Annotated in this window: 48 protein-coding genes and 2 tRNA genes (1 of these 50 only partly in view); 30 read left to right on the forward strand and 20 right to left on the reverse strand. The window is 38.6% G+C overall.

Features of this window, described 5'->3' with window-relative positions; genetic code table 11:
- The 4 genes in view from hutI to ABD676_RS05345 are tightly spaced (at most 41 nt apart) and all read left to right on the forward strand, a layout consistent with a single transcriptional unit that may run on beyond the window.
- Positions 1-13: the 3' end of an imidazolonepropionase gene (gene hutI / locus ABD676_RS05330; RefSeq protein ID WP_344673559.1), read on the forward strand. 1,244 nt of this gene lie to the left of the window's left edge; the window shows 13 of its 1,257 coding nt (coding positions 1,245-1,257); its start codon lies off the left edge, out of view; its stop codon occupies positions 11-13.
- Positions 14-16: 3 nt separating this feature from the next.
- Positions 17-2,026, forward strand: a complete 2,010-nt coding sequence (locus tag ABD676_RS05335) for a urocanate hydratase (protein ID WP_344673560.1) — start codon at positions 17-19, stop codon at positions 2,024-2,026.
- A 17-nt stretch (positions 2,027-2,043) separates the two neighbouring features.
- Positions 2,044-3,024, forward strand: coding sequence for a formimidoylglutamase (gene hutG, locus ABD676_RS05340; RefSeq protein WP_344673561.1), 981 nt, complete (start codon positions 2,044-2,046; stop codon positions 3,022-3,024).
- 41 nt (positions 3,025-3,065) lie between these two features.
- A complete protein-coding gene (locus ABD676_RS05345) occupies positions 3,066-3,944 on the forward strand; it encodes a pirin family protein (protein WP_344673562.1) in 879 nt (292 codons plus the stop codon).
- 56 nt (positions 3,945-4,000) lie between these two features.
- Here the strand turns inward: ABD676_RS05345 and ABD676_RS05350 are convergent, their stop codons facing one another.
- The 7 genes from ABD676_RS05350 to ABD676_RS05380 form a co-directional block, all read right to left on the reverse strand.
- The gene (locus ABD676_RS05350; protein WP_344673563.1) at positions 4,001-4,837 is read right to left on the reverse strand and encodes a sulfurtransferase; all 837 of its coding nucleotides are present in this window, start codon (positions 4,835-4,837) and stop codon (positions 4,001-4,003) included.
- A 95-nt stretch (positions 4,838-4,932) separates the two neighbouring features.
- Positions 4,933-6,867: a 30S ribosomal protein S1 gene (gene rpsA, locus ABD676_RS05355; protein ID WP_344673564.1), complete on the reverse strand. Its 1,935-nt coding sequence runs from the start codon at positions 6,865-6,867 to the stop codon at positions 4,933-4,935.
- Between the two features lie 102 nt (positions 6,868-6,969).
- On the reverse strand, positions 6,970-9,129 hold the full coding sequence (locus tag ABD676_RS05360; RefSeq protein ID WP_344673565.1) for an ATP-binding protein: 2,160 nt from the start codon (positions 9,127-9,129) through the stop codon (positions 6,970-6,972).
- Between the two features lie 50 nt (positions 9,130-9,179).
- A complete protein-coding gene (locus ABD676_RS05365; RefSeq protein ID WP_344673566.1) occupies positions 9,180-10,151 on the reverse strand; it encodes a YihY/virulence factor BrkB family protein in 972 nt (323 codons plus the stop codon).
- Complete coding sequence (locus ABD676_RS05370; RefSeq protein WP_344673567.1) at positions 10,152-10,562, reverse strand: acyl-CoA thioesterase; 411 nt, start codon at positions 10,560-10,562, stop codon at positions 10,152-10,154. It lies immediately after the preceding gene.
- 2 nt (positions 10,563-10,564) lie between these two features.
- Positions 10,565-11,608 carry an endolytic transglycosylase MltG gene (gene mltG / locus ABD676_RS05375; protein ID WP_344673568.1) on the reverse strand — a complete coding sequence of 348 codons (1,044 nt, stop codon included), beginning with the start codon at positions 11,606-11,608 and terminating at the stop codon, positions 10,565-10,567.
- 1 nt (position 11,609) lies between these two features.
- Positions 11,610-12,413: a PASTA domain-containing protein gene (locus tag ABD676_RS05380; protein WP_344673569.1), complete on the reverse strand. Its 804-nt coding sequence runs from the start codon at positions 12,411-12,413 to the stop codon at positions 11,610-11,612.
- Positions 12,414-12,552: 139 nt separating this feature from the next.
- Here ABD676_RS05380 and ABD676_RS05385 point away from each other — a divergent pair, with 139 nt between their 5' ends.
- Positions 12,553-13,557, forward strand: a complete 1,005-nt coding sequence (locus ABD676_RS05385) for a D-alanine--D-alanine ligase (protein WP_344673570.1) — start codon at positions 12,553-12,555, stop codon at positions 13,555-13,557.
- A 1,084-nt stretch (positions 13,558-14,641) separates the two neighbouring features.
- Here ABD676_RS05385 and ABD676_RS05390 read toward each other — a convergent pair.
- Positions 14,642-17,299, reverse strand: a complete 2,658-nt coding sequence (locus ABD676_RS05390) for a M14 family metallopeptidase (protein WP_344673571.1) — start codon at positions 17,297-17,299, stop codon at positions 14,642-14,644.
- A 258-nt stretch (positions 17,300-17,557) separates the two neighbouring features.
- Between ABD676_RS05390 and ABD676_RS05395 the strand changes: the two genes are divergently transcribed.
- Positions 17,558-18,418, forward strand: coding sequence for an N-acetylglucosamine kinase (locus tag ABD676_RS05395; RefSeq protein ID WP_344673572.1), 861 nt, complete (start codon positions 17,558-17,560; stop codon positions 18,416-18,418).
- Between the two features lie 17 nt (positions 18,419-18,435).
- Positions 18,436-18,942, forward strand: coding sequence for a glutathione peroxidase (locus ABD676_RS05400; protein WP_344673573.1), 507 nt, complete (start codon positions 18,436-18,438; stop codon positions 18,940-18,942).
- A gap of 126 nt (positions 18,943-19,068) precedes the next feature.
- Here the strand turns inward: ABD676_RS05400 and ABD676_RS05405 are convergent, their stop codons facing one another.
- Positions 19,069-19,896, reverse strand: a complete 828-nt coding sequence (locus tag ABD676_RS05405; RefSeq protein WP_344673574.1) for a LysR family transcriptional regulator — start codon at positions 19,894-19,896, stop codon at positions 19,069-19,071.
- Positions 19,897-19,984: 88 nt separating this feature from the next.
- Between ABD676_RS05405 and ABD676_RS05410 the strand changes: the two genes are divergently transcribed.
- The gene (locus tag ABD676_RS05410; protein WP_344673575.1) at positions 19,985-20,698 is read left to right on the forward strand and encodes a class I SAM-dependent methyltransferase; all 714 of its coding nucleotides are present in this window, start codon (positions 19,985-19,987) and stop codon (positions 20,696-20,698) included.
- A gap of 16 nt (positions 20,699-20,714) precedes the next feature.
- On the opposite strand, the gene ABD676_RS05415 is transcribed toward ABD676_RS05410, so the two are convergent.
- The gene (locus ABD676_RS05415; protein ID WP_344674310.1) at positions 20,715-21,308 is read right to left on the reverse strand and encodes a thymidine kinase; all 594 of its coding nucleotides are present in this window, start codon (positions 21,306-21,308) and stop codon (positions 20,715-20,717) included.
- A gap of 214 nt (positions 21,309-21,522) precedes the next feature.
- On the opposite strand from ABD676_RS05415, the gene ABD676_RS05420 reads away from it, so the two are divergent.
- Positions 21,523-22,749 carry a hypothetical protein gene (locus tag ABD676_RS05420; protein ID WP_344673576.1) on the forward strand — a complete coding sequence of 409 codons (1,227 nt, stop codon included), beginning with the start codon at positions 21,523-21,525 and terminating at the stop codon, positions 22,747-22,749.
- Between the two features lie 140 nt (positions 22,750-22,889).
- On the opposite strand, the gene ABD676_RS05425 is transcribed toward ABD676_RS05420, so the two are convergent.
- Positions 22,890-23,387, reverse strand: coding sequence for a substrate-binding domain-containing protein (locus ABD676_RS05425; protein WP_344673577.1), 498 nt, complete (start codon positions 23,385-23,387; stop codon positions 22,890-22,892).
- A 113-nt stretch (positions 23,388-23,500) separates the two neighbouring features.
- On the opposite strand from ABD676_RS05425, the gene ABD676_RS05430 reads away from it, so the two are divergent.
- On the forward strand, positions 23,501-23,818 hold the full coding sequence (locus tag ABD676_RS05430) for a YbaB/EbfC family nucleoid-associated protein (RefSeq protein WP_344673578.1): 318 nt from the start codon (positions 23,501-23,503) through the stop codon (positions 23,816-23,818).
- Positions 23,819-23,825: 7 nt separating this feature from the next.
- Entirely contained in the window at positions 23,826-24,509 is a 684-nt protein-coding gene (locus tag ABD676_RS05435; RefSeq protein WP_344673579.1) for a metal-dependent hydrolase, read from the forward strand.
- A gap of 301 nt (positions 24,510-24,810) precedes the next feature.
- On the opposite strand, the gene ABD676_RS05440 is transcribed toward ABD676_RS05435, so the two are convergent.
- Together ABD676_RS05440 and ABD676_RS05445 are read right to left on the reverse strand one after the other, a co-directional pair.
- A complete protein-coding gene (locus ABD676_RS05440) occupies positions 24,811-25,671 on the reverse strand; it encodes an N-acetylglucosamine kinase (RefSeq protein ID WP_344673580.1) in 861 nt (286 codons plus the stop codon).
- Between the two features lie 244 nt (positions 25,672-25,915).
- Positions 25,916-27,631, reverse strand: a complete 1,716-nt coding sequence (locus ABD676_RS05445; RefSeq protein ID WP_344673581.1) for an MFS transporter — start codon at positions 27,629-27,631, stop codon at positions 25,916-25,918.
- 333 nt (positions 27,632-27,964) lie between these two features.
- On the opposite strand from ABD676_RS05445, the gene rho reads away from it, so the two are divergent.
- Positions 27,965-29,461 (forward strand): transcription termination factor Rho, encoded by a 1,497-nt coding sequence (gene rho / locus ABD676_RS05450; RefSeq protein WP_344673582.1) that lies wholly within the window; start codon positions 27,965-27,967, stop codon positions 29,459-29,461.
- Positions 29,462-29,523: 62 nt separating this feature from the next.
- On the forward strand, positions 29,524-30,225 hold the full coding sequence (pssA, locus tag ABD676_RS05455; RefSeq protein WP_344673583.1) for a CDP-diacylglycerol--serine O-phosphatidyltransferase: 702 nt from the start codon (positions 29,524-29,526) through the stop codon (positions 30,223-30,225).
- Here pssA and ABD676_RS05460 read toward each other — a convergent pair.
- The gene (locus ABD676_RS05460; RefSeq protein WP_344673584.1) at positions 30,204-30,557 is read right to left on the reverse strand and encodes an Hpt domain-containing protein; all 354 of its coding nucleotides are present in this window, start codon (positions 30,555-30,557) and stop codon (positions 30,204-30,206) included. The genes pssA and ABD676_RS05460 overlap by 22 nt on opposite strands.
- Complete coding sequence (gene folK / locus ABD676_RS05465; RefSeq protein ID WP_344673585.1) at positions 30,557-31,042, reverse strand: 2-amino-4-hydroxy-6-hydroxymethyldihydropteridine diphosphokinase; 486 nt, start codon at positions 31,040-31,042, stop codon at positions 30,557-30,559. The genes ABD676_RS05460 and folK overlap by 1 nt, the downstream gene beginning before the upstream one ends.
- 75 nt (positions 31,043-31,117) lie before the next feature.
- Here folK and sppA point away from each other — a divergent pair, with 75 nt between their 5' ends.
- Positions 31,118-32,887: a signal peptide peptidase SppA gene (gene sppA, locus ABD676_RS05470; RefSeq protein ID WP_344673586.1), complete on the forward strand. Its 1,770-nt coding sequence runs from the start codon at positions 31,118-31,120 to the stop codon at positions 32,885-32,887.
- 87 nt (positions 32,888-32,974) lie between these two features.
- Complete coding sequence (locus ABD676_RS05475; protein WP_344673587.1) at positions 32,975-34,165, forward strand: phosphoglycerate kinase; 1,191 nt, start codon at positions 32,975-32,977, stop codon at positions 34,163-34,165.
- Between the two features lie 136 nt (positions 34,166-34,301).
- Here ABD676_RS05475 and ABD676_RS05480 read toward each other — a convergent pair whose 3' ends face one another.
- Entirely contained in the window at positions 34,302-37,121 is a 2,820-nt protein-coding gene (locus ABD676_RS05480) for a hypothetical protein (RefSeq protein WP_344673588.1), read from the reverse strand.
- A 1,461-nt stretch (positions 37,122-38,582) separates the two neighbouring features.
- On the opposite strand from ABD676_RS05480, the gene mgtE reads away from it, so the two are divergent.
- The 11 genes from mgtE (at position 38,583) to ABD676_RS05535 (ending at position 47,282) form a co-directional block, all read left to right on the forward strand.
- The gene (gene mgtE / locus ABD676_RS05485; protein WP_344673589.1) at positions 38,583-39,956 is read left to right on the forward strand and encodes a magnesium transporter; all 1,374 of its coding nucleotides are present in this window, start codon (positions 38,583-38,585) and stop codon (positions 39,954-39,956) included.
- Positions 39,957-40,065: 109 nt separating this feature from the next.
- Positions 40,066-40,139, forward strand: a tRNA-Asn gene (locus ABD676_RS05490).
- 236 nt (positions 40,140-40,375) lie between these two features.
- Complete coding sequence (locus ABD676_RS05495) at positions 40,376-41,002, forward strand: response regulator (protein WP_344673590.1); 627 nt, start codon at positions 40,376-40,378, stop codon at positions 41,000-41,002.
- A gap of 9 nt (positions 41,003-41,011) precedes the next feature.
- Complete coding sequence (locus ABD676_RS05500) at positions 41,012-42,301, forward strand: sensor histidine kinase (protein ID WP_344673591.1); 1,290 nt, start codon at positions 41,012-41,014, stop codon at positions 42,299-42,301.
- A gap of 99 nt (positions 42,302-42,400) precedes the next feature.
- Positions 42,401-43,114 carry a hypothetical protein gene (locus ABD676_RS05505; protein ID WP_344673592.1) on the forward strand — a complete coding sequence of 238 codons (714 nt, stop codon included), beginning with the start codon at positions 42,401-42,403 and terminating at the stop codon, positions 43,112-43,114.
- Positions 43,115-43,262: 148 nt separating this feature from the next.
- On the forward strand, positions 43,263-43,592 hold the full coding sequence (locus tag ABD676_RS05510; protein WP_344673593.1) for an ArsR/SmtB family transcription factor: 330 nt from the start codon (positions 43,263-43,265) through the stop codon (positions 43,590-43,592).
- A 66-nt stretch (positions 43,593-43,658) separates the two neighbouring features.
- Positions 43,659-44,129 (forward strand): DUF6428 family protein, encoded by a 471-nt coding sequence (locus ABD676_RS05515; RefSeq protein WP_344673594.1) that lies wholly within the window; start codon positions 43,659-43,661, stop codon positions 44,127-44,129.
- A 14-nt stretch (positions 44,130-44,143) separates the two neighbouring features.
- Positions 44,144-44,764, forward strand: a complete 621-nt coding sequence (locus ABD676_RS05520; protein WP_344673595.1) for a class I SAM-dependent methyltransferase — start codon at positions 44,144-44,146, stop codon at positions 44,762-44,764.
- Positions 44,765-45,385, forward strand: coding sequence for a low molecular weight phosphatase family protein (locus ABD676_RS05525; protein ID WP_344673596.1), 621 nt, complete (start codon positions 44,765-44,767; stop codon positions 45,383-45,385). It abuts the gene before it with no gap.
- An 844-nt stretch (positions 45,386-46,229) separates the two neighbouring features.
- Positions 46,230-46,303 (forward strand) — tRNA-Asn (locus ABD676_RS05530).
- 58 nt (positions 46,304-46,361) lie between these two features.
- Positions 46,362-47,282, forward strand: a complete 921-nt coding sequence (locus tag ABD676_RS05535; protein WP_344673597.1) for a PfkB family carbohydrate kinase — start codon at positions 46,362-46,364, stop codon at positions 47,280-47,282.
- A gap of 147 nt (positions 47,283-47,429) precedes the next feature.
- Here ABD676_RS05535 and ABD676_RS05540 read toward each other — a convergent pair whose 3' ends face one another.
- Positions 47,430-47,945, reverse strand: coding sequence for an RNA polymerase sigma factor (locus ABD676_RS05540; RefSeq protein ID WP_344673598.1), 516 nt, complete (start codon positions 47,943-47,945; stop codon positions 47,430-47,432).
- Positions 47,946-48,212: 267 nt separating this feature from the next.
- Positions 48,213-49,229 (reverse strand): UDP-N-acetylmuramate dehydrogenase, encoded by a 1,017-nt coding sequence (gene murB, locus ABD676_RS05545; protein ID WP_344673599.1) that lies wholly within the window; start codon positions 49,227-49,229, stop codon positions 48,213-48,215.
- A gap of 99 nt (positions 49,230-49,328) precedes the next feature.
- Between murB and ABD676_RS05550 the strand changes: the two genes are divergently transcribed.
- Positions 49,329-49,943, forward strand: coding sequence for a TetR/AcrR family transcriptional regulator (locus tag ABD676_RS05550; protein WP_344673600.1), 615 nt, complete (start codon positions 49,329-49,331; stop codon positions 49,941-49,943).
- Here ABD676_RS05550 and ABD676_RS05555 read toward each other — a convergent pair.
- Positions 49,932-50,909 carry a YpdA family putative bacillithiol disulfide reductase gene (locus tag ABD676_RS05555; RefSeq protein WP_344673601.1) on the reverse strand — a complete coding sequence of 326 codons (978 nt, stop codon included), beginning with the start codon at positions 50,907-50,909 and terminating at the stop codon, positions 49,932-49,934. The two genes, ABD676_RS05550 and ABD676_RS05555, sit on opposite strands and share 12 nt — an antisense overlap.
- Positions 50,902-53,091: an FUSC family protein gene (locus ABD676_RS05560; protein WP_344673602.1), complete on the reverse strand. Its 2,190-nt coding sequence runs from the start codon at positions 53,089-53,091 to the stop codon at positions 50,902-50,904. The genes ABD676_RS05555 and ABD676_RS05560 overlap by 8 nt, the downstream gene beginning before the upstream one ends.
- Positions 53,092-53,326: 235 nt before the next feature.
- Here ABD676_RS05560 and ABD676_RS05565 point away from each other — a divergent pair, with 235 nt between their 5' ends.
- The 3 genes from ABD676_RS05565 (at position 53,327) to ABD676_RS05575 (ending at position 57,624) form a co-directional block, all read left to right on the forward strand.
- The gene (locus ABD676_RS05565) at positions 53,327-55,903 is read left to right on the forward strand and encodes a phosphoenolpyruvate carboxylase (RefSeq protein WP_344673603.1); all 2,577 of its coding nucleotides are present in this window, start codon (positions 53,327-53,329) and stop codon (positions 55,901-55,903) included.
- Between the two features lie 78 nt (positions 55,904-55,981).
- A complete protein-coding gene (locus ABD676_RS05570) occupies positions 55,982-56,587 on the forward strand; it encodes a hypothetical protein (protein ID WP_344673604.1) in 606 nt (201 codons plus the stop codon).
- Between the two features lie 14 nt (positions 56,588-56,601).
- On the forward strand, positions 56,602-57,624 hold the full coding sequence (locus ABD676_RS05575; RefSeq protein ID WP_344673605.1) for a Gfo/Idh/MocA family oxidoreductase: 1,023 nt from the start codon (positions 56,602-56,604) through the stop codon (positions 57,622-57,624).
- Positions 57,625-57,671: the final 47 nt, after the last annotated feature.

A 57,671-nucleotide genomic window follows, 5' to 3' on the forward strand; every position in this document is an offset into this window, starting at 1 on the left:
TTCTAATTCCTAAACGATGAACAATACTTTTCAAGAAGCTATTATGCAGGGAATTCCTACAAAATTACCTGCGAAAGCCCAACTCGATACAAGTGTAAGCCATGCCCCAAAACGCAAGGCTATATTAACCAAAGACGAAGAAAAATTGGCAATTCGCAATGCCCTACGTTATTTTCCTAAAGAATGGCATGCTGAATTAGCTGTTGAATTTTTGGAAGAGCTGCGTGAGTATGGAAGGATCTATATGTATAGATTCCGCCCAACTTATCCGATGCATGCTCGTCCAATATCTGACTATCCTGCAAAGAGTGAGCAAGCTGCTGCTATCATGCTGATGATCCAGAATAACCTTGATCCAGCAGTTGCACAACACCCTCATGAGTTGATTACTTATGGTGGTAATGGTGCAGTATTTCAAAACTGGGCACAATACCTGGTTACCATGAAATACCTATCGGAAATGAGTAATGAACAAACCTTACACATGTATTCTGGGCACCCCATGGGATTATTCCCATCCTCAGAACAAGCTCCGCGTGTGGTAGTAACCAATGGAATGATGATTCCAAATTACTCAAAACCGGATGATTGGGAGAGGTTTAATGCTTTAGGTGTAACCCAATATGGTCAAATGACCGCAGGTTCTTATATGTATATCGGCCCACAAGGCATTGTTCATGGTACAACCATTACGGTCATGAATGCCTTTAGAAAACACCTGAAACAAGGTGACTCCATTAAGGGTAAAATCTTTTTAACTTCTGGACTTGGAGGGATGAGTGGAGCTCAGCCCAAAGCAGGTAATATTGCCGGATGTATAACTGTCTGTGCGGAGGTGAATCCTGCCGCTGCTCATAAGCGTCATGAGCAGGGATGGGTAGATGTGTTGGTAGATAACATGGAAGACTTAATAAACCGTGTCAAGGAAGCTCAAGAAAATGAAGAACTGGTTTCCATTGCCTACATTGGTAATATTGTCGATGTGTGGGAGCGATTCTACGAGGAAGGAGTTTTTGTGACCGTTGGTTCTGATCAGACTTCATTACATAATCCATGGTCTGGTGGATATTATCCAGCAGACCTTAGCTTTGAAGAATCGAATGAACTGATCGCTAATAATCCTGATAAATTCAAACAAGAAGTACAGAAAACCTTAATTAGACATGCTGCTGCTGTCAATAAACATACAGATAGAGGTACTTATTTCTTTGATTACGGAAATGCCTTTTTATTGGAAAGCAGTCGCGCAGGTGCAGAGGTCATGGCCGAAGATGGTATCAATTTCAAATACCCTTCTTACGTTCAAGATATCTTAGGACCAATGTGTTTTGACTATGGCTTTGGTCCTTTCCGATGGGTTTGTACCTCCGGAAAAGCAGAAGATTTGCGTCTAACGGATCAATTGGCATTGGAAGTTATGAAAGAGCTTCAAGCGGATGCACCTGAGGAAATTTATCAACAGATGGCGGATAACATCAAATGGATAGAAGAAGCAGAACAGAATAAATTAGTCGTAGGTTCTCAAGCACGCATTCTATATGCTGATGCTTTAGGTAGAGCGCGTATTGCCGAAGCATTCAATAAAGCCGTACATGATGGTCGCTTGTCTGCTCCTGTGGTATTGGGACGAGATCACCACGATGTTAGTGGTACTGACTCCCCTTATCGCGAAACCAGCAATATTTATGACGGTAGTAAGTTTACTGCGGATATGGCTATTCACAATGTTATTGGTGATAGCTTCCGTGGAGCTACTTGGGTGTCAATCCATAACGGTGGTGGAGTAGGATGGGGAGAAGTAATTAATGGTGGATTCGGTCTATTATTGGATGGAAGTACGGAAGCAGATCGTAAATTAAAGCAAATGCTTTTCTTTGATGTGAACAATGGTATAGCACGTCGTGCCTGGGCGCGAAATAAAGAGGCACAACAAGCTATTGAGACGGAATTAAATAGGACATCCACTCTGAAGGTGACAAGGGCAATAGGGGTTGAGGATGTACTTATAGACAAGCTGTTTTCTTAAGCAATTAATAGCAAATTATGGAAGCATTAGGAAATGTACTATACAAAGCCGCTGATGCAGCAAATTGGACTGGTCGAATTGATGGTGAAGATCCTGCCTCCAAGCGTTGGCATCAAATCATAGATTTGATCGATCTTGATAAGGAATTGCCCGTTATGCAATTCAAAACCGTATTATTAGGATTTTGTTGTGATGAGGGTGTGCGAAGAAATCAAGGTCGAGTAGGAGCGAAAGATGGTCCTGCAGCGATGCGTAAAGTGCTTGCAAACTTACCAGACCATTTTTTCCCTTCCTTCGAGATTGCCGATGCGGGTGATGTCATCTGTGTAGCAGAGGATTTAGAAGCTGCTCAACAAGAATTAGCTAAGCGTGTGCAGCAGATTCTAGAAATGGGCGGACTACCTATCGTTTTAGGTGGAGGACATGAGGTTACTTATGGTCATTATAAAGGTCTAAGATTAGCAAATCCTAACAAGAAAATCGGTATTATCAACTTAGATGCCCATTTAGATATTCGTCCATTGAAAGATGGCAAAGGGAATTCAGGTACAGGATTTTATCAAATCGCGGAAGAGTCAAAATCCGCAGGAATTGAATTCAATTACATGGCTATTGGTATACAGCAAATCAGCAATACACAAGCCTTATATCAATATGCCGAAGAACATCATGTAGAGATTATTGAAGCTTATGATGTTCATCCTTGGGAATTAGAGAATATTCAGGAAAGAATTCAAGCTTTTGCAGATCGAGTAGATTGCCTTTACCTAACGATCGATATGGATGTTTTTGCAGCGCCATATGCTCCCGGTGTCAGCGCCTTGAATTTCAATGGACTGGTACCAGATGCAACCTTTATACGGATTCTTGAATGTATTCTTGGGCAAGCCAATTTATGGACTGTAGATATTGCAGAATTGAATCCACTATACGATATTGACAATAGAACGACAAAGTTAGCGGCAGATTTAATCTTTCGTATTGCGAGTAATCCTTAATTATCCCTAACTTTAATTGCACTGCAACAAAAACTATTATCATGTCAAATATTGATTTCATCCGAGAGGAAACTGCGGCTAACATTGGGAACTTTATGGTAGGTCGTCTTTTGCCTTTTCGTCAAAAACGTTCTATAGGTCCTTTTGTATTTATTGATCATATGGGTCCAGCTTGTTTAGCTGATCATGAGAATTTAGATGTAGGGCCTCATCCGCATATCGGTTTATCCACGCTTACTTATTTATTCGAAGGTTCTATTTTTCACAGAGACAGTATTGGATCTGCTGTTGAAATTAAACCTGGTGCTGTCAATTGGATGACCGCAGGAAAGGCGGTTGTACATTCCGAAAGAACACCGGAATACCTTCGTCAAAAAGATAAGTTCTTACATGGATTACAAATCTGGGTGGCATTGCCTAAGGAGCTGGAATTTCAAGAACCTGAATTCCACCATATCGATGCAGAAGCTATTCCTCAATGGGAAGAAGATGGTGTCTCCTATAAACTAATTGCCGGAGAAGCTTTTGGACGTAAATCGCCTGTTCCGGTTCATAGCAAGCTTTATATGGTTGAGATCAAAGCTAGTCAGGATAGCTTTATCGATATCCGAAATGAACTATATGGCGAAAGTGGTTTGTATATCTTGGAAGGCGATATCAAAAGCAATGGCTTCGATTATGGACCTAAACAAATATTGATCACATTAGATGCACATTTATGTTCCTTTGAAATGAAAGCAGGGACGACCGTTTATATCTTCGGTGGTGAACCATTCCCAGAAGAGCGTTTCATCTATTGGAATTTTGTCGCAACTTCTAAAGAGATTATCGAAGAAGCCAAGCAGAAATGGATAAATCATGAATTTCCAAAGGTGCCGGGTGATGATGGCTATGTGCCTCTACCGGAGCCTCGAAAATAAAATTTATACTCAACATATAAAGGCCTTGTTTACGACAAGGCCTTTTTTATGCTATATTATTGTTCAATTGGACTATTGGGATCTGCGCCCCACTCGCTCCAAGAACCATCATAAACGGCTATTTGTTCAATTCCTAACTCATGTGCTGCTAAGGCTAATATGGCAGCTGAAACGCCCGATCCACAAGTAAAGATATTGCGCTTATCTGGATTTGTTTTCCCATCAAATAATAAGGCCAATTCTTCCTTTTCCTTATAATCTATGCCATCCATTAAGGTGTCAAATGGAAGGTTTTTAGAGCCTGGAATATGTCCAGACCGTAAGCCTGGTCTTGGTTCTGCTGCGGTGCCATGAAAGCGTCCAGAACTGCGGGCATCAATAACCTGAACATGCTTATCTTGATATAAAGAAAGTAATTGTTCCTTGCTAACCAACCATTCTTTTCGAGGGTTAGCCTTAAAGTTTCCTGGATGTACAGCAGTCTCTTCCAAATAATGATCCTCTACAGGTAATCCCGCAGCTTTCCAAGCTGGAAGACCTCCCCTTAAAACATATACTTGTTCCAATCCCATATACCGAAACATCCACCAAGCTCGAGGGCTGGAGTATATTCCCCAACGATCATAAATAATTAATACCGAGTCTTGGCTAATTCCTATTTTCTGAACTTCCTGTTCAAAATGTGAAGCAGATGGTAGGGTGTGTGGGAAAGGACTATCATGATCCGAAAATGCACCTTCTATAGCAAAGAATCGACTGTTAGGAATTAATTCTAAAGTGCTGTTATCCAATTTCTGGTTTACCTTATCGATGCTGGCATCCAAAATGATTGCATCCTTTTCGAGGATCAATTGTAGGGCATGATCGGTGGATATGATGGCTGCTGATGACATTTTTATTTGATTGTTTTGATTAAAGCTACGGAAATCTAAGCACAAAAAAAGCCCCGAATTATATTCGGGGCTTCAGATTATGTTTTAGAATCTAATTACTTAGATTTTTTCTCATTATCTTCCATTTGCTCTTTCAATTGAGCTAGAACGTCAAGATCACCTAAAGTTGCTTTTTCAACTGAATCTTTAACTTTCTTCACTGCTGCGTTAGCAGTTTTAGCTTCTTTTTTACGAGCGTTGAACTCTTCGATACGAGCTTCAGCTTTAGCATCTTCCCAGATACGAGAGTGAGAGATAACTAGACGTTTGTTCTCTTTGTTGAACTCAATGATTTTGAATTCAGCAACTTCGTCAACTTTCAATGCAGAACCGTCTTCTTTTACAGAGTGTTTGTTAGGGCAGAAACCTTCAACACCATATTGTAAAGCTACGATATCTCCTTTGTCACCAACTTTGATTACAGTACCTTCGTGAACAGAACCTTCTGTGAAGATAGTTTCGAAAGTATCCCAAGGGTTTTCCTCTAATTGTTTGTGACCTAAAGAAAGCTTGCGATTTTCTTCGTCTAATTCCAATACCACAACCTCTAATTTCTCACCTACTTTAGTGAATTCGTTAGGGTGGTTAACTTTCTTAGACCATGAAAGGTCAGAGATGTGGATAAGACCATCGATTCCGTCTTCTAACTCAACGAATACACCGAAGTTAGTCATGTTTTTAACAACTGCTGATTGTTTAGAACCTACCGGGTAACGCTCAGTGATGTTTTGCCATGGATCTGGAGTCAATTGTTTGATACCTAAGCTCATTTTACGCTCTTCACGATCTAAAGTTAAGATCACAGCTTCGATTTCGTCACCTACTTTCAAGAACTCTTGAGGAGAACGTAAGTTTTGAGACCAAGACATTTCAGAAACGTGGATTAATCCTTCAACACCAGGGATGATTTCTAAGAAAGCACCGTAGTCAGCTACAGTAACGATCTTACCTTTAACTTTAGAACCGATTTCTAAACCTTTGTCTAAAGATTCCCAAGGGTGCTCAGAAAGTTGTTTCAAGCCTAATGCGATACGTTTTTTCTCATCGTCAAAGTCAAGAACAACCACGTTAATAGTTTGGTCAAGTGCAAGAACTTCTTTTGGATGCTCGATACGGCCCCAAGAGATGTCTGTAATGTGAAGTAATCCGTCAACACCACCCAAGTCGATGAACACACCGAAGTCAGTGATATTTTTAACAGTACCTTCCAATACTTGTCCTTTTTCCAATTTCGCAACGATCTCTGATTTTTGGTTTTCCAAATCGTCTTCGATCAATACTTTGTGAGATACTACAACGTTTTTGAACTCATGGTTGATCTTAACAACTTTGAATTCCATTGTTTTACCTACATAGATATCGTAGTCACGGATCGGTTTAATATCAATTTGTGATCCTGGTAAGAATGCCTCAACACCTTTGATATCTACAATTAAACCACCTTTAGTACGTGATTTAACGAAACCATCAATGATTTTGTCATTTTCCAATGCCTCGTTGATCTCTTCCCAAGATTTTTGTGTTTTAGCACGTTTGCGTGATAATACTAATTGACCGTTTGCGTCTTCTTGAGACTCAACGAATACATCAACCGTATCACCAACTTTTAAGTCAGGTAAGTCACGGAACTCAGATAATGCTACTAGACCGTCTGATTTGAAACCGATGTTTAAAACAACATCTTTGTTATTGATAGATACAACAATACCCTCAATAATTTCACCTTGATTGATTTGGTTAAACGTACCTGCGTACTGCTCTTCTAATTGAGCACGCTCAGTGTCGCTGTAGTTACCAAAAGCTTTCTCATCAAGATCCCAATCGAAGTCTCCTTGTGGAGTACTCCAAGTGTTCGATTTAATCTCATCGATTAAATTTGAATCTGCCTCAGACTCAATCTTTTCAGTGTCCTTCACAACTTTTGTGTCAGCACCTTGTAGCTCTGCGTTTTTCGCCGCTAACTCTTTTTCTGCTTCTTGTTTTTTTGCCATTAATTAATTTTCTCCTTTTCCCTACGTGGTAGGGACTGCAAAGATACGAAAAAAGTTTATTTACAAGAGTTTAGAGAAAAAAAAGTTTAGCTTACCGTTATCCTATAGCTTTTCCTCCGAATCCTCAAAGATTGGATACAGGGTTTTTAAGATGATTTCTGTAAGCTTCTTCTCATTGAATGGCTTAATCAAGATCCCGTCAAAACGTACCTTACGTTGCTTCTCAAGACTCTTAACTTGTTCGTTATCAGATGATGTAGCAATGATTTTTACCTGATCCCATTCTTCGTTTTGTCTGATTTTTTCCAATAATTCATCTCCAGTCATAATGGGCATATTGATATCGGTAACTACAACATCAATTTTTTCCTGCTCAAGAATTGTTAAAGCCTCTTTTCCATTTGTAGCCGTAAATACTTTATTATGTAACGAGAAGAATTGCCGTAAATAAAGAAGGTTTAATGCATTATCATCTACAATCAGCCAACCTAATTCAGTAGATAATTCATTTACCCGATGTACATTAGTTGTGTTTTTACGTCTGTATTTCGGTTTTGGGATTGGTAAGTCAACTATAAAAGTGGTGCCAGAGCCTGTGGTGGTGCGGAATCCAATCTTACCATCCAGCATATTGACGATGTTCTTTGTGATATATAGTCCCAAACCAACACCACTGTCAATTTTATTAGACTTATTAACTGTATAGTATTTTTTAAAGATGTTTTTCTTAAGGTTATCAGGAATACCTTCTCCTTGATCTGAAACTTGAATAATCAAATGACCCTTCTCGTTTACCCGCATACTACTGGTTACAGTACCTTTAGAAGAATATTTTATTGCATTACTGACCAAGTTGTTTAAAATCTGCCGAACCTTGACTTCATCGGTATAGATAATGGATGGTACTTCGCGGTTAATTTGATAATCTAAGCTTATGTTTTTCAATTTCGCCTGATGCTGATGACCTTCTATTACTTCCAAAAGCAAATCATTATAGTCAAAATGCGTCGGATCAATGGAATCATGTTGGTCAATCTTACTTAAATTTAAAATATCATTAATGGTTTTGGAAGTCATGGTGATATTTGAATAAGCAGATTCCAATAAGGTAATATCTTTAGGCTGGTATAAATCCTTTCTGCTCTTCAATAAATCCACTATACCGATAAGCGAATTCAATGGTGTCCTTATCTCATGGGTGATCTCTGCTAGAATATCCGTTTTCTGTTCTGCTAACTTGGATGCATACACTTTTTCTTCCATCAGCTTACGTTCATAATAAGCGGAGAAGAATTGGTAATAGACCAGAATACAAATAATAATAAATACGAAAGTCAAGGAAACAATAATCTGCCAACGGAAAGTATCGGTACTGGCAATTAAGGTACTTAATTCACGATCTGTATTCCCGCGTTGAATATCGATGCGTTCATCGTGAATCATTCGAATCAATTGATTGGCACTATGTAAGAGGGTGAAATTATCCGCTAATAAGGCTCTTTCATTCTTACGCAGCTGGGACATTGTTGAACGAAGCTCCTTCAGCTTTTCAGCAGTTTGCAAATTATTCTCCGAGATAATCTCTTCCAAAGTTTTGAAAATCTCTGTTTTTTCAACATTATACGTGTCATACCCATTAACCGAAACTGTATCTTCTTTTTTCTGAAAAATTCGTTGCAATAATGGCTTACGCTTAATGACCAATTGTGTATTTCGCTCATTTTGCAACTGAAACCTATCGGTGTCTGCAATTGAATTCTGCTTAGGGAGGCGAAACATGGAATCATCGGAAGCTTTTGCTTGAATGTCCTTTAGTAATTCTGATGCTGAAAGCATTGAATCAACCTTGGCATTTAACGAATGATATTTAGGTAAAAGGTCAGTAACCCGTGTGGAGTTGGAAGATTCGGAATTTCCTAAGGTTATAAAATCTTTAGTTTTTATTAAGGAGTCAACTGCAGACTTTAAATGTGTCAAACGGTCCCTGTAGGTGTCGTAATCTTGTTTATTATAAGAAATCGAAAAATTACGGAAACTGTTCTCTGCCTCATTGAATAGATTCAGTAATTCACTGAAATCATTTTTATCCCCATTGATAGCCACGTAGATAGATTGAATTCTATTTTGAATGGATTTATATTGGATAAAAGAAAATAGGAAAACTACGACGAACGTAATGAACAATACGATGATGGAGGATAATAGGATATTACGAACATTTCTGTTTCGTTTACTGCTTCTTAATATTTCTTTATCTTCCATAGATCGTGCAAAGTTAATTAAAAAGCGTTATTAATTGTTACATGGGTTATTTAAGTTTTGTCTGGCTTAAAGGAATTATACACCCTAGGTTTGACTATTTTTATACTCTGTTTTGATAGAGCAATACTTGCGTTTAATTCAAATCCAATAATTAATATTAAAGCGTTAATATACATCCAAATCATCACTACGATCAATGTACCGATAGATCCGTATAGTTTATTGTACGCTCCAAAGTTGTTTATGTAGAAGGTAAAAAGGGAGAAGGAAAGCATGGCCAAGAAGGTTGCTAAGGTAGCTCCGGGAGTGAATAATTTCCATTTTTTTGTAGAGCTTGGTCCAAATTTGTAGATCAAACTGACTGTAAAAAAATAGATACTGAAGAGAATTAGCCACTGAGCAGTCTTAATCAGCATGGCCCAAAACCATTTTAAGTCATAATCAATATGTGATTTTAGGTAGTTGATTAAGTAGTTTGATCCTGCATATAAAGCAATCCCAACGGCCAATGCTAATACGATAGCAATCGCCAATCCCAAAGCAATGATACGACGCTGTAACCAAGTTCTCGATTCCTTTGAAAGCGCGGCTTTATTGAAGGTCATCATTAAGGTTGTCATCCCATTGGTCGAGAAGAACGTACAGAGCACAAAACCCGCCGATAATAAACCGGAGTTCTGACGTTTAATGATGTCCACTAAGGTTGTTTGCAATACCTCAAAAGCATTGTTTGGCAATGCCAATTGGATTAGGTCCAGCAGTTGTTCCTGGAAATTATCAACTGGAATATAGGGGATAAGCGTAAATACAAAGATGATTCCTGGAAAGATTGCCAACATAAAATTGTAGGCTAGGGAAGAAGCTTTGTTTAAGATGGACTCTCGAGCGATCTCCTGAAAGAAAAAGGCCAATACAGTATACAGTGGTAACTTCCCAAATCCAGGTAATGTAGCACCTTTTGACCATTCTATGAGTTGGTCATAAGGTTTAAACCGAAGAAGTTGATCTTGTACTCTTTTCATTTATTCTCCAAAATATGGAGCCATCTTGTCAACGAATACTTGTGGTGGCTTACATGGACGACCTCGTTCCATATCTACAAATACCAATTGGGTATAACCGGTGTTTAGCAGCTCGCCCGCTTCGTTAAATAGCTCGTATTCAAATTTAATACGAATGCCTGGCTTTTCCCGAATATAGATATTAATCGTTACTAAATCATCATATTTCGCCGCTTTAATGAATTTACAGTTCAGATCTGTAACAGGCAGCATCACACCCATGTCTTCTAGTTCCTTATAGGAAAACCCAGTACTGCGTAGCATCTCTGTCCTGGCCTCCTCATAATAGGTGGCGTAGTTCCCATAATAGACATAGCCCATCTGGTCTGTCTCCGCATAACGAACGCGGATATGGTGTTTAAAACTAAACATGTTTATTTCTTGATGTTTCTAGCGTCTAATGCTTTTTGGAACTTACGGGCATTGATCTGATGTTCTGCAACGTTCGTAGCGAACAAATGGTATCCTGAAAAATCATCCTTTGCACACATATAGATGTATTCGTGTTGCGCGTAATTTAATACCGCATCAATGGAAGCAATGCTTGGCATCATAATAGGTCCCGGAGGAAGTCCTTTGAAACGATAAGTATTGTATGGATTATCAATAACCAAGTGTTTGTTTAATACTCGGCGAATAGTGAAATCATTATTGGCAAAAATAACCGTAGGATCGGCTTGTAATAACATGCCTTTTTTCAATCGGTTTAAATATAAACCTGCGATTTTTGGCATTTCATCCACATGTAAAGCTTCTCCTTTTACGATGGATGCTAATACGCTAACCTCTTGAGGGGTTAGGTTTAATGCTGCTGCTTTTGCTTTTCGGTCTGCATTCCAAAATTTTTCATATTCCTTAGAAAAACGGTCTATGACTTCCTTAGGGTTTGTGTTCCAGTAGATTTCATAGGTGTTTGGGATAAACATGGTAAAGAAATTATCCTTATTGAATCCATACTTTTCCGCCAAAGCCTCATCGTTCAATAGGTTTAAGAATGCCAAAGAATCTGCTTCAAACTCTTTTCCTAAGAGACCTGCAAAGTTTTCTTTGAGACGAATATTTTGGAAACGAAATTTTACGGCATCTTGATAGCCTGCACGAAGGTTTCCAATAAAGCGACGGTTGCTTAAATCCTTAGATAATTTATACCGTCCCGCTTTAATACCTGTCTTCTCCAAATCCATGAATTTCGCCGCATAGTTGAATAGACTGCTGTTCTTCACAATTCCTTCTGATTCTATACGTTTCATGACCTCTGCATAGGGCTCGTCAGTTTTTACATAAAAATATTCTTCATCAGTTGCGATGGAAGGAGCCATAAACATAAAGTAGGCAGTACCTGCCACCGTTAATCCGAGGACAAGAATTAATAATCCAATATAAAGGGAGGTTTTGCTCTTTTTACTATTCGTTGCCATATTATGGATTTTGTTGAGGTGTTGTTGGAGTAGTTGGAGTTTCTGCTGCTGGCTTCGCTAATGTAACATGTATAGCTGAACCAATGGAAATAATACGTGCGCTAGTATCAGGGCTTTGTTTCACAATAACCGAGTTTAAGGAATCATTAGATCCATCGGAGAAGGTAACACCACCTAAGGTCAAACCGACACCTGCCAAAGCAAATTTAGCCTCGCTTAATGGTAATCCCAATAGGTTTGGAATCTCTACCTCACTATCACCACGTCCATTTCCTAATACTAAACTAATCTTAGAACCCTTTGGAACCATGCGTCCTGCACGTAAAGGCTGACCTGCAAATTTGACATCTAATACCACATCGCGAGCGATATCATTGATATAAGTAGTGTCCGCAATTTTTAAAGAGTGATTTTTTAAGATTGCTGAAGCTTCAATGAAAGTCTTGTCCAATACCTCTGGAAAAGCAATTTCTGGTGCAGTCTGTGTAATAATAGTCAAATAGATCGTACGACGACTCTTCACATGCGCTTGTGGATCTGGATCCTGATCAATGACCAAGCCCGGCTTGGCATCCATCTGATAAATGGAATCCACTTCATATTCTAATCCAGCTTTATCTAAAACACTTAATGCCTCAGAAATATGTAAACCCTTTAATACGGGCACTTCTTGTGAGTCTCCATGTTTGGTGTAGAGTTTTAAACCAAAATAAACAACAACAAAAAGAACCACTAAGAAAATAATGGATCCGATAAGGTTTTTCCTGAACGCATCCGTTCTTAGGTATAAAAAGAATTTCGACATTGATCTTTTGCTTTTTTATGTTTGTCCTAACAATATTAATTCCATTTTTCGGAATTCTAACAATCAGGCATGAATATAAGCGCAAAAATATTCGTTTTATCTCGTATCTCAAATTATATTTGCTTCTTGAATTATACATATGAAAACTAAAGTTGCTCTAATTACAGGCGGATATACCGGTGAAGCGGAAGTTTCATTCAAAAGCTCGGCATTTGTTTATTCCCAAATTGATAAGGAAAAATACGATGTTTATACCATTAACCTTGGTTTAGACTCTTGGTTTTATACCGATGAACAGGGAGTGAAATATGAAATTGACCGTCAGGATTTCTCCTTGAACCTGAATGAGAAAATCAACTTTGATGTAGCATTTATTATTATTCATGGAACTCCTGGTGAGGATGGCAGGTTGCAAGGTTATTTTGACATGATTGGTTTACCTTATACTACTTGCTCTGCTTTAACTTCTGCATTAACCATGAATAAAGGTTATACGAAAGCCATTATTCAGGATATTCCCAATCTAAATGTAGCTCAATCGGTCTTACTTTTTGAGGAACACCGTCCAGCAGCAGCTGACCTTGTAAAAGAAAAACTTGCTTTACCATTATTTGTAAAACCGAATGCCGGTGGCAGTAGTATTGGTATGAGCAAGGTAAAGACTTGGGAAGAGCTTCCCGAAGCATTGAATAATGCTTATGATGCGGAGAATACCGGAAAGCAAGTGTTGGTTGAAGAGTTTGTAACAGGCCGCGAATTTTCTCAAGGTATTTATAGAAATGCCAAAGGCGAATTGCAAGTACTTCCCGCAACGGAAGTGAAGACCACACGTGAATTCTTCGACTTCGAAGCGAAATATACACCAGGCCTTACGGAGGAAATCACCCCTGCCGATTTGACAGCAGCACAAAAAGACCTTGCAGACCAATTAATCCAAGAGATTTATATCCGATTAAACTGTAAAGGAATGGTTCGCGTCGATTTCTTTATCGAAAACAATACTGATAAATTTTTCTTTATAGAAATCAATACTGTACCGGGTCAAACTGCTCAAAGCTTTATCCCTCAACAAGTACGAGCATCAGGTAGAAAAGAATCTGATTTCTACGGAGAATTGATTGAAGCGGCTTTGTTGGGAAAGTAGGAGACCGCTTCGCTGTTAGATAGTAGGGGTGAAGCGGAGGTGAGAAGGGATTAATTTACGGTTAGCTGTAGGGTCGATGCATGCATCGACCGCTTATAAAACAATTCATAACCCTGTTTATTTTTCGAATTGAAATACTCGATTTTGAGTTTATATTAATCGGACGATGCATGCATCGTCCGCAATTTACTGCAAGTAAAACATTTACAACTCAGAGCAAAGCGAAGAGTCTTTCTTAACCCCCATAAGACCACGTCATCGTTCATCGAAGATGAACGAACTTCAAACTATATATTTTTTCCATAATAATTTGTTTTTAATAATGATTTTAATCGGTCGATGCATGCATCGACCGCCTATAAAATAATCCACCACCCTATTTATTTTTCGAAGCAAGACATTAGATTTTGAGTCTAATTTAAACGGTCGAAGCATGCTTCGACCCTACGGTTATCATCGTTTTTACTAATTAGATCACGATTTTTGGTAGGGTCGATGCATGCATCGCCCGTTAATAAATAATATCTAAAAAAAAACACTTACAACTGGTTTTTAAAACGGGCGGACATTCCGTTCGTTTTCGTCGGGGGGTGCCCCCCTAACCTCAAACTCACTCAGTACCGCCCCTACCTAACGTACTACCTAGAAAGTTTAATTTGAAGGTAAAACAGACTCTTCGCTTCGCTCTGAGTGGTATGTCTTATTACGCCAATAAGTCTTTTAGACAGATTTCTTTTGTCTCAAATCTAATAGCATAGCAGTCTCATATCTCCTATCTAATTCCTATCTATTTTCTGTTGTCTGTCGTCTGTTATCTCATCATAATTTACTCGTGTTTCCTTTGATACACTCAAGGAATTTTTACGGATCTGATATGGATTTTGTTCGGATCTCGTTCGGTCGGAACCGAACGAGATCCGAAGGAGATCCGAACAAGTTCCGAAGGAGATCCGAAAGAGTGTCGAATCAAACCCCTGGAAAACCCCTTGAAAGCACCATGGAATATGCAGGAATTCTCGACATAAAAAAGGGAGTAAACTGTTTTGAATTTAGCTTACTCCCTTTGATGAATTATTGTTAAAACTTATTGTAATTGATTAAATAGCAATTTGAATGTTCCGTGAGTTTGTGAACGGAAATTGATATCATTTCCGAAGGATACTAGTTTTCCTTTTCCAATAGGTGTTTCGAAAGCTAAAACACCGTCTTTAAGGTATTTTTCTCCCCATGACCATCCGCTTTTCAAAACCTGATCACTTGCAAACCATAACAATGGTTTGATTTTCTCATCCTTGATTTTGTAGAGGTTATCATTGCTGTAATATAGGTCGATCTTTTCACCATAACCCCAAGTGCTTGGGTTGTTTTGGCCAACATGAGCAATTATTACCGATCCTGGAGTATAGAAGTCTGTACGTTTTAGGGGTTTGTGATCTGCATCTACTAAGGCATCTTCTACCGCTAGGTTCAAATGTTCTGCCAGATCTGAGCTGTTGCCAATGGTAATTACCTTGCCGCCTTTTTCCATAAAATCTTTCAATATAGGGATTGATTTATCGACCGATAAGCGACCCCAACGTTCTTGGTATTCTGCTGGAATATTCTCCGGCATTTCCAAGTTTCCTCCACGGGAAACGGTTGGATTACCTGTTCCAATGTATCGAGGAATAGAGTTTCCTGGGAATATCAACACATCGTATTTGGCGTTCAGACTTCCTTTGTCAATTGCAGAGGGGTACACCACTTCAAAATTATAGGCATTTTGTTCCATAAGGAATCTCAACCAGCCAGACGGCATAGAGCCACCGTAGCTGTCCCATAGGCCAATGCGAAGAGATTTTAATGGTTTGGCAGATTTCGGAAGTGCATTAACACCCGAAGCATCAAATGTTAAGTCTACTTTTTGATTATTCTCTACGTAGAAATCACCAGATACTTGATCGCGCCAAGCCTTTGATTTTTGGTTCAATTGCTGGTTAGCAATCTTATAGCTATCGTTGATATTTGCAGGCAATTTGATGTATTTGCCAACAGGTTTATTCGTTGCTTTAATAGGGATGATCTCACCAATGTTTAGGTTTTCAAAAGGACCTTGGAAGTCATCTAGAATACGATCGAACTTCACATCCATTAGGTATGCTAAAGTCCATCCTGCGGCATCGTACGGTGGGATAGGAGGGCCGCCTGGGTATTCAAAATCATCTGGGTGATCCTGTGGCTCAAACATATCGAGGATATGTGGACGGAATGCCTGATTGGTCTTGATCACATAAGATCCTTTTGGATAGGACTTGCCGTTTACCGTAAAGCTGTTATTCGCTTGTTGAACCTGAATGCCATTTTGAATTAAGGCATTTAAGAATTTCTTAGCGGTGCTGAAGTCGGCTTGATCCGCTGGAATGATATATCCTCTAGGATCTCGAAGATCTTTATTTTGAAAAAGTTCGCCAAGAATATTTTGAACTTGAGAACGGTTTACCTGGTTGTTTCCTTTTCTGCGAGCTTGATTGAGTGCTGTGTCGATGATGGCAACCTTTGATGGAGATAATGGCCAAAAGTCTTTGGAACCTCGTTCAATGGAGTTTCTGCCCATGCGATAGATGTTGTAAAGTACCTCATCTTTATAACGACTGGCATAACCCATTACCGCATAATTCAAAGAAACTGAATAATCTATCGACTGTTGGAAGTGCCATTTTTGAGGCACTACCGGGTTTTGCGTATTGCTTGAAGGGATTAAACGACTCGGCACAAGTGGGATTTCATAGGGTGTAGGGTTACCAATGATTTCGGTTAATAGACCGATTACATTGTGGAAATAAGTCGTTGTTCTAAGTCCGCCATTATACCAAGTCGAGAATACAGACCCTCCTTTGGCGGTGTAGCCTGGTTTGTTTTCTGCATTCATTCGTGAAGACATGGCTGCTCCGAGGGCATCAATGCCCGACATTAATAAAGGGTCGAAAACATAGTTGAAAGGATCACGATAAGGTGCTCCCGCTACCACAGCACCTGCAGGCGCTGTTTGGTGGTGGTTGTACATGATTTGAGGAACCCATTCTACAAATAATTGTTTCGCGATGTTTTGACTCTCTTTTAGATTTAGCATGAAAAAATCACGGTTATTATCATGTCCCGCATACTTTTGATACAATTTGGGGATATATCCGGTTGATCTTTTTAAAGGATCGGACTCGCGCATATACCAATCGCCTACCAATTCATGTCCATCAGGATTGGCATGAGTAAGTAGAATGATGGACTGGTCTAGAATTCTTTGAGTTTCCTCGTTGTTAGAACTTGCTAACAAATAAGCCGTTTGAATCAGTTGGTGAGTAGCTACTACTTCATTGGAGTGTAATCCACCGTCAATCCACACGACCGATTTTCCTTCTTTTGCTAATTTACGCGCTTCCACCTCCGGTATGTTCGCTTGCGCCATTGTTCTGGAGATGTTTTGGAAACGATCGATATTTTTTAAGTTCTCAGGAGAGCTGATAATTAACATCAATTGTTCGCGACCTTCTTCAGTTTTTCCAATGACTTGAAGCTTAACACGGTCAGATTGTTTGGCGAGCTTATGGAAGTATGCCTCTGTCTGTGTATAGTTTGCCAATTGGTAATCATCACCAATATTAAAACCAAAATGTTCTTTGGGGCTGCTGATCTGTTGAGCCTGAAGCGGATGAAAGGAAATCCATGCTAGGGCCAACAACCAATAAGGCTTTCGAAATTTTATCATAATCTAATTAGGTTAAAATGATTGACCTAAAGATAGAAAAGGATAAATAAAGACAAGGCTAAAGTGCTGGTAAAAAACAATTTTCACGATAATATTACAGAACGATTTTGGGGATTGCTTTGTTCTTATTGCAAACTGTTACGAGCTTTATAAAAATATTCTCCATTGCTAAGCTGTTCTGTCCTAAAACAATAGCGATTATTTTTGTTAGAGCCATTTGTAATTTTGTATATTTGGGTTTGATGATATTTTAACAATATGATTTTAGTTGCAGATAGTGGTTCATCAAGATCAGACTGGATGCTCCAGCTTCCAGATAGTAAACCATTAAGTTTCAGTACCAAAGGCCTCAATCCGTTTTTTGTAAGTGAAAAAGAAATAACCAATACCATGTCTGATGTACAGGAAATTATTCCATACATCAATGAGATACATGAAGTGTATTTTTTTGGAGCTGGATGTTCCACCCCCGATCGTCGGGAGTTGGTGTCTAATGCCTTATCAGAAATATTTCCGAGCTCCTACATTTCTGTAGAGAGCGATATTCTAGGTTCAGCCTATGCTACCTTTGGCGAAAGCAAAGGATTGATATGTAACCTGGGAACAGGCTCTGATATTAGTTTTTTTGATGGTGAAATTCTAGCTCCGAGTGTGCACGGCAATGGCTATGTGCTAGGAGATGAAGGGTCTGGTGCATGGTTTGGGAAACAATTGATTACAGATTATCTGTATGAAACTATGCCTCGCGATTTAATGCGTGTATTCAAGGAAGCCCATCACATCACCAAGGACATTATCATTAAGAATGTTTATCAACGCGACCGTCCGAATGCTTATTTAGCAAGTTTTGCCAAGTTTATGGGCGATAATCGTGCGCATCCTTATATTGATAATTTACTGCGTAATGGTTTTGATGAATTCGTTCGTACCAATGTGATGACCTATCCTGAGTTTTGGGAGTATGAGGTGCATTTTGTAGGGCAGATTGCTTATCATTTTGACCTGCATCTACGTGAGGTGTGCTCACTACATGGCGTCAAGATTGGCACGATATTGAAGAATCCTATAGAGGAGATTTTCCACTTTGTGGTGAATCGTGAATTGAACGTTGAAATTTAAAAATAATAGAAAACATTATGTATTCATTGATTATGGTATTTACCCTGTTGTTTCAACAGCCTACGGTATATGATTATAGCTTTAAAACGCTGGATGGAAAAAAGGTTTCCCTTTCCGAATTTAAAGGAAGACCAATGCTGATCGTTAATACAGCTTCAAAATGTGGTTTTACACCGCAGTATAAAGAATTGCAAGAATTGCATAAGAAATACGGTGATAAATTAGTGGTTATTGGTTTCCCATCAGACAACTTCAAGAATCAAGAATTTGGAAGTAGTAAGGAAATTGCTGAATTCTGTGAAAAGAATTTTGGGGTGACTTTCTTATTGTCAGACAAAGTTGATGTAACTGGAGAAAAGATGGATCCACTTTTCAAGTACTTAACTACTGCTGAGAATCCTGATTTTACAGGTGCTATCAACTGGAATTTCGAGAAATTCCTAATCGGTAAAGATGGTAAATTAGCACACCGCTATCGTTCCAAAGTAACACCAATGGATCAATCCATTATTAAAAATTTATAATTCATAAGAATTGAGAAAAGCATCTGAAAAGATGCTTTTTTTATGCCTTATAGTTTTTGATAAATAACCATTCTTTGTCTTACAGTAGCTGATTAGCTGTGCGTGTGATCTGTTTGATCAATGTTGTTAAATGACTGTTTTGAAGATCAGCTGAATACATAGATAGACTTTACTGATCATTTGTAAATTTTTTCTGCTTGGGCTGAATAGGCTTAAGTCCTTCCGGTTTATGCACATGCTTTTTGGAGCGATGGCTAATCCCAAACCTAGGCTTACTAATTCTAATATCGCAATCATGTTATTGCATTGATGTCGGAAAGTTGGTTCAATACCAAGTTGCTGACAGTAGTCCAGCGTTTCTTGGTAATATTGCGGGGCATACTTTGGGTTGAAGGATATGAAATTCAATTGTTTCATGCTTTCATTCCAATTTCTGATTCCTGCAGGACCAACTAGGCAAAGTTCTTCTTGATATAGTAAAGTTTGATTGATTCCCGAAGGAATGCTGTCCGTACGAATAATGGCTAAATCTAATTTACCTTCTTGGATTGCTGTTAACTGTTTGATGCTCGAGGCTTCAAATAAGTTGATCTGTAAAGCAGGATAGCTCGTTTTCAATTCTTCAAGAATTCTAGCAATTAGAACTTTCGAAGTGGAGCTGATAAAACCCAGTTTAATCTCACCTGATAATTGATCATGGATTAATTTCGTGTTATTTTTTACCTGTGACAGCTGTTGCAATAGGCTTGCTGTCTGCGTGTATAAATATCTTCCTGCATCTGTTAGAGCTACTTTTTTGTTCGTTCGGGTAAAGAGACTGACCCCTAATTCGAGTTCCAATTCCTTAATCTGCCTACTTAATGGTGGTTGGGAGATAAACAGACGTTTTGCAGCATTGCCAAAGTGCAATTCTTCGGCTAAAACTTGGAAATATTGAATGTGTCTTAGTTCCATGATACCTTTTTGGTATTGATTTATGATAAAAATAGTATTTTTTAGGTATTGATAGGTCTTTTATATTTGAGAATATAAATTTTAGGGTATGAATAAATCGAGTATTGAAGAAATAGAACAGCGTTTTGATGCTGATGTAGAGCGTTTTTCTAATTTAGAAAGCAGTCAAGCCAATACGATTGATGCGGTGTTGAACATGGAGTTAATAACGGATGGTATCAAACGTTTATATCCGAATTTGGAAAATCTATTGGATATTGGATGTGGTGCCGGGAATTATGCCGTTAAAACCATTATGAAGACACATAATCAGGTGAATGTGGATTTGGTTGATTTGAGTCAGCCCATGTTAGATCGAGCGAAAGTAAGGGTAGAAGAAGTGAGTAATGGACTGGTTCAAGTCTTTAAGGGAGATTTTAGAACTGTTGCTTTGGAAGAGAATAAATACGATGTCATTATCGCTACGGCTGTTTTACATCATTTGAGAGATGATGCAGATTGGGAAAAATCCTTAAAGAAAATTTACAGTCTGCTGAAAACTGGGGGGAGTCTATGGGTTTTTGATTTGGTGGAACAAAATAGTCCAGCTTTGCAAGAATTTATGTATACGGAGCGATATGGGGATTTCTTGGTTGAGTTGAAAGATAAAGCCTATCAGGAACATGTATTTGCTTATATCGAGAAAGAGGATTCGCCTAGACCTTTACTTTTTCAATTGAAGATGATGGAACAAGTGGGATTTAAAGACGTAGATATTCTACACAAGAATCTATGCTTTAGTTCTTTTTTGGGCTTTAAATAGGATAGGGGAGTTTAAATTAACATGGATCCTCGGTATCCAATTCAAAATAACAGCTACGGCATCTTGGTTCGTAGCTTTCTTTTTCACCTAGTAATACACGCGCATCACTTTGTTGGGTTCGGTAAGAATAATTTGCAGGAGCCCCACATTGCACACAAACGGCATGTACCTTGGTGACTTCCTCAGCAATCGCCATAAGGTTTGGAATCGGACCAAATGGTTTGCCTAAATAATCCATATCTAATCCAGCAACGATAACCCGTATACCGCGATTAGCTAATTGTATGCAAACATCGGGAAGCTCTTCATCAAAGAATTGAGCTTCATCTATCCCAACGACTTTGGTTTCTGAACTCAGCAAGAGGATAGCGGAAGAATGGGCAACAGGAGTAGAAGGAATGGAATTGCTGTCGTGCGATACGACCTCGTTTAATCCATAGCGGATATCGACCTCAGGCTTGAAAATCTCTACAGGTAACTTCGCAAATTGAGCACGCTTCATCCGACGGATAAGTTCTTCTGTTTTACCCGAAAACATTGATCCACAAATAACCTCAATGCTCCCGATACTATCGCGACGACGATGAAAATTATGTTCTGAAAACAACATCATGATGATTGCTCGTATTTATAAAATAATAGGATGTTTTTAGCTGAAGAAACCTGAATTTCTTAGGCCTATTCGCTTACGAATATCAGAATTAAATCTTATTTTTGAAGGAGAGGCTATAAATAAAAACCTAAACTAAGTAAGAGTCAGTTTGTTTAATTTTTATAAGTTGCCAAAAAACGGATAGCAAAAATTAGAATCAATACACAAGACTATGTCATATACAAATCAGGATATTTTAGGAAGAATTGGAGATTTATTAGTTGATTTAAACGAGCGATATGCAGCTTTAAATTCAGAGGATTTGAGCAAAGACCGTTTGGAATTACTGATGCTGAGTGCGAAAGCTAAGTATTTAGCGGAGCATCTGACGATTTTAGCAAATGAGCAAGCGGATCCTAATCAGTCTGCTAAGTCTGTTGTTTCAGAAGAATCGATTTTCACTCCTCCGGTGGAAGTTTCTGCACAAGAAGCGGATAACCAACCGGTAGAAGAGGAAATCCAAGAAGTAGAGCCTGTAGATGAGGAAGTGTCTTCGGTAGAAGAATATCATGAAGAGATTCCATTCTCGAGTCAATTTGGTGCAGAAAGCAACAAACAGGATGAGGAAGTAAGAAAAGAAGAGCAAGAAGAGGTGGAAGATACAAAGGAAACGGATAATGAGGAGATTGAAGAAGCAACGACGTCCATCACTGATTCTTTATCAGAGCCGGAACCTGATGTAGAAGAATATAAAGAAGAAGCAGAAAACGATCAAGAGGTTGCTGCGGAAGAAGCTTCAGAGATTGAGCAATACGAAGAGGAGAAGGAAACCGAACAAACGGAAAATACAGAAGAAAAGAAAGCTCCAGTTTCTGAAGAACCTGCTAGCTACCAATCTCAATCGAGTCCGGTACACACACCTGAGTCGAATTATACATCGGTAAAACCTGCCTACGAACAAGAGGCTAAAGAGGAGGTTAAACCAGTTGAAAAGGCAGAGCCAATCGCAACAGAACCTGTTGTTAATGAGGTTCGAATTGAAGAGAAAGAGGTGCGTATTGAAGAGCCTGCTAAACCAGAAGCTACGTTAAATGATTTGGCTAAGGAAGCAGAGGCGAAACCAAATCGTCCATTGACCTTAAATGAGCTGATTCAGCAACAGAAAAGAGCTGGCATGACCCATGCGCAGCAATTCAACACATCGTCCAGTAGAAGCTCGGAAACCATAGTAGATTTGAAGACTGCAGTGAGCTTGAATGATAAGCTGCTTTTTATAAAAGATCTTTTTAATGGCTATAGCTTAGCCTACAGCGAAGCCATCGAATTACTAAATAGATTTGATAATTTCGCCGAAGCAGATGCCTTCCTGCAATCTAATTATGCCCTTAAAAACAATTGGGCTACTAAACCCCAGACAGTCGATAAATTGTATGAGCTGTTGAGGAAGAAGTTTAATTAGTATTTGGTATATAGTATTTAGTAGTTAGACTTGGGCGGGTTAGAGTTTATTTTAGAAGTTGGAAATATTCAAGGTAATTAGATCTTAAGTGCTTTATCCATAAGGTATTGACTTAAGGTCTAATTACTAAATACTAACTACTATATACTCATAGAGAACTTAACCCAGCTATTTCCTTCGTGTCCATAGATGAAATATTTGGATTGTACGATTTCGGCAAGGATCTCGATATCTTGTAGGTAATCGGATTTTACAGTTCCGAACTTTGCTTTATTGATGATATAGATTTGGTTGTCTTTTACGGCTTTGATTTCTGCGTATTGAGTTTCCAGAAGTTGTGGAAGCTTGCTGAAGAAATCTGGAGCGTCGTGAATAAAGATTAAGAAATCAGCTTCGTTTAAGTCTTGATTGCTGGCAAGTAATTTACCCCCTGCAACTTGCATGATTTCCTCTAGGTAATCCTGGTCAATAACACTGCTGTTTAAATGTTGGATAAGGACATTTGGACGGCTTTCCATTGGGATGAACTTCAGCTTGTGGATGAGGATGTTGATTTCTTCTTCCAATGTTTCAAAAGCTTGAGGATTGCGTCCTTCCAATTCGTTGGCTATTTCCGTATAATGTTTTAGTTGATCCATTTGTATGAATAATTGTAGCTGCAAAGGTAATCAAGCTGCTTAAAAGAACCTACAAAGTTTGTCAAGATTAGTAAATAATTCGTATTTTGGAATGGTTAAAAACAAAGAGAATTATGTTTGATAAGTTATTTGAGGCGCAACAGAAAGCGAAAGAAATTAAGGATAGATTGGATCATGTATCGGTGTCAGGAGAGGCTGAAGGCGGAAAGATCCGTGTTATTGCTACAGCAAATAAAGAAATTAGAGAGGTTAAGATTGATCCAGAATTTTTAGCTGAAGCGGATAGAGAAGAATTGGAGGAGCTATTGATCGTAGCGATAAATAAAGCCATTAGCCAGGCTGAGAACATCTCGCAAACAGAGATGCAAGCAGCATCACAAGATTTACTTGGTGGTTTTGGTGGATTAGGAAATTTATTCGGTAATAAATAAGCAAATCATGAAATATACTTATTACGGACATTCGTGTTTTGAATTCGACTTTAATGGCACCAAAGTATTGTTAGATCCATTTGTGACTTACAATCCACTCGCAAAATCATTAAAAGCTGAGGATTTAAGTCCTGATTATATCTTCTTAACACATGGTCATGAAGATCATGTTGCTGATTTGGTAACCGCTCAAAAGAGTAAAGATGCAGTGGTCGTTAGTATTGTGGAGACTGCTGCTTGGGTTAGAAAACAAGGGATTGCAAAGGATAAGGTGATTGAATTTAACTTGGGTGGTACAGTACATCTTCCTTTTGGTAAAGTGAAAATGGTATTTGCAGCACATTCCAATAGTACTCCGGATGGTCAATATGGTGGTTTTCCTGTAGGATATGTATTCTTCGTGGATGGAAAGACCATTTACGTTTCTGGAGATACTGCCCTTACTATGGAAATGAAATTGTTGGAACGTTTTAATATTGATTATGCATTCCTACCAATCGGTGGTCACTATACCATGGACGCTGAAGATGCAGTAATCGCAGCCCAATTTGTGAAATGCCAAAATATCATTGGTACACACTTTGACTCATTCCCGCCTATTAAAATTGATCATGACGCAACAGAAAAGTTATTCAGCGAAGCTGATTTGACTTTGACTTTGCCAGAGATTGGCGAGACTTATTCATTATAAGACACCGCTGCGCTGTTAGATATGAGATATGAGACCGCTGCGCTATTAGAGGGGTGGAATTCAGGTCTTATAGCGTAAAAAAAGAAAGGAACAGTGTTATCGTTGTTCCTTTCTTTTTTTATACATGGACACAAATTATGCTATCCTTTTACTGCTCTATTCCGTGTCTGCTGTGAAGGGAGAAAGACTCTTCGCGTTGCTTTGAGTTGTTAATAGCAAAGATATTATCCCGCCATAGGTCTAATTACTAAATACTTACTACTAAATACTACAAAAGGCCCCTTATGGGGCCTTTTGTATTTTATGCAACGCTTTGTGCTCTATTGATGTGGAATTGAACCAGGTCATCAATAGGGGAGCGAAGGATTTTTCCTACTTTCATGCCATATTGCGTAGCTTTTTCTTCCAGTACATTACGGAAGTTGTAGCCTACTGAACCGATACAGTTAAATGTATAGGTTTGGTAGTCTGGGTATTTGCTAACCAAGTTATTGAAGAATGCTTCGAAAGCATCATCAACGATTTTACGTGTATATTGAAGATTCACGTTGTTGTCATATACAAACTTGCTGAAGCTAGCGCAGAAGCGGTTTGCTAGTGGTTTTGTATATACATTATCCATAATTTCGTCTGGAGATAATTTGTATGTTTCGTAGAATACTTCAGCTACATCCTTAGGCATAAGCCCACGGATGAAGTCTGTCAATAATTTCTTTCCGATATAACTTCCACTTCCTTCATCGCCTAAGATATAAGCTGCAGAGTCAATGTTGTGGGTAATATCTTTACCATCATAAATACAGGAGTTTGTACCTGTTCCAAGAATTGCAGCAAATCCTGGATTATTTCCTAATAATGCACGAGCAGCAGCTAATAAGTCATGGCCAACTTCGACTTTAGCTTGTGGGAATACCACTTGGATAGCGTCTTCTACAATCTTTGCCTTCTCTTCATTGTGTACACCTGCACCATAATAATTTACCTCAGTGATCTTTTCGAATGGAATATCCTGTGGTAGTCCTTTTTTAAGGGATGCAACAATGTAATCGCTATCTACAAAATATGGGTTGTAACCCTCGGTGTTGAAATAGATCTTTTTATTAGAATCATCTAACAAACACCAGTTTGTTTTTGTAGACCCTCCATCTGCAATTATTATCATTATCTAATAGATTTAAATTTTATTAACTTGTTTGTTCGTTTTACAATGGTAATTTTTAAGTACTGTCCCCAAAATAAGGGATTTATTGCTAAAAATAAGAATTTTTATGCGATATAATCAAAATAAAAGCTATCGAAAAATGGTGTAATTACACATAAAAGCTCACAATCTACTGATTGTGAGCTTCTTGTAAGGTTAAGAAATGTTTAACTACTTAGTGTATTTTTTACAATTAGTTGGCTATTTAGTGAGCGCCCTCAGCTTCAATATCATCAATATTAATACCTTGTTTCGTTAAGAATTTACGAACCAAAATTGCAAAGATAATGATGTACACAAAGCCAATCACTGGAACGATATAAGAGTTGTGGATACCAATGATATCCGACAGTTTTCCTTGGATAGGCGGGATGATACCTCCACCTAAAATCATCATGACTAAAAACGCAGATCCTTGTTCTGTATATTTGCCTAATCCTTGGATGGATAGACTGAAGATTGAACCCCACATAATGGAACAAGCTAAACCACCTGAAAGGAATGCATAAATCGCAACAGTACCGCTGGATAATAACCCGACAATCATAGCTAATAAACCAAAGGTTCCGAAGATAATAAGCGTGCGAACTGGTTTCTCTTTACTGATAAAGAAGGCAACAATTTGAATTGCCACACAGATGATGTAGAAGTACAATACAGACATGTCAAAGCCAGCCATCGTATTGACGCCGATAATGATACTAAAGGCTATTATTGGAACAATAATAGTTAATAATTGCTTTCTGGAACTGGTTAAATTAAATGCAGTGATTGCTCCTGCCCAACGCCCAATCATCATACCGCCCCAATACATACTTACATAGGGCGTGATCTGAGACGATTGTAAATTCCCGAATTCTTTTAAAGTTAATAATTCGCCTAGGTTAGAACCAATAGCTACTTCTATCCCTACATAGACAAATAGGGCTAACATACCCAATACCAATTGCGGGTATTTCATAGCTCCCCAACCTGCTGGGTTCTTTTTAGCTGAACTGTATGAAAATAACAATCCACCAACAACCACTACCAAAGCTCCTAGTAACCAGAACATACGACTCAGCTCTAGTTTATGCGATAAAGCCTTCAGATTCTCAGCAATGCTGATGTCCGTGTTGGTTTTTACTAATTCTTTTAACTTCTCTATTTCAAGTGCTGCATCAGAATTATAACTGGTGAACACAGGAATAAATGCACATAATAAAAGCACAGTCATAATGATTAAGGTTGTTCTGGCTTTATTAGCAGGCTCCATAGGTTCTAAATTGTAACCATCAGGAACTTTCTTGGAAAAGTAAAATAGGGCAGAGGCTAATAGGAACAATAGACCAACACCTACATAGAGATAAACCACTTTATTTAAAGGCAGATTTGCAATCTGATCATCGGAGATGGTTTCAAAAGTACCAAATAAGGCAAATCCAATAATTAAGGGGCCAATAGTCGTTCCTAAGGAGTTAATACCACCACCAAGGTTTACACGAGATGCACCGGTTTTAGGATCACCTAATAACACCGCAAAGGGGTTTGCAGCAGTTTGTTGTAGGGAGAATCCTAAGGCTACGATAAATAATCCAATTAACATTCCAAGGTAGATATTCACCTCAACAGCAACAATCATGGCAGCAGCACCTAAGGCGGAGAATAACAAACCATAAACAATACTTCGTTTATATCCCCACTTGCCGACAAGATCTTTTCCGGAGATTGTACCAAAGATAAATAGCAAAAGTGCTCCAATGTAATATGCCGTATAGAAAGCAAAGTCAATTAATTGGGATTGAAATTGATCTAGATGGAAATAATTTTTACAGAAAGGAATAAAGACACTGTTACCAGCGGCGATAAATCCCCAGAAAAAGAACACCACAATGAGGGTGTACAGTGCGGGGTAATTGGTGTTTGTTTGTTGGTTATTCATATGAATCTTAGCTGATTTATAATTTTAAAGACACAAATAAAGAATTTTTTTTTGATTTATCTTATAAATTAACAGAGTGCTAAAACAATTTACTAAGTTTGTCTGTCCTTTAGATAGTGAGGAATTGAAAAAAAATTACTATTTTTCTTTTGAAATTACATTTCTTCTTTTTTTCTTTGTGGCGGTTCTAAAAATTGTCTTTCAGTAAGGTATATGGAAAATCTGTTAAAGAAAAGATTTTGATTTACCTGAATCCCATCTTACATTCAAGAAGTTTTGAGAAATACAATTTCATTTAAAAATAAAAAATCCTATAAATCATAGAATAAATTAATGGATATTAATGAATTGAATACGAAACTCGTGTCTGAATTGCGCGAGATCGCTAAAGTTCTTGGTATCAGTGATGCCGAAAAGCTTAGAAAGCAAGAGTTAATAGATCGTATTACTGTAATAGCCCAAGAGGCACAACAAGCTCGTTCTGAAGAAGCGCCAGCTACCGAGACAGAAGAGTTTGAAGGTGCAGATCGTCCGCGCAAGCGCGTACGTACCGTCAAGGTTGCAGAGCCTGTTGCAGTAGGTCGTAAGAAATCTTCAGAAGAAGAACAACCCAAAATTGATTTCCCTAGTGCTCCTTCCGAACCTGAACAAGTAGAAACCCCAAGACCTTCCACTCCACCTGAACCAGCAGCAGCAAAATCAAATGCTACTGACTTTGATAATGTTATTGTCAATGAGGGTGTATTGGAAATCATGTCTGATGGATATGGATTCCTTCGTTCTTCGGATTATAATTACTTGACTTCTCCAGACGATATTTATGTATCGCAATCGCAGATTAAATTATTCGGTCTTAAGACTGGTGATAATGTGCGTGGATGTATTCGCCCTCCGAAAGAAGGTGAAAAATATTTTCCATTAGTTCGTGTAGAAGCGATTAATGGTCAAGATCCTGCAGAGGTTAGAGACCGTGTACCATTTGATTATTTAACGCCATTATTCCCGGATGAGAAATTAAATCTTGACTTAGGTCCAGGTAATTATTCGACTAGAATCATGGACTTATTTACCCCAATCGGTAAAGGTCAGCGTGGATTGATCGTAGCTCAACCGAAAACAGGTAAAACGAACTTGTTGAAAGAAGTAGCTAATGCCATTGCTAAGAATCACCCAGAGGTTTATTTGATTATCTTATTAATCGATGAGCGTCCAGAGGAGGTAACAGACATGGCACGTAGCGTACGTGCAGAAGTAGTATCATCTACTTTTGATGAGCCTGCTGATCGGCACGTAAAGATTGCTAACATCGTATTGGAAAAAGCAAAACGTATGGTAGAGTGTGGACATGATGTGGTTATCCTATTGGATTCCATTACACGTCTTGCACGTGCCTATAATACCGTAGCTCCGGCATCTGGAAAGATTCTTTCAGGTGGTGTGGATGCGAATGCTTTACACAAACCTAAGCGCTTCTTTGGTGCTGCCCGTAACATTGAAAACGGTGGTTCACTTACTATTTTAGCTACTGCCTTGACCGAGACAGGTTCTAAAATGGATGAGGTAATCTTCGAGGAATTCAAAGGTACTGGTAACATGGAATTGCAGTTGGATCGTAAATTGTCTAACAAACGTATCTTCCCTGCAATTGACTTGACAGCATCCAGCACGCGTCGTGATGACCTATTGGTTGATCGCGAGGAAATGCAACGTATGTGGGTATTAAGAAACCATTTGGCGGATATGAATTCTCAAGAAGCTATGGAATTCTTATTGACTCAAATGCGTGGTACGAAGTCCAATTCCGAATTTTTAATTAGTATGAATGGCTAAAATGCCATGATTAATTGATATTTTTGAGCCATCTTTGTTAAGAAGATGGCTTTTTTTTATTTATGAAGAAATACATTCCAAATACCATAACCTCCCTCAATCTTTTTTCCGGATGTATCGGTGTGATCATGGCTTTGCGCGGGGAGTTTAACTATGCTTTTTACTGTGTCCTTGCCTCCGGGATATTCGATTTCTTTGATGGAATGTCGGCTAGAGCATTACACGTAAAATCATTGATTGGAAAGGAATTGGACTCTTTAGCGGATGTGATAAGCTTTGGCTTCTTACCAGGTACGATTCTTTACATGTTATTAAAAGAGTCGACTACGAATGAGTATTTACCTTATTTAGCCTATATCCTGACGGTATTCTCCGCATTACGTTTAGCTAAATTCAATATCGATACCAGACAAACTACAGACTTTATCGGTGTGAACACACCTATGAATACCTTTGTTATTATTTCACTTCCTTTTATAGCACAGCAGTTTCCGGCAATCATCAATACTTATGTGTTATTGTTGATTACGATCGTATCCAGTTTATTGCTGGTCTCCGAGATAAAACTGTTCTCTATGAAGTTGAGTTCTTTGAAGTGGGCGGTCAATAAGTATAAATACCTGTTCCTAATAACAAGTGTTATATTATTGATTTTCTTGAAATTTTTAGCTCTTCCGATTATTCTGGTACTCTATATTTTCTTTTCTTACATCCATTTTTCTTCCGAAAAGTCACTGGATAATCAAGACAAAGTAGAGGCATAATCTTCCAGTTCTTCCATCGCTAGGGTAAAATCTTGTTCTAGTTTGGTGAAAATCTGCTGGATGTCCGAGAATGCTGCCTTTGCTTCTGCTTGCGATTCTAGTTCCTGGAATTGTAGTCTGATGTTGCTGGCACCAATATATTCCATAGTTGGCTTAATGTGATGTGCTTTACTTTTGATCTCTATGTAATCTTCCTTCCCTATGGCTTGTTTAAGTTCTTGGAAATCTTCCTTTCCTTGTCCTAAAAACATTCCGATCATTTGCTTAACTACATCAACATTGTTCATCATGTTTGACAGGATGAATTCGGGATTAATGATCTTGTAATTCATTATGATTTTAAAATATTCACTAACAATTGGTCTTTTGACCCCAATAATAAGTCTTTGTTTGATTTCTTTAAAACCGGATGTATATATTGTGGCGAAATTTCGACTAAAGGAACTAGGGTAAAGTTGCGTTGATGTAAAAATGGATGTGGTATCTTCAAATTCTCAGAATCAATAATTTCCTCGTTATAGTATAGCATATCGATGTCTATTACACGAGAACCCCATTTCTTAAAGCGGATTCTTCCTAAATCATTCTCTATACTTAAAGCAATCTGTAAAAATTCCTCTGCAGAAAGCTCGCTTTCTACTAATAACACTTGATTTAAAAAAATGGGCTGGTCTTCTTCACCCCAAGCCTCAGATTCATAGATGCTGGATGCTTGCTCGATATGTCCTAATTTCCGACTAATCTGTTCGCGTGCCTGTGCAAGTTGATTTAATGGATCGCCAATATTAGCACCTAACAAAACGTAAACCTGATTCATGTGTTTAATATAAGAATTGTTAATAGGATAATTCAAATAATAACTTATTTTTACGACAGCGACAAAAAATTATTGATGAAAGCATTTTTTAAATACGTATTAGCGACTATTACAGGGATATTGATTTTCAGTGTCTTGATGTTCTTTATTATGATTGGAATTATCGGCGCCATGGTAAGTTCCGTGGGCAGTAAATCCGAAACAGTTACACCTAGTAACGCGGTATTACTGATTAACCTTGATCATGCCATTACCGAAAAAACAGAACCTAACCCATTTGAGAATTTAGACTTACCGGGTTACTCCGGTGCTCGTAGTCTTGGTTTGAATGATATGGTTTCTCGCATTAAGGCTGCCAAAGATGATGGTAATATTAAAGGAATTTACTTAAATGTTTCAGGTGTGAATGCAGGATTCCCAACTGCAAAAGCAATTCGGGAAGCTATTTTAGATTTCAAAACTTCAGGTAAGTTTGTTGTAGCTTTCTCCGATGTCATGAGCCAAAAAGGCTATTATATCAATAGCGCTGCAGATGAGATTTATTTGAACCCACAAGGAAGTCTTGATTTCCGTGGTTTGGCTACTTCCGTGATGTTCTTCAAAGAAGCTATGGATAAATTGGGTATTGATATGCAAATCTTAAAGGTTGGTACCTATAAGAGTGCAGTCGAACCATTTATGATGAACAGCATGAGTGAGGCGAATAAGGAACAGGTGAATTCGTATTTGGGTAGTATTTATGATACTTTTCTTTCTGATATTTCAGCTAGTAAAAAATTATCTGTTGACAGTCTTCGTGGGATAGCCAATGGTTATTTAATTCGTGAACCAGAAGATGCAAAGAAATATGGATTTGTAAACAACCTATTATATAAGGATGAGGTATTCGCAAAGATTCGCGCGAAACTTGGAATAGAAGAGAAGAAGGATATTCCTTATGTGTCGATCTTAGACTATACGAATAAGCCGAGTTCAGGTGAAGCTGGAGGTGATCGTATAGCTGTATTGTATGCCTATGGGGAGATTATTGATGGAGAGGGGATGGATGGTCAGATTGGTGGTGATAAATTATCTCGTGAGCTCCGTCAGTTACGTCTAGACGATAAGGTTAAGGCTGTAGTATTGCGTGTTAACTCTCCAGGTGGTTCTGCCTTGGCATCCGAAAATATCTGGCGTGAGGTAGATCTTACGAAAAAGGTGAAGCCTGTAATTGTTTCCATGGGTGACTATGCTGCGTCTGGAGGTTATTATATCTCTGCTGCTGCAGATTCAATTTTTGCTGATCCTACTACCTTAACAGGTTCTATTGGGGTATTCGGTATGATTCCTAATTTCCAAAAACTCTTCAACGAGAAGTTAGGTGTTCATTTTGATGCGGTTAAAACAGCTAAATTTGCCGATATGGACGTAGATATGGATCGTCCGTTGACCGAAGAAGAGAAGACCATTATACAAGGAGGTGTCAATAAAATCTATCAAGTATTCATGAAACGCGTTGCTGATGGCCGTAAATTGGATGTTGCCTATGTGGATAGCATTGGTCAAGGTCGTGTATGGACTGGTAAACAAGCTGTAGATTTGAAATTGGTTGACCGAGTAGCGAATTTAGATGAGGCAATTAAAGCAGCAGCAAAAAAAGCAAAATTAGATAATTACCGTGTTTCTGAGTACCCTCGTATGAAAGATCCATTTTCAAGCATTCTCTCCACTTCAAAAGAGAAGATCAAAATATGGATGCTAGAGGACGAACTAGGTGACTATGTCAAGTATTACAGTGAATTGAAAAAAGTAAGCAAACAAAGCGGGATTCAAGCGAGGATACCGTATTTAGTTGAAATATATTAAACATAAAAAGGCGCTGATTCGAGTTTTGAGATCAGCGCCTTTTTTATATCTTTAGACACGTAAAATCAACCGGAAATAAAACATAAGATGAAAACTATCGACGATTTAAATTTTAATGGAAAAAAAGCATTGATCAGAGTTGATTTCAATGTACCCCTAGACGAGAACTTCCAAATAACCGATGATAATAGAATTCAAGGCGCATTACCAACGATCAAAAAGATCTTGAACGATGGCGGTTCTGTTATCTTGATGTCGCATTTGGGTAGACCAAAAGAAGGTCCTACGGATAAATTTTCGCTTAAACATATTGTAAAGCATTTATCTGAAGTTTTAGGTGTAGAGGTACAATTTGCTAATGATTGTATTGGTGAAGAAGCTAAGGAAAAAGCAGCAGCCCTAAAACCTGGTGAAGTGCTTTTATTGGAAAACTTACGCTTCTATAAAGAAGAAGAGAAAGGCGATAAAGATTTCGCTAAGAAATTAGCGGATTTAGGTGATGTTTATGTGAATGATGCCTTTGGAACAGCACACCGTGCGCATGCTTCAACCGCTATTATCGCAGAAAACTTCCCGAATAATAAATACTTCGGATACTTAATGGCAAAGGAAATTGCCAATGCAGAGAAAGTGATGAACCACCCGGAGCGTCCTTTTACCGCTATTATGGGTGGTGCTAAAGTATCTGATAAATTGGAGTTGATCGAGGCTTTATTGGATAAAGTTGATAACCTAATCATCGGTGGAGGTATGGCTTATACCTTTATTAAAGCACGTGGTGGTGAGATCGGTAAATCTCTTGTCGAATTAGATAAATTGGATCTAGCGAATGATTTAGTGAAGAAAGCAGAAGAAAAAGGGGTGAATTTGGTATTGCCTACAGATGCTCAAATTGCAGATCGTTTTGCTAATGATGCGAATGTATATGATGGTCCTAATGATGAAATCCCTGCTGACATGCAAGGTTTAGATATAGGAAAGGAATCTTCTGAGCATTTCCACGATGTAATTATGGCTTCAAATACCTTATTATGGAACGGTCCAATGGGTGTATTTGAGATGGAAACCTTTGAAAAAGGTACTCGCGCAGTAGCAAATGCTGTCGTTGCTGCTACTGAAAGAGGCGCTTTTTCTTTGATTGGTGGAGGTGATTCTGCAGCAGCAATCTCTAAGTTTGGAATGACCGAACATGTAAGCTATGTAAGTACCGGTGGTGGTGCTTTATTGGAATACATGGAAGGAAAAACACTTCCAGGTGTAGCAGCTATTCTTGATTAATTAAGATAATAAGCATATTAAAAAAGCCGCAGTGAAACAATCACTGCGGCTTTTTTAATTTCAAAAACCCATCACTCAAGAGTTTTTGCTTGTTCTGAGTCTTCCTTTTCTTAATCTCCCAATTCCTTTTAATGCTTTAATAACTATAATTGAAACTAAAGCTAGGTACTATTTTTCCTCTAGCACTAGGGTGATTGATATAGCTTAATTTGGATCCAAAGCCAAAATCTGGCAGTTTATATCGTAATAAATTGAAGTCTACGGACAATCCTACGCCATAGGAAGCAGGCGCTAAATTGTTCTTTCCAACGTTTTGATGGTCGCTAAATAGATACCCGTGAAAGCGTTTTACATAAGCTAGAGGGCCTATCGACCAGTCTGGGTAAGCAATAGGGAAACGGTAGTTTAAGAGTAGGGTATTATCCACCTTTTCCGACTTAAAATGTGCCCATCCACCAACCATGGGAAGCTCATTGGATGCTAAGTATCGACCGTCTCCATGTTGCCAAGAGAACCTTGCCTGAAAGGCATGGTTAGCATAAAATCCAGGGAAATAGAAGTTGCTTTTCAAACTGAAATATTGCCCATTCATGTTGTTGCTAAAGGGTACATGACGGTAAACAAAACTGATGTTTTGCCCCCATCTCGGTACCAGATCCATATTGCTACGGCGTTGATTTCTGTTGAAATATACCTGATAATTCAATGGAAAAGCTATCTCATATTGAAAGCTTCGAATGGTATTTAAGCTTAAATCATAACGTTTTTGATAAGAAGTACCGAAGTTTAAACCATAGCTATATAGGTCTTTCCCGCGGTATTTTTGAAAAGGAACCTGTAAATCTAAGGTATAAACGTGCTCTCTGTAGTCAAAATTTATAGTCTCATTTGGCTTATTTGCTACCTTGGCTTGCCCTACCATACCTCGGTTTTTATAGGCAAAAGTCAGTTTTGGGAAGTATCGTTGATAAGAAATCTCCGCAGAATAGGTGCTTTTTTCTCTTTCTAAATCATACTCATAACCCAATTTTAATTGCGAAGTATGGAGTAAATCATTCGCAATCCAGAAGATTCCAGGCTTGTAATTATCGAAACTTTCGAAATTATTCGCGCTAATACTAAGGCTATGGAAGTTCAAAAAGTGGCTCCAAGGACTGTATTTTTTACTAGTTAGTCCGACATTCTCAGCTGAATTTGGTAGAAAATAAGGCTCTTTTACGGTGCTATCTACTAGTGTTGGGACGTATTCTAGCAGCGAAATTCTTGTTTTTTCTACCGTATTCAAGTTCAGTTTTGCCATCTTATAGCCGTTATAACGATAGCTATTGTAAAGGATTTCGCCTTGATTTCCTATGCTCGGATTACGGAATCCAAGTTGAGATTCACTGATTTGATAGAGCTGATTGTCCGAATTATCGATAAGAAATAGGTTGTCCGCATCCGAACTTTGCCCCTTAAATACGATGCCTTTTTCGCTGTAAACTGGTCGTTCCAGTTCTTGATTTGACCAACGAAGTAGCCATCGAGTAGCCTTTGTTTGCAGGTCAATTTCGATCAGATTATTGCCTTTTTCTCCAATAACGATGGCAACTATTTTCGTATTGTCACTGTTTAAAGATGGTTGTAATAACTGTGATCCATCCGCTAAATTTATGATTTCACTTACTGATTTTGTGGAAATTTCGATTTTAACGAGGCTGGAGACATTGTTTTCATTTACATGAACTGCATATACGTTTTGAGAATTTGCATCGATTATAGGGCTGTAAAAGCGGCTGTTTTTGCTGAGATCATGGCTTTTTTTCGTCTTGAAATCAAAAATTCGGATAATATTATAGGTCTGTTTCCCAAATCGAGCATCTCTTCGGGTTTCTTCCCAAACTATATTATTGTTGTTAATATTAAAATAAGGTCTCAGCTGATAACCCAATTTTAGGATGCTTTTTTGCTTTTCACCCTCGATTTCAACGATCTCATCTATCCTTTGCGGGCTCTCTTTTAAAGCATAGATAAGGTTGGAAGCATTCGTTTGTGGTAAGAAATAGCTGGAGAAATAGCGGTCATCTTGGTTTGCTAATAGGTCTCCTTCTTGGTTTTTCCAGCTCGTTTGCCATACCTTATTTAGGCTGTCCATACTAATTTGATGGAGCTGATGACTGTATAAACCAGTATGTTTTTTTAGAGCCAAATTGAAGTTGTAAGGTCTTAATAAATGGCGGCTCATATCCTTTAGGATTTGCTCTTTCACAGCTTCTCCTTTTGTGTTGTTTAGGTAGGCATTCATCACATATCCGGTCAAGTAATAGGAAGGAGTAATGTCCTTATAAGAACCAATGATGTTCTTACTAAAAGTGTAATTTCTTCCACTCAGTAAATTTGCTTTTAGAGGTAAAAACCAATCGTTCGACCGGCCTCTACCACCATTGGAAAATCGGGTTTCGATATCAACTGCATCGCCCTCAAAGTACCAAGCTGGAAGGTGAATACCATATAAAGCCAAGGCTAGTTGTTCGAAAAATGGTCCTTTGATTTTACCTGTCAATTTGTCAAACTGTGCTACATGTCGAAGCTCATGTTGTATCAGGTTGGGAAGCCAAGCAGTGTTGTCGGTAGCCGGCCCTGGGGTGCTATACAGTTCCACTTTTCGAGGTGCTAATTGAACGAAACCATTTTGTTCAATGTGATTTTCTTGAAAAATTATCGAGATTTTTTTAGGCTTGATCTTTAAATCCTCCGAGGCATTATCAAGCATGGTTTGTATTTGTTGGGCTAGGAGCGAGGCACTGCTTTCAAACTCTTGTGGGTAGATCAGCTGAAAATTCGGACTGTTGATTTGTCTCCATTTCACCTTAGGAGAGGGTTGATCGTAGTCAAAAATCTGTGAAAATAAGTGTGATGTATTTATTGTTAATAATAATACAGTTAATATGCTGATAAATATATGCTTATATTTCATAAATATGCTAAAAATAGGCTAATGCTAAATATATTAGTAAGAAATACTTGTATTATATAGTTTATAGATTTATATAGTCATATATAAACTATTGAATATAAGTGTTTAAAGGTAAAATTTAAAATGATATATTTTTGCTGTTTTTTGATTAAAAATGACCTCTTTTTAAGTTTTTGTAAGAACTGTTTGCCTTTCTAAAACAAGCTCTGTAAATGTAGACTATTTCGAATTATTTACCAAATTTGTTGCTATTGGCCTGCTGTTTTTTGGCTTTGTTGAAATTTAAGATATTAGCTGACCCCTATTTTTTAGTTCTAAGCAGTGAGTTTTGTTGTCGACTCGTTTCTGATTCCAATTTTTTAAGGACATATTTTTGCTCGAAAAAATTCAACTCATTTTGAAGTTCAGAATATCACTGAATTTTTAAGTGATATTTTATGAGTCTACTTTTAAAATTTCAACTTATAAAATCTTCTAAGACATACTGACATACTGACATGTTGTTTCGAATAATCTCTATCCTGTTTCCCTAATATTGTCTAATATATTTTATCACATAACTTCAAAAGTTTGTTTGTCAACTTAGGGTCCTGTTTGAAGATTTTGTATGAATTGGATTTTGATTTTGGGTGTGAATTGCATGCAGGTTCTGACTTTGTTTTAACCTCTGAGGGGTTTGATTCTTCTAGGAGATATTAGATTCAATTTGCCTTGCAATTCTAGTTCTTGGACATTGGTCATTTGATAGAGTCTACAAGGATGAAATTAGTAAATTCAGCTTGTCTAATTACTTCAAATTGATCTTAAATATTATCGATCAAAATGTCTTTGAATTTAGGGTTTCATTTGTAGTGATGAATCTAGTTTTTTGATAGTGCTTTCTAGATTGGAATTATGCTCATTGGAAGCATGTGTTTTTGCCTGTGTTGCGGCTGTTGAGATAGCCCTTCCATTGCCAGAATTTTGATGTGTATAGTTTAGAATATAAGGCTCTTTTTCCTTGGTAGATATTTCAAGTAAAATCAACTTGTTGAATTTGCATTATCCATCTTTTCCACTATTATTACAAGATTAAAATAGTAAAGAAAAGGTTAAATTATTTCAATGAATTGCTTTTAAGTATTGTTTGGTCATTGTGAATAGTCTTAAATCTACTTTTTGTTTTGTTAAACCTCTTTCCGTGTCAATAAAATTAACAAATAAATAAAAATGACAGTTTTTGTTTGTTTTTATTTTCACTTCATCTTTGTCAATTTTAATGCTTTTTGTAATTGAAAAATAGCTTGATAATGATATGATTAAATCTGTTTTATGCTGCTTTTCTTTTCATCCTATAAAAGAGGTTAAATTAGACTATTACTAATTAGTTTGTAATTCCTGTTGTTTTTCAATTAAAAAAAACGACTTTTGCACAAAGAATTTTTAGGGACCAATGTAGGATCATATAAATAAAGGAGGCGTATGGAAGAATTAGCAATGCTTGTTGCGCATGTCGAGCAATTGATAGAACGTGGTGATAGGGCCGAGCTTGCAGATTATTTGAATGAGTTAAACATTTCAGATGTAGAGGAGCTGATCGATGAGCTCCCGGAATATGGCCCCTTGTTTCTTGAGATACTAAGTATAAAGCGGTCGGTAAACGTGTTCCGTATCTTGGACTTCCCAACCCAGGAACGTATTTTCAAAAAACTACCGAACTCAAAAATCAGAGAACTTCTTAATGAATTGCCACCGGATGACCGGACCTCATTTTTCAGTGAGCTTTCAGGTGATGTCGTAAAGCGCTTGATTATCCTCCTTACTCCTGAGGAACGTAAGGAAGCTCTTTCCCTATTGGGGTATCCGGAAGATTCCGTTGGACGTCTGATGACGCCTGACTACATCACGGTCAAAGAGCATTGGACGATGCCTCGAGTCCTGGATCACATCCGTCGATACGGTAGTGCCTCAGAAACCATCGACGTGTTATACGTTATTGATGCCGAAGGTAAACTGATAGACGATATCCGGATTAAAGATGTCTTAGTTGCTGAAGAGGATAAAGTGGTTGCCGATCTTATCGATAACCGTTTGATATCTCTGAAGGCAAATGATCCGCAGGAAGAAGCAGTAACGATATTCCGTATGAACAATCGTGTGGCACTTCCGGTAGTGGATGAAAAGGACATCATGTTAGGTATTGTGACGATCGATGATATCCTTTGGGTTGCTAACGAAGAGTACTCGGAAGATATGCAACGTATGGGGGGTACGGAAGCTTTAGATGAACCGTATCTGGATGTATCCATATTTCACCTTGTGAAGAAAAGAGCAGGATGGCTTATCGTGCTATTTTTAGGCCAGCTGTTGACTTTTAATGTGCTTCAGCACTATGAGGATAGGATGAACATCATTCTGGTCCTCCTGATGCCTGTAATCATGTCTAGTGGTGGTAACTCCGGTTCCCAAGCATCCACCTTGATCATTCAGGCCATGGCCATGGGTGAGGTGACGCTTCGTGACTGGTGGTTTGTTATGCGAAGAGAAATAATATCTGGATTACTATTGGGTATTATCCTGGGGATATTAGGCTTCTTCCGCATCGCGGTTGATGAATTGATTTCCCACAAATATGGCGATATCTGGTACCTGTATTCTGCAGCTATCGGCTTGTCCTTGGTAGGGGTGGTGTTATGGGGTTCCTTAATTGGGTCGATGTTGCCGTTCATTCTTCGTCGTTTCGGGGCTGACCCAGCGAGTTCTTCGGCACCGTTTGTATCCACTATTGTCGATGTAACGGGGTTAATCATCTACTTTTCGTTCGCAACTTTAATCCTTCGAGACGTTCTGTTTTAATTATTCTGATTGGTTCTGAATGAATTGCAGAAAATCGAAAAAAAATATTTGCACTTGTCGGTGAAACTTCCGATAATTGCATCACTGAAACCGAAAGGGGTAGTGAAATTCCTGAATAGCTCAGTTGGTTAGAGCATCTGACTGTTAATCAGAGGGTCGCTGGTTCGAGCCCAGCTTCAGGAGCAGAAAAAGCTTGTCATTCGACAAGCTTTTTTTAGTATATAGTAGTTCGTATTTAGTAGTTAGACCTAGGGCGGCTATTAGATCTTGAGAAAATAGAGGGGTGTTATTCCTAAAGCTCCTTTATTCCAGAGAGAATTTAAAATCATCCTTTACCAACATTCCATAAACAACATATTACACGAAATCGTTATTGTGAATATAATTCGGAATGCCAATCTTTGTTAAAACCTCTATTTATGATTTCCGTAGCTATTGTTGAAGATGAGAAGTTTTATAACAATACCCTGAAAAGGTTGTTGGATATCCATAAGGAGTTTGTTTGTATAGCGCAGCTCTATACAGGTTCAGATGCCTTGGTCCAATTGCCTTCGCTTCGTCCAGACGTGGTGTTGATGGATTTGCATTTGCAAGACCATTCGGGTAGTGCCATCATCAAGCAATTGAAAGATCAATTGCCAGAAACGAGTTTTGTTGTCATCACCAGTTTTGAGGATGATGAAAAAGTCTACGAGTCTTTCCGTGCTGGTGCGGTTGGTTATTTGATAAAAGGGGAGAGCATGGAGAATATTGTCAAGGCCATTCATGATGCCTTCAATGGTGGAGTCCCAATGTCTAATGCCATTGCGCAGAAGGTCGTGCGATTTTTCCGGGACCAAGAAACAAAGCCCAACAAGCCTATGGGTTTATCGAAAACCGAGCAACAGGTATTGGAGCTATTGGCGAAAGGGCAGCAATACAAGGAAATTGCCTATAGTAAAAATGTTTCCGTTGAAACCGTTAAGAAACATATTAGCAATATTTATCGGAAATTGGGGGTAGGTAATAAGGTTGAAGCGATTAACTTCTTGCGGCAAAACAGTTAACTCCCATGTATGATCAATGAAACTTACTTTAGTTTACTGAATATCGGGTTTAACATTTGTTTTATCCTGTATTTGGTGTTCAAATATTTTTATGAGAAGCAAAGTCGATATTATCTGTTTTTGGCTTTATTGAGCCTGTCCTTCGCAGTTAACCTCATCCTCCGCTTGGAGGTGGTCAATGGGGATTTTACTTGGGTGCGAGTCTCCAGAAAGGCAGTAGTGCTATTTTTTTATGTCTTTATGCTTTCTTTTTTAGATCTACGTTCGAGTAAACTTGTCCGATTTAGTCTGATTGGAGGGATAGTTTTTATCGGAATTGGTATTGTTTCCAGGCTACTCATGTCGGGTTATCCTATTTTTAATACTATTAACGAATGGTATAAATCGCTTTATACCGTGTTTGATCTGTTCCTGATTGCAGTTCTGCTATACCACATCAGTAGAGATCGAAGAGGGTATAACAAGTATATTTTTTGCGGTTTATTAGCCGTAATTGCATGTGCAGTGCTGATTTACTTTGGGGATAGCTGGTTTGGGCTCAATCGATATGTATCGGGATTTATCATTTTTCAAGTTGAAATATTAGTCTGTTTTTGTTTTTTCTTTTTGGCCATTATCACCAAGGAGAGTGAACAAAAAAGAGAAAATGAGCGCTTGGAGAACTTGGTGAAAACGCAAAAGTTAGAAAAAGAAAAGTCCTTGCATCGCGAGCGCGAGCGGATTGCTTTTGATATGCACGATGAACTTGGCGCAGGAATTTCAGCCATTAAATTGCAGTCGGAGATCCTGAAAAAGCAATTGCCTCAAGACCTTAATTCGGAAGAGATCGATAACCTGATTAAAATCTCCGAGCATATGAACCGGTCCATGCGTGAGATGCTTTGGTCTATAAATCCGGATAATGATAACCTAAAGAACTTTGAAGAGTATTGCATTCGCTATGGCGAATCTTATTTTGATTGTACCGACATGACCTTTCAGTACCATTCCCATTTGGAAGATCCCGAGTCTAAACTGCATGCAGAAGTTCGGTATAACCTCTTGTTGTTTCTTAAGGAGGCTTTTAACAATTGTGTGAAGCACAGTCAAGCAAAACAGGTCAACCTGACGATTAATGCCGATTCGCAATTCATAAATATTGTCATTCAAGACAACGGTATTGGGCTTTTGTCCGACAATAAAGATGGATATGGACTAAAGTCCATGCGCAAGCGAATAGAGAAGCTGCGTGGAGAAATCGACTTCCAATCGGATGAAAACGGAACGAAAATTACAGCCACTGTCTTTACCAATTTTTAATATTCCTTATATCCTTATTCCCCTTTTTCGGTATTGTTGACTTTATAATTTCCCAATAGTTTTGATGCATCAAACCCTTGTTATTTAACTATTGAAATTATGAAATCATTTAATTTTCTACGTGCGGGCTATGCCCTGCTATCTGTATTATTGATACTTCCTTTTTCTGCGTGTGAAAAAATGGAAAAAGGAGTTCTTGAAATCCGAAAATATGTTGGTTATCCCTATTCAAGCGGTAGTATGTTTCATTTCGAAGAGCATTTTTCTTGTGTCGTGATGGATGAGGAGAATATTGATTTTAGTCCTGGAGAGATTAAGCGGATTGTTGTTAATGGGGACCAGAATTATCCCGGGATATATACCCATTTTGAATATATTTATCATGCAGATAAATCAGCTAAGGATTTAGGCTATTCTTACAGTATGGATTGTGAAGAACGGACGCATTATGGAACCGCTAATGGATGTTTTTATGTGGAAGATGCTATTGGGTCGCCTGGTTTAAATAGCGGGTTTGGCCAAATCTCTGGTGCTTGGAAATTTCCTGCAACAGGAGAAGTGGTATGGATAGATTCAGATAGGTCCGGCACTGGTAGACTAATTCATGGTGGCTCTAAATTTCCAAAAGAAGCAGTGGGAGGTATTTTCTTTACCGAAGTTAAAAAAACTGGAAAGAACAGTTATAGCGCCAAAAACCACTCCTATTATCCAGGCTCAGGATGGCAACCGGGAACCTATCATGAATTTGTCGTGAGTAACGACGGTTCTACCTTTAAATTGGGGTCAGCAACCTGGCATCGAATTAAAAGATAATGATCTTTTCAAGTAAAGCATAGCCGTTATGCTTTACTATTTAATTTTTTCGGGTTATCAAGTGAAAAAGAGATTTCCATGACAAAAAAAATCTAAACTTTTAATTTTAATATCGTAATATTGCGATGTATAATCTGGTATATTATCCATGGGAATTACTAAATCCGACATTTTTAATGCCAAGCAGAACCGATTGGCCAACTACTTCAAAGTTTTGGGGCACCCTGCACGTTTAGCTATTTTGGAATACGTAGCCAAGCAAGAGGGTTGTATTTGCAATGATTTGGTCGATGAGCTGGGATTGGCGCAGGCTACCATCTCCCAACACCTGAAAGCTTTAAAAGAAAGTGGTATCATTCAAGGGACAATTGAAGGGAAATCAGTGTGCTACTGCATTAATCAAGAAGTTTGGGGAAGCATTCAGGCAGAAATTAAAGACCTCTTCAAACAGGAGCTTAGCGTTAAATCTTGTTGCTAAAAATTTTTTAACCCCTTACATCGTAATATACCGATATGATTAATTCTAACATAAAAAGTAACAGCTATGAAACTATCAGCTATTAAGGCATTATTGCCAACATTAGATCAATTGACATTTGTTGTAGAAGGAGGGGAAGAAGTTCCTGCTCATTTCCATGTGACAGAGGTTGGTCAAATCCAACGTGACTTCATCGACTGCGGAGGTGTTGTCCGTCATGAGAAGTTTGTAAACTTCCAACTTTGGTTCGCGAATGATACCGATCATCGGTTAGAGCCTGGTAAACTATCCAAAATTATCACACTATCTGAAGAACAATTGGGTTTACAAGATGCAGAGGTAGAAGTAGAGTATCAAGGGGCAACAATAGGTCGTTTTGATTTGGAATTTGATGCTACTAAATCCCTTTTCGTTCTTCGTAATAAACAAACAGCCTGTTTAGCAGAGGATGCATGTGGTATTCCAGCAGAAAAAATTAAAAAACCTTTGTCGAGTTTGAATGTCATTTCTTGCGCACCTGGATCAGGTTGTTGTTAATTTAAGGAATTAAGATGAACCTTACAGAACGAAAAGCGCATTGGGAAATGATTTACCAGAGCAAAGCTTTAGAAGAAGTAAGCTGGTACCAACCCAATCCTGAAGCATCTTTGGCTTATATTCAGTCTGCCAATCTGGATAAGGATGCGCAAATAATAGATGTTGGTGCAGGAGACTCCTTTCTGGTTGACTATTTACTGGATCAGAGCTATGAACACATCACGGTTTTGGATATCTCGGAGGAGGCCATTACACGCGCCAAGAAAAGATTAGGAGATCGTGCGGAACTAGTAAACTGGGTGGTATCTGATGTGGTCGATTATACTCCGGAACAAACTTTTGATTTCTGGCATGACCGTGCAGCCTTTCATTTCCTAACCAACCCGGCTGATCAAGAAGCTTACGCGGCTTTGGTTTCGAAGGTTATCAAGCCTAATGGTAAAATGCTTGTCGCCACGTTTTCTGATCAAGGTCCAACTAAATGCAGTGGAATTGAAATTCAACAGTACACCGAAGAGCAACTGGAGCAATTTTTTTCGAAAGATTTTTCCATGCATTCTAGCAAAAGACTGATCCATCCCACACCATTTGCTACCGAACAGGAATTTTTATTTGCCTATTTTGAGCACCAATAAATGGAAACAGCAATCTATCCTAAAATAGACGAGTTCTTGAATTCCTTGGACGCCAATCAAGTTCCAACGGAAAGAGCAACGGTTTTAAAAGAATTAGCCCATCAGGTTAAAGCGCGCCTTGATCAAAGGCTTCCTGTTGAACTTCGGTTCATCTGTACTCACAATTCCCGCAGAAGCCATTTTGCACAGATCTGGGCTCATGTAATTGCTGAACACCATCAAGTTCATGAAATTACATTCAGCTCGGCAGGGACGGAGATAACCGCCTTAAATCAGCAGGTAGTTCAAACATTGATCCAGCAAGGATTTGAAATTGCTATTCCAGAACAAAAAGCGAACCCTCACTATGAAATTCAATACGCTGATAATAGAGCAAGCATCCTATCGTTTTCCAAAAATCTTCAAGATGATAGCCTATTGAAAGGCGATTTTATAGCCATCATGACTTGTTCAGAAGCAGATCAAGGATGTCCGTTCGTGCCAGGAGCACTTTTACGAGTAGCCTTGCCCTTTGAAGATCCTAAAATAGCCGATGGTACAGCAGAGGAAGAGAAAGTGTACCTGGAAAGAAGTATTCAAATAGCTCGTGAAATGAAACTCCTTTTTCAATATATCGTTTAAGTATTCAGCATTAAAATAGCTTATTTATTGCTTTTGATTTGTTGCTTATTTCATTCGCTTTTCAGTCTAATTTCCTGAGGGTTTGCTTTGGTATTCAAACGGAATTTCCTTGGATCTGATAGGGATCTCCTTCGGATCTCGTTCGCTTCTAACCGAACGAGATCCGAAGGAGATCCGAACAAGTTCCGAAGGAGATCCGAAAGAGTGTCGAAGGAAAGACATCAGACGACAGACAAAAGATAACAGAAATAGATAGGAGATATGAGACCACTGCGCTGTTAGATGTGAGATAAACAGATGAGACAACAGACAAAAGACGCCAGATTTTAGACCTATTGACGAGATAGAATTTATTGGATTTTGGATAACGGTCGAAGCATGCTTCGACCCTACAGTTATGGTGGTCTGGAACAACAAAATCACGATTGTTTGTAGGGGCAATACATGCATCGCCCGCCATACCCCTACCTTTTGAGACAGCTCAGCTGTTCGATTTTAGACGACTGCACTACTGGATGTGAGACGAAAGATAGATGACATAAATGTCTGTTATCTGATTTCTGTTTTCTAAAATCTCATTTAAAAGCACCTTTACGTAGGAGTAGTACTTTGCATAATCGGAATGTCTGTTCGTTTTTTTAGTATTTAAACTTTTAAAATGGGGATAGGTGAATTTATTTTTCTGGTTTTAAATGATATTTGAAAAGATTAAGTGCTTGATTTTTTGTTGTTTGTTGGCTTTAATGCGGATAAACGAAGATTTTTTAACAAAAAGTTTGGCAATTAAAATGTAAAGTCCTATTTTTGTACCACTTTAAAGATGACAGCAAGTCATTAACGAGAATCCTGAATAGCTCAGTTGGTTAGAGCATCTGACTGTTAATCAGAGGGTCGCTGGTTCGAGCCCAGCTTCAGGAGCACAAAACAACAAGCCGGCCTAGATGCCGGCATTTTTTTTATTTAAAAAAAAGCATTCATGAGTTTAGTAATTGTAGGTACAGTTGCCTTTGACGCCATCGAGACGCCATTTGGTAAAACCGATAAAATTGTAGGTGGTGCAGCAACATTTGCTGGTTTGGCCGCTTCATTCTTATATCCGAAGGTGAAATTGGTTTCTGTGATTGGTGAAGACTTTGGTGATGAAAACCTATCCATCCTGACTAGCAAAGGGATTGATGTAGAAGGTGTGGAAATTATCCCTGGTGGTAAATCATTCTTCTGGTCTGGAAAATACCACAATGACATGAATAGTCGTGATACATTAATCACGGAATTGAATGTTTTGGCTGATTTTGATCCTAAAATTCCTGCTAACTACCAAGACTGTGAATATTTGTTGTTGGGTAATTTGACTCCTTCTGTTCAAATGGCAACATTGGAACGCTTGGAGAACAAACCGAAATTGGTGGTTCTGGATACCATGAATTTCTGGATGGACATCGCGATGGATGGTCTATTGGAAGTGTTGAAGAAAGTGGATGTATTGACCATTAATGATGCTGAAGCAAGACAATTGTCTGGAGAATACTCCTTAGTAAAAGCTGCAGAAAAGATCTTGACGATGGGTCCTAAATACTTAATCATTAAAAAGGGCGAGCACGGTGCGTTGTTATTTGGTGAAGGTCAGATTTTCTCAGCTCCTGCATTGCCACTTGCTGATGTGTTTGATCCTACTGGAGCAGGTGACTCTTTCGCTGGTGGATTTATTGGTTACTTAGCAAAATTACAGTCCATCAACTTCACCAACATGAAAAATGCATTGATCTTCGGTTCAGCATTAGCATCCTTCTGTGTAGAGAAATTTGGTACTGAGCGTTTGCAAAATCTAACAAAAGAAGAGATTAATGAACGAATTCAACAATTTGTTCGTCTTTCTAAATTTGAGATTGCAGAATAAAAGAATAGGGGAGCGAATGGGAATTATTATTCCAAGGTTTCCTGTTATGACCTGAAAGGTCAATAAAGAATTTGATAAGATCCCAAATGTTTCCAGTCTGCTGAAAACATTTGGGATATTTTTTTATCAGCTGTATTCGTTGAAAGCTTATTCGGCTTCAAATTTATACGCTGCCAAGGTTTTTTTCATGGATTTCCGAGCGACATGTATTCTAGTTTTCACAGTTCCAATAGGAATCTTTAAGTGATCGGAGATTTCATGGTATTTGTAACCTTCGAAATACATCGTAAAAGGTACATAATACTCGTCGGAAAGTTTAGATAAGGCATAATTGATGTCTTCCATGACAAATTTGTTTTCGCCTTTATTCTTGGCCGCTGACACAACTAGATTTGTTTGGGAGATTTCCTCTTCCTTGGTGATGAAAGAGTTAGTTTTAACAACTCGACGGTAATTATTGATAAACGTGTTTTTCATAATGGTATAAAGCCATCCACGAAGATTCGTTCCGTCTCTAAAATTCTTGAAGTACGTTACTGCCTTCAATAACGTATCCTGCACTAGATCGTTAGCATCCTCTGAATCTCTCGTGAAGTTTCTAGCATAACTTCTTAGGGATTCCGAATGTTGTACGACTAATGAGTTAAAATCGAGCTTGTTCATACAATTAGTGATTATAGTATAGTTAAATGATGCGATTCGCAGGTTAACCTACGCTAAGATTCAATAACATTGTCACTTAGGAGTTAAGCTAGGTGCAAGGATTGTGCAAGAAAATGATCGGAATTGTGGAATATTCCGGAAAGGGCTTATTGACTTTCGTCTAAAGAAATCTAAAATTTATTGATAATCGTTGCTTATAGCCTGTTGAAGGCGATTTGTTGTTTTATAATAAAATAATTTCGATGTTCGCGAAAATGTGGAAAACTTTTATAAGAGATTAACTTCTTGTTCCAAGTGTATGCCAAACCTGTTCTGTACATCGTCCACAATAGTAGACGCTATTTGAAAGATCTCATTACCAGTTGCATCACCTACATTTGTGATGACCAAAGCTTGATTTTTCCACACTTGAACTTGCCCAACTTTTTTACCTTTCCAACCGCATTGCTCTATTAACCATCCTGCTGCGATCTTTTCAAAGTTTTCATTAATAGGGTAATGAACAATTTCAGGAAATTGATTTTTTAACGATAGGAATTGTGCTGAGGAAATAATGGGGTTTTTGAAAAAACTTCCGGCATTTCCGACTGTAGAAGGGTCTGGAAGTTTCTCTACGCGGATATGGGATACCACTTCGGCAACATCTTTAATAGAAGGCTCTAGGATGCCTCTTTTCTGAAGCTCGGCTTCAATTGCCCCATAGGAAGTGTTTACTTTTCCGAACAATTCTAATTTATAAGTGACACTGCAGATAATAAACCTGCCTTTATGTTGTTTTTTAAAGATACTGTCACGGTAGGAGAACTGACAATCATCATTGGAGAAGGTGACAAATTCACCAGTTTCGGTATCAAATGCACGGCAAGAATAAAAGATATGCATCAATTCTTGTCCGTATGCACCGATATTTTGAATAGGCGATGCACCAACTGTTCCTGGGATAAGTGCCATGTTTTCCATTCCAGGGAAATCATGTTCTATGGCATACCATACTAGGTCATTCCATACTTCACCAGCTTCGGCCGTAATAAAAACATGAGAGGCTTCAATGAAATGTTGAATTCCTTTATTAGCCATATGGACGATCAATCCGGGGTAATCTTTCGTGAATAGCACATTGCTACCTCCACCGAGAATGAAGAATTCAGATTGAAATAGCTGTTGGTCAAAAAGGTCTACGAGCGTACGCTCATCTTGGATCTTGATGTATTGCTCGGCAATGGATTCAATACCAAAACTGTTGAGCTTTTTAAGGGAGATGTGTTGCTGTAGTTCGTTTTTCATTTTTTTGACCGAATCTTTTAAAAGTTCGAAAAATTAAGCTATCTTTAGTTAAGGCGTAAAGATAGGGAAACGCTAAAATATTAACTAATTAAATTGTTCATGGCAAAGAATGCAGATGCGAAAAGAATAAAGATATTGGAAGCCGCCAAGAAAAGGTTTGCACATTATGGTCTTGCAAAGACCACAATGGCTGAAATTGCCCAAGATTTGTCGTTCTCAAAAGCATTACTGTATTATTATTTTCCCGATAAGAATCGCCTGTTTGCTGCGGTCATGGAATTGACCATTGATGAATTATTAGAGCAGAGTACCATTAGCATTGAAAAGGCCAAGACTGTCCAAGAGGCCATCGATGCTTTTTTAGAGACACGATTGAAAATCATCAAAGAAAATTACAATGTATTTGAGTTTTCATATTCCTTACGGGCCGATATGCCACCTGATTTAGAATGTGTCACTCCTGTATTGTTTGAAAGGGAAATTGATCAAGTGCGGATGATATTAGAAAATGGAGTTGCTACAGGTGAATTGAAGCCTATAGATGACATTATGGTAACCGCCAAAATCCTTTTAATATCCATGTTGGGCATGCGTTTAGGGATATTGAAAGAATTCAAAAATCTATTTTTCCCACCAACTAAAGAAGAGTTTGATTATATCTTAGAGCTACAGCGTAAATTATCGAAGATCTTCATTGATGGACTAAGAGGCTAGGTTCTTTTTCAAGATGTCCAATATGATTAAATTGGCGTGTACTCTCGAATTTTCTATAAACCATAGGTGCGTATTTAATCCTCCGCATACCACTCCTGCCAAATAAAGGCCTTCCACATTGGTTTCCATTGTTTCTGGGTTATGCACGGGGATACAAGGCGCTGCATCAGGTACCTCTACACCAATCTTCCTTAGGAATGTGAAATTGGGTCTGTAACCTGTTAATGCCAGGACAAAGTCGTTTTTTAAGTGTATGGTGCCTTCGGCAGTTTCTATTTCTACTTCCTCCTCGGTAATGTTGGTGATATTGGAATTGAAATAAGCCTTGACTTCACCAAATGCTATTCGGTTATCGATATCCGGTCTTACCCAGTATTTTACCCTTGGACTAATTTCAGGACCCCGAACTATTAAAGTAACTTCTGCACCTTTGCGGTAGGTTTCTAAAGCTGCATCAATTGAAGAGTTGCTTGCACCAACCACAACGACCTTCTGATTGGCATAGTAATGCGGATCATCGTAATAATGTCGAACCTTAGGGAGATCTTCTCCAGGAACATTAAGATACATAGGGATGTCGTAAAAGCCTGTGGCGATAATGACCTGCCTAGCCATATAATTGCCTTTGCTGGAGTTAACATGGAAAATGCCTTCTGCTTTTCGAATGATGTTGACTTCCTCAAACAAGTGACAATTCAATTGGAATTTACGCTCTACACGTCGATAATATTCTAGAGCTTCAGCACGCTTAGGCTTAGGATTAGTCGTCACAAAAGGTGTGTCACCAATCTCTAAACGCTCAGAGGTAGAAAAGAAACTCATGTTAATGGGGTAGTTGTACAAGGAATTTACCAGACAACCTTTTTCTAAGATGATATGACTTAAGTTGTTTTTCTTGGCTTCTATTCCGCAGGCTATGCCAATGGGACCTGCACCCACAATAAGTATATCGTAGATATTATCCATTTGTTATTTCCAGTTTTTCCAATTGAATGCTTTTTTCCTTCTGCATGACATCCACGGTAGATTTATATAAATCTGCAGATATTTTATTTAAAAATTGCAATTGCTCTGTAATTAATTTGGACTCTTCCGGGTCAAGGGTATCGGCTGTAAGCTCGGGGAATTCGGTCACTTCCATGAAATTCTCTTCCGCAGTTGGTTCCAATAGGAGGGTGGCCTTGGAAAGATTCGTCAATATTTTCTTCAATATCACCAAATGTTCTTTGGTGTAATTTGTCTCTGTCGCCTCGGTCAATTGACTTAATAGCGTTGCTCCGTAAGAGGATAAAATATGATTTAGGATAACAAATCTATTGACTTCCTTGGTGCTTTTCTGTCTCCATTTAGGTTCTGAAAGCATACGCTGAAAGGTTGATCCCATATTCGCTGAGGAGATGTACAATTGCTTGCGTGCAAGTTTATAGCTGGTCACACTGATGGTTTCACCATAGAGAATCCGCACGGCTTGTGACAGGTAATTGTAGTTGGCAATAAGGACCTGCCGCATATTGCTCTTGATCTGGAAACTTTCCCAACTTGGGAATATGAGGTAGCTGGAGAGAAAGGCTATCATACCTCCTAAGAAGGTGTCAAATACTCTTTCCTTAGCCATGACAAATGTATTTACACCTGTAAAGCTCAGCATGATCATCACATAAGGTGTCATAAACAGTACAGCAACAATATAATTGACGCGGAATAGGCTATAGGCAGTCAGGAAAAAGAAGATTAAGAGGATGAAACGGATGACCTCATCATGTATGGTCATCAATACGATGGCGCCGATGACTCCACCTATGATGGTACCCATGAGACGCTGGACGTTCCTTTCCTTGGTTAAGCCAAAGCCTGGTTTCAAGATCACCATAATGGTGAGGAGAACCCAAAAGGCACCCATCTGCCCGATATTAAAGAAATTGAGGTTTAATATCAGGTAGGTCAGGGACATGACAATGGACATGCGCAGGGCATGCCTGAAGATGGTTGAATTTAAGGAAAGGTTATCCTTGAAGCTGCGCCAGTTGATATGCTCCGTTTGAATAAACTTATGTGCCTCTTCAATTTCTTGTTTATGAACCTTGTTTGGCCGGATAACACTGTAATTGTAAATGTTATGAATGAAAACCGTAATACTTCGAATACTGATTAGGATTTTCTTCAATGGGATAATATTCAATCCTTCTTTCTTTTCCAGTCTGTCTATGGAAACGAGAATATAATCAATATCCTTAGTGAAATTGTAAAGTGGTTTAGGTGCTCTATTGGCGTTCAATTGGTAAGCCAAATGATCCAATTCATTAGCAATTTTTATCAGTAGAATGCGGTATTCCTTTAATATGCCGGTGTGCCCATAGGTTTTACGAATAAGTTCATAATCGTAATGGGTGGTCATGGATTGTTCAAATAGATCCACGATATCGTTGAAGGTTAATGTCAGGAAACGTCCGATTTTGGTGGTGTCCTTGATGGACCTTTTACTTTGGAAAAGTAGATCCCTAACATTCTCCTGGTGTTCGTGTACCTCGATTTGTTTGTCGATAAGTTTGCCGTAGTTCTCTTCAAAATCAGCGCGGACATCATAGAAATTTGCCCTTAGACGGATGAAATCACCTACATGTCGAATAGATTCGGAAAGCTCTTGTTGGGCGAGTCGGTATGGTCTTACCTGTGTCAGGGAGAAACTAATCAACATGTACCACAGCGCACCAATGATGAAATAGCCCAAGAACATCCATTCATCATGAACTTCCTTGCTATCATCTACATACATGAGCATAATCAGGATCCCCATGGAACCAACAGTTGCTGCACGAGCGTTGAATACAGCGAACATGGAGTAGATAAAACATAAAAGCGCAATGACAACCGTCATTAGCCAGATATTACTGTTCACCAAAACCGTGATAAACTGTGTGGCTAAGCAGACGATGAAACTGGCAATCATACCAGTTCTACGATGACTTGGCGCACCTGGTGTGTCGGATAGACCGACCAATAAGGCACCTAAAGAGATGTAAGTTCCTAAGATAAATTTGCCTAAAAGCGCACAGATGATAATGGGTACAATACATCCTATGGTGATGCGCAAGCCATCTGCAAAGTATTGGCTGTAGAAGAAATTACTGATATCTTTCGTTTTCATCATGGCTTGTCCGAACAAAGATAAGCAAGGCTTGTTTATATTACGATATTAGCGGGTTGATTTTTTGTATTGCAATATAGGTTTTTGAATTGAAAAAGGAGGATTTTTGATAAATTGTCAACGAAATAAATTTAATAGTGTAAAAATTACAATTAGTACCTGATAAATCTATTAAAATGATATATTTGTAGGATTATTATCCTATCGAATCGGGATTTCACGAGATACTTAAAAAACTATGAGATTAAGTCAGAAAAAAGCAGCTTTTCAAAATCAAGTGCTGACGCGTTTTGATTTGTTCAAGAGCCTGTTTCTAACACTTCCATTCCAACGCGTTCGTCATACAGGGACGCTGTTGCCATTTTTTACGACACATTGTGAGCAGGGTGTAGAAAAACACCAGACACCAGAGCGAATTATTGACAGCTTCTTTGATCAATACGAACAGTACGTGCAAGAAGATGATCGCTTGGATTTGTTGTTTCGAATTGTTCAATACGTAGAAAGGCAGGTGGTATTGTTTGATGCGGTTGAAGATTCTGCATTTAAATCCGTAGGAAAGAGCGATGAGACCGGTGGATTAGATAGCATCCTGGGTGCTACACAGTCGAACCCTCAAACTAGAAAACAGGTTATCAATCGGTTAAAAGAAATGTCCGTGCGCTTGGTATTAACGGCTCACCCGACACAGTTTTATCCCGGGCCTGTACTGTCCATCATCAATGATTTAATTGAGGTATTAAAGAAAAACGATATTCCTAAAATCCATTTGTTGCTTCAGCAATTGGGTAAGACACCATTTATCAATAAACTAAAACCTACGCCTGTAGATGAGGCAGCGAGTTTGGCTTGGTACTTAGAAAATGTATTCTATAAGGTGGCTTCGGATATTCAAGCTAGGATTGATGATGAATTGGAATTGTCGACCAAGGAGCTTGACCATTTAATTGAGTTAGGTTTTTGGCCAGGGGGGGACCGAGATGGTAATCCGAATGTGACTTGGGAGAGTACCAAGAAAGTGGCGACATTGCTTCGTACCATACTTTTCCGTTGTTATTATCGTGATTTCCGAGTAGTAAAACGCCGCATTACTTTCCGTGGAGTTGAAAGTTATATGGAAAAGCTGCAAGAGTTGTTTTATGATAATAGTTTTAATCCGGTGGAGAATCCAGTGGATGAAACAGAGAAGATCTTAGAGAATTTAACAGCAATAATCCGTGTTCTTCGGGAAGATCACGATGGTCTTTTTGTCGAGATAGTAGAAGATTTGAAACGTAAGGTATTGACCTTTGGTTGCTATTTTACCACTTTGGATATTCGTCAAGATAGCAGTGTCTTGCGTCAGACTTTCAATTGGTTGTTGGAAAATTATCCAGAAGAAACCGGTATTTCCTTGGCTGAGATAGGTGATTCGGAGGAAGCAAAAGAGCAGCATATCAAGTTCACAGAGCACAATCTGGCTTTAAATGAAGGTGCTGAACCTTTGGTAGAAGATACCTTGAAGGTGATTCAATTGATTAAGCAGATCCAGCAATCAGGAAGTGAGCGAGCAGTACAACGTTTTATCATCAGTAACTGTCAGCAAGCATCCGATATTTTAGGCTTGATGCAATTGTTCCTGTGGCAGGGTTGGAAGAAGGAAGATCTAACCATGGATTTTGTTCCATTGTTTGAAACGGTAGACGATCTGAAGCATGCAGCAGATGTCATGCGTAGCTTGTATTCCAATGAGGTTTATGCTCATCATTTGAAAAAACGTGGAAATAAGCAGACGATCATGTTGGGATTTTCAGATAGCACCAAGGATGGGGGTTATTTGATGGCGAACTGGTCCATCTATAAGGCGAAGGTTGAGCTAACAGCCATTTCGAGAGAGTACGATGTAGACTTAATTTTCTTTGATGGTCGTGGAGGTCCTCCAGCACGTGGTGGTGGTAAGACACAGCGTTTCTATGCTTCTATGGGTAAGGAAATTGAGAATAACCATATTCAATTGACGATTCAAGGACAGACGATCAGTAGTCAATATGGGTCTTTAGATTCGGCAAGATATAATATTGAACAATTGATTCAAGCGGGGTTGGTATCAGATTTACAGCAAAAAGTAGGGGATACCTTGACGCCAAAACAAAAGGATGTTATTGATCAGATGGCGGCGGAAAGCCACCATAAATTCTTAGAATTAAGACATCATCCGCAGTTCTTGCAATACTTGGAAACCTTGAGTCCATTGAAAGCCTTGTCTTCAATCAATATCTCCAGTAGACCGATGAAGCGTAATTCGGGTAAGGAATTGCGTTTGGAAGATTTGCGAGCGATAAGTTTTGTGACTGCTTGGAGTCAATTGAAGCAAAATATTCCGGGGTTCTTTGGTGTTGGAACAGCCTTACAATGGGCTGAGGACAATAACTTATGGTCTTATGTGAAGAACCTATATGAAACATCAGGAATGTTCAATACGGTGATTGATAACTGTATGATGTCTATGACAAAGTCAAATTTCCATATTACAGCATATTTGAAAGATGATCCAGAATTTGGTGAATTTTGGACCTTGCTGAAGGAAGAGTTTGATTTGACCAAATCGTATTTGATGAAGTTGACTGGGATGGAAGAGTTGATGGAGAATTATCCGGTAGAGCGAGCATCGATTTTAGAGCGTGAGAAAATTATTTTGCCTTTGTTGATCATACAGCATTATGCGATTCGATTATTGGAAAAACAAGCTGTAAAGGATGAAAAAACAGAAACTTATCAGAAATTAATTGGCCGTACGATTTATGGTGTGGTGAATGCTGGGCGAAATTTAGCTTAGAATGAATATGATTTGTTTATAAATAGGCATTAATAGGGATATTTTTTTATTTTTGTGTGTTTTTAAAAATATAAAGCGATGAAATTAAATACATTATTTGTTGCAGCGGTTTTAGCAAGTACAACATTGTCATCATGTGTGTTTGACACTGCAGCTGAGAGACAGTTGAAATACACGCATACGACCTTAATTGACGGAGATGCTTATGCATTCTTCAGACAAGTAGGTGCAATGGCTCCTTATGAGGTTGACTACGCGAAACATGTAGGGTCTGTAGGAAATGCGCAAGCGAAAGATGCTGCTAGCAAAGTTTCTAAATTCTTCAGTGAGATTCTTCCAACGATGGATTCATTGGCAACAAAATATCATGTAGATTTCCCAATCTTAGGTCAAGAGGTTTATGCTTCAGCTGATGCTCCAGCAGCAGTTGATACAGCGCATACAGACTCTACTGCAGCAGCTCCGGTTGCTCATGCAGCTGTAGCAGCACATGGTGCTGGTTATTCTGATGAGGCTTACTTGCACCACATTCAACACCAAGTGGCTGTAGCAAAAGAGCATTTTAGAAGATTGTCTACAAACACCAATAAAGACCTTCGTGATTTTGCACAATCTAAAACAGAATCTATTGCTGAGTTGTTTACTGCTATAGGTGGTAAAGCAGATGCCCATGCGCATCACTAAGCAATAAGATATTAATGATTAATAATCAAATAATTACAGGTATATTGTCGTATGGAATGTCCGGAAGGGTATTCCATGCGCCGTTTATAGAGGTCAACCCAAACTTTAAATTTCATGCGGTTGTCGAGCGACATCACAAGTCTGCTCATGAAAAATATCCGAATGTCATCAGTTACGATCGGGTGGAAGACTTGTTAAATGATCCTGCAATTGAGTTGGTTATTGTCAATACGCCTAATGATACACATGTCGCTTATGCTGAACAGGCATTATTAGCGGGTAAACATGTCCTCATCGAAAAACCATTCGCTCCAACAGCACAAGAGGCTGCGCGCCTCTATCAACTAGCGGAGGAACAAGGCAAGCATATTCTTCCTTACCACAACAGAAGATTCGATTCTGATTTCATGAGCCTCAAAGAGGTCGTGGAATCCAATGAAATTGGTCGACCTATAGAACTTCATTTACGTTTTGATCGCTATAAACCAGGTATAGGAGCTAAAGTTTTTAAGGAAACTAAAAGAGCGGCATCGGGCATTCTGTATGATCTTGGATCTCATTTATTAGATCAGGCGATATCGCTTTTTGGCAAACCAAAATCCATTACTAAACTGAAAAGTACCTTTCGGGAAAAGAGCGTAGTAGATGATTATGGCCATGTGATGCTGAACTATCCATCTGGAGTCAATGTGTTTATTACCGTAAGTCTTTTAGTAGCCGACCCTCAAGCCAGCTTTGTACTACATGCGACAAAAGGAAGCTATTTAAAGCATAGGTCTGATGTTCAAGAGGCACAGCTTCTGGAAGGGATGCTGCCGAATATGCCAGGATATGGAGAGGAAGCGATGGATCGTGAAGGTGTATTGACCGTTGCACATACCGAGGATATACGAGAAAAACAATTATTGCCTTCACTCAAAGGAGATTATATGAAGGTATTTGATGCTGTCTACCAAACCATACGACATGGATTACCCTATTATGTTCGTAAGGAAGAGATCATATGGCAATTAGAAATCCTAGAACCTACAAAATAAACGGCTATTTAATGTTAACTTAACATTACTTTAATCTAAGATTTTTA

This window comes from Sphingobacterium kyonggiense (assembly GCF_039536825.1).
Lineage (GTDB): Bacteria > Bacteroidota > Bacteroidia > Sphingobacteriales > Sphingobacteriaceae > Sphingobacterium > Sphingobacterium kyonggiense.

Excerpts from the sequence above, each read along its gene's own strand:
- ABD676_RS05335 (WP_344673560.1), top strand. The coding sequence starts at position 17 with ATGAACAATACTTTTCAAGAAGCTATTATGCAGGGAATTCCTACAAAA.
- hutG (WP_344673561.1), top strand. The coding sequence starts at position 2,044 with ATGGAAGCATTAGGAAATGTACTATACAAAGCCGCTGATGCAGCAAAT.
- ABD676_RS05345 (WP_344673562.1), top strand. The coding sequence starts at position 3,066 with ATGTCAAATATTGATTTCATCCGAGAGGAAACTGCGGCTAACATTGGG.
- ABD676_RS05350 (WP_344673563.1), bottom strand. The coding sequence starts at position 4,837 with ATGTCATCAGCAGCCATCATATCCACCGATCATGCCCTACAATTGATC.
- rpsA (WP_344673564.1), bottom strand. The coding sequence starts at position 6,867 with ATGGCAAAAAAACAAGAAGCAGAAAAAGAGTTAGCGGCGAAAAACGCA.
- ABD676_RS05360 (WP_344673565.1), bottom strand. The coding sequence starts at position 9,129 with ATGGAAGATAAAGAAATATTAAGAAGCAGTAAACGAAACAGAAATGTT.
- ABD676_RS05365 (WP_344673566.1), bottom strand. The coding sequence starts at position 10,151 with ATGAAAAGAGTACAAGATCAACTTCTTCGGTTTAAACCTTATGACCAA.
- ABD676_RS05370 (WP_344673567.1), bottom strand. The coding sequence starts at position 10,562 with ATGTTTAGTTTTAAACACCATATCCGCGTTCGTTATGCGGAGACAGAC.
- mltG (WP_344673568.1), bottom strand. The coding sequence starts at position 11,608 with ATGGCAACGAATAGTAAAAAGAGCAAAACCTCCCTTTATATTGGATTA.
- ABD676_RS05380 (WP_344673569.1), bottom strand. The coding sequence starts at position 12,413 with ATGTCGAAATTCTTTTTATACCTAAGAACGGATGCGTTCAGGAAAAAC.
- ABD676_RS05385 (WP_344673570.1), top strand. The coding sequence starts at position 12,553 with ATGAAAACTAAAGTTGCTCTAATTACAGGCGGATATACCGGTGAAGCG.
- ABD676_RS05390 (WP_344673571.1), bottom strand. The coding sequence starts at position 17,299 with ATGATAAAATTTCGAAAGCCTTATTGGTTGTTGGCCCTAGCATGGATT.
- ABD676_RS05395 (WP_344673572.1), top strand. The coding sequence starts at position 17,558 with ATGATTTTAGTTGCAGATAGTGGTTCATCAAGATCAGACTGGATGCTC.
- ABD676_RS05400 (WP_344673573.1), top strand. The coding sequence starts at position 18,436 with ATGTATTCATTGATTATGGTATTTACCCTGTTGTTTCAACAGCCTACG.
- ABD676_RS05405 (WP_344673574.1), bottom strand. The coding sequence starts at position 19,896 with ATGGAACTAAGACACATTCAATATTTCCAAGTTTTAGCCGAAGAATTG.
- ABD676_RS05410 (WP_344673575.1), top strand. The coding sequence starts at position 19,985 with ATGAATAAATCGAGTATTGAAGAAATAGAACAGCGTTTTGATGCTGAT.
- ABD676_RS05415 (WP_344674310.1), bottom strand. The coding sequence starts at position 21,308 with ATGTTGTTTTCAGAACATAATTTTCATCGTCGTCGCGATAGTATCGGG.
- ABD676_RS05420 (WP_344673576.1), top strand. The coding sequence starts at position 21,523 with ATGTCATATACAAATCAGGATATTTTAGGAAGAATTGGAGATTTATTA.
- ABD676_RS05425 (WP_344673577.1), bottom strand. The coding sequence starts at position 23,387 with ATGGATCAACTAAAACATTATACGGAAATAGCCAACGAATTGGAAGGA.
- ABD676_RS05430 (WP_344673578.1), top strand. The coding sequence starts at position 23,501 with ATGTTTGATAAGTTATTTGAGGCGCAACAGAAAGCGAAAGAAATTAAG.
- ABD676_RS05435 (WP_344673579.1), top strand. The coding sequence starts at position 23,826 with ATGAAATATACTTATTACGGACATTCGTGTTTTGAATTCGACTTTAAT.
- ABD676_RS05440 (WP_344673580.1), bottom strand. The coding sequence starts at position 25,671 with ATGATAATAATTGCAGATGGAGGGTCTACAAAAACAAACTGGTGTTTG.
- ABD676_RS05445 (WP_344673581.1), bottom strand. The coding sequence starts at position 27,631 with ATGAATAACCAACAAACAAACACCAATTACCCCGCACTGTACACCCTC.
- rho (WP_344673582.1), top strand. The coding sequence starts at position 27,965 with ATGGATATTAATGAATTGAATACGAAACTCGTGTCTGAATTGCGCGAG.
- pssA (WP_344673583.1), top strand. The coding sequence starts at position 29,524 with ATGAAGAAATACATTCCAAATACCATAACCTCCCTCAATCTTTTTTCC.
- ABD676_RS05460 (WP_344673584.1), bottom strand. The coding sequence starts at position 30,557 with ATGAATTACAAGATCATTAATCCCGAATTCATCCTGTCAAACATGATG.
- folK (WP_344673585.1), bottom strand. The coding sequence starts at position 31,042 with ATGAATCAGGTTTACGTTTTGTTAGGTGCTAATATTGGCGATCCATTA.
- sppA (WP_344673586.1), top strand. The coding sequence starts at position 31,118 with ATGAAAGCATTTTTTAAATACGTATTAGCGACTATTACAGGGATATTG.
- ABD676_RS05475 (WP_344673587.1), top strand. The coding sequence starts at position 32,975 with ATGAAAACTATCGACGATTTAAATTTTAATGGAAAAAAAGCATTGATC.
- ABD676_RS05480 (WP_344673588.1), bottom strand. The coding sequence starts at position 37,121 with ATGAAATATAAGCATATATTTATCAGCATATTAACTGTATTATTATTA.
- mgtE (WP_344673589.1), top strand. The coding sequence starts at position 38,583 with ATGGAAGAATTAGCAATGCTTGTTGCGCATGTCGAGCAATTGATAGAA.
- ABD676_RS05495 (WP_344673590.1), top strand. The coding sequence starts at position 40,376 with ATGATTTCCGTAGCTATTGTTGAAGATGAGAAGTTTTATAACAATACC.
- ABD676_RS05500 (WP_344673591.1), top strand. The coding sequence starts at position 41,012 with ATGATCAATGAAACTTACTTTAGTTTACTGAATATCGGGTTTAACATT.
- ABD676_RS05505 (WP_344673592.1), top strand. The coding sequence starts at position 42,401 with ATGAAATCATTTAATTTTCTACGTGCGGGCTATGCCCTGCTATCTGTA.
- ABD676_RS05510 (WP_344673593.1), top strand. The coding sequence starts at position 43,263 with ATGGGAATTACTAAATCCGACATTTTTAATGCCAAGCAGAACCGATTG.
- ABD676_RS05515 (WP_344673594.1), top strand. The coding sequence starts at position 43,659 with ATGAAACTATCAGCTATTAAGGCATTATTGCCAACATTAGATCAATTG.
- ABD676_RS05520 (WP_344673595.1), top strand. The coding sequence starts at position 44,144 with ATGAACCTTACAGAACGAAAAGCGCATTGGGAAATGATTTACCAGAGC.
- ABD676_RS05525 (WP_344673596.1), top strand. The coding sequence starts at position 44,765 with ATGGAAACAGCAATCTATCCTAAAATAGACGAGTTCTTGAATTCCTTG.
- ABD676_RS05535 (WP_344673597.1), top strand. The coding sequence starts at position 46,362 with ATGAGTTTAGTAATTGTAGGTACAGTTGCCTTTGACGCCATCGAGACG.
- ABD676_RS05540 (WP_344673598.1), bottom strand. The coding sequence starts at position 47,945 with ATGAACAAGCTCGATTTTAACTCATTAGTCGTACAACATTCGGAATCC.
- murB (WP_344673599.1), bottom strand. The coding sequence starts at position 49,229 with ATGAAAAACGAACTACAGCAACACATCTCCCTTAAAAAGCTCAACAGT.
- ABD676_RS05550 (WP_344673600.1), top strand. The coding sequence starts at position 49,329 with ATGGCAAAGAATGCAGATGCGAAAAGAATAAAGATATTGGAAGCCGCC.
- ABD676_RS05555 (WP_344673601.1), bottom strand. The coding sequence starts at position 50,909 with ATGGATAATATCTACGATATACTTATTGTGGGTGCAGGTCCCATTGGC.
- ABD676_RS05560 (WP_344673602.1), bottom strand. The coding sequence starts at position 53,091 with ATGATGAAAACGAAAGATATCAGTAATTTCTTCTACAGCCAATACTTT.
- ABD676_RS05565 (WP_344673603.1), top strand. The coding sequence starts at position 53,327 with ATGAGATTAAGTCAGAAAAAAGCAGCTTTTCAAAATCAAGTGCTGACG.
- ABD676_RS05570 (WP_344673604.1), top strand. The coding sequence starts at position 55,982 with ATGAAATTAAATACATTATTTGTTGCAGCGGTTTTAGCAAGTACAACA.
- ABD676_RS05575 (WP_344673605.1), top strand. The coding sequence starts at position 56,602 with ATGATTAATAATCAAATAATTACAGGTATATTGTCGTATGGAATGTCC.